The organism is Streptomyces sp. 8N114, assembly GCF_052245835.1.
Classification (GTDB): domain Bacteria; phylum Actinomycetota; class Actinomycetes; order Streptomycetales; family Streptomycetaceae; genus Streptomyces.
Genome location: NZ_JBQQBT010000017.1, coordinates 1 through 57,671, shown reverse-complemented (window position 1 = coordinate 57,671; position 57,671 = coordinate 1). Strand labels below are relative to the sequence as shown.

Below are 57,671 nucleotides of genomic sequence, written 5' to 3'. Positions count from 1 at the left end.
GGGCATCACAGCAGACGCTCCGAAGCTGTCGCTCGCTCCGCCCTGCCGGGTGGACCTCGAGGTGGACGAGGGCGACGTGCTGGACTTCGGCGGCGGAGCCACCGTGCTGTCCGTTCCGGGGCATACGGAGGGCAGCATCGCGCTGTTGCTGCCCGATCAGCGCACGCTGTTCACCGGCGACACGGTCGCCCAGGTGGAGGACAGTCCAGCGCCGGGCGTCTTCAACCAGGACAGGGGGCGCACCGTGGCCGCGTTCCGGCGGCTGTGCGCGCTGAGCGCGAGGGAGAAGGTGGAGACCGTCTGCTTCGGGCACGGTGCACCGCTGACCACCGGTGGCGGTGAAACACTCGCGCGGACCGCTGCAACATACAGCTAGTCTGGTCGCCGCACGGCACCCGGAGCGAGGTGTTCCGTGTGTCCACCGCGCAGCAGGTCCGGGAGGCCCCTATGAACCAGCCCTCATCCCGCCAGGTCGCCTCGATCGAGGGGGTTGTCGTCCGGCGCGTGACCTCGGACCAGCTCATCCTCGACGGGATCGACTGGTCGGTGCGGGCCGGTGAGCACTGGGCACTGCTGGGGGCCAACGGCGCCGGAAAGACCACCCTGCTGAAGCTGCTCGGCGCCGTCATGCATCCCACCGCCGGCAGCGTGGAGGTGCTGGGCAACAGGCTCGGCAGGGTGGACGTGCGCGAGCTGCGCGCACACATCGGCCATGTGTCCACCGCGCAGCGCGTGCCCCAGGACGCGACTGCGCACACCGTGGTGTTGACGGGCGCCACCGGCACCGTGCAGCCGCTGTGGCGCAAGTACGACGACGAGACCCGCCGGCTGGCGAGCGACCTGCTGTCGGAGCTGGAGTGCAAAGAGCTGGCCGACCGGCCCTTCGGGGTCTGCTCGGGGGGCCAGCGGGCCCGTATCCTCATCGCCCGGGCCCTGATGCCCGCACCGTCACTGCTGCTGCTGGACGAGCCCTTCAACGCGCTCGACCTGCCCTCCCGCGAGGACCTGATCGACGCGCTACGCCGACTGGCAGCGGACCGCCCGTCCCTGGCGACCGTGACTGTCACCCACCACTTGGAGGAGCTGCCTCCCACCACCAGCCACGCGCTGCTGCTACGCGAGGGCAGGATCGCCGCGTGCGGTCCCGTCTCCGAGGTGCTGACCGGGGAGCTGATGACCCGGTGCTTCGGCCGCCCCATCGAGGTCACCCGCCAGGACGGCCGCTGGCTGGCCCGCTCCGGCCGGAGGGCGTGACCCCGGGTTCTTCTCCCGGCCTGCCCTAGGGCTTTCGAGGTAGACCGGGTCGGTCCCGCGCCCGTTACCGGGAGCCGTGGCCGGTCGTAGCGTCCCCGGTATGGACCCAGCAACGAGGAACGCAGGCCGCGGCGACACCACCGGGACGCTGGACGAGGCACTGGAGCGCCTGCACACCAGCGGCCCGGAGCGCGAGGGCTGGCTCAGCAACCACGCGCCCATGGCCGTCGAGGCGCTGGTTCGGCACGGGCAGGCCCCTGCCGTACACCGCTGGATCGACGCCTACCGGGACAAGCTCGAGGACATGCCAGGGCAGGACTCGCCTGTGTCCGAGTCGAACTGGCGCGAGGCTCTGGGCGATCCGCGGCGCCTCGCGGACTGGATCCGCTACTTCGCCCACCAGGTCGAGGAGCACCCCTGGCAGGAGGTGCTCGCCCTCTGGTGGCCGCGGCTGCTGCCGGGCATCTCCGCAGGCGCCACCCACCCGGTGATCCGTACGGGGCACGCCGTGCGGGCCCTGCTCGCGGACGGCGGCGGGACCGCGCCGCGCCGTGCGGAGCTGGCACACGCGCTCGGGTACTGGGCGGCCCGGCACAGCGCGCTGCCCCGGATCGAACACCTGCCCGCGGAGGCGTCCGCGGAAGCGGGCTACGACGCCGTGCCGCTGATCGCCGACCAGAGCGGCGGAATCCGCGAGCGGCTCGCCCGCATCACGGCACTGCCCCAGAGGCCGCACCCTGCGGGACGTACCGGCCAGGACAGTGCTGACGGGCCCGGCAGCACGGATCCCGACAGCGCCCGCGCCGACCTCGAGGAGATCGTGCGCGCGGCCACCCACCGGTACGCCACCCACGCACACGGCGCGCCGGTCATGCTGGTGCACGCGGCGACCGCGCCCAACGCCGTGCTGCGTATCCTGCCTGCTCTTCCGCGCACCCTGTGGGCCGCCGGCGTGGATGCCGCCTGGGCCGCGAGCTCGGCTGTCATGGCCGTGTACGCGCCCGCGCAGGGCGCGCCCGTCCCCTCCGCCCTCTCGGTCGCACCGGAGGAAGCCTTCGCCCGTGCGGCTGTCCACGGGAACGAGCACGCCATCAAGTTCGCGGACACCGCACTGGATGTGGCAGCCCTCGCCGACGACGAGGACCCGCTCGCCGTGACGGCGGTGCTGCGCGCGACGGAGCTGATCGAGCCGGGGACCTGAACGGGACCCCGGAGGGCGGCGCGGCAGCCGTCACACGGGCGCGGCAGCCGTCACGCGCGGGCCTTGGCCCAGAGGGCGGCCGCGGGGCTCAGAGAGCGGCCTGGAAGGCGTCGTAGGAGCGCTGGTCGAACAGGACGAGACGCAGCTCGGCGAAGCCCTCGCCCTCCTCCCGCAGCGTACGTACCGCGATGCGCGCGGCGTCGTCGAGCGGCCAGCGGTAGACGCCTGTCGAGATGGCGGGGAACGCGACAGTGCGGGCACCGAGTTCGCGTGCCACTCGGAGCGACTCGCGGTGGCAGGAGGCCAGCAACTCCGAGCGGTCCTCCTCCTGGCTCCACACCGGGCCAACCGTATGGATGACCCAGCGCGCCGGCAGCCGTCCCGCTGTGGTGGCGACGGCCTTTCCGGTGGGGAGGCCGCTCCCGTAGTGCGAGGCGCGCAGCTTGCGGCATTCGGCGAGGATGTCCGGGCCGCCCTTGCGGTGGATGGCGCCGTCCACCCCGCCCCCGCCCAGCAGCGAGGAGTTGGCGGCGTTGACCACGGCGTCGACGTCCTGTTCGGTGATGTCGCCCTGCACCAGGGTGATGTTCGTCGGCATGACCCCATCCTGGCGCGGCACACGTCGCCACGCACACCGGTTACCTGCTGCGCTCTCCCTCCGGGCTCCCGGTCGGCTGCCGCTGCGCGCCCTCTGGTCGGCAGCCTCGCGTTCGTATTAGCTGGCACTACCGCCTGCTGCACTCCCGGACGCCGGAAGGACGGTCCCTCATGACCGCTGCACCCTCGCGCCGTTCACTGCTGGCCGGTGGCACGGCAGCCGCCGTCGCCGCTCCGCTGCTCGCCCAGTCCGCCGCGGCGGCGCCGTCGGGACAGGCCGTCGGCGGACGCGGCGCACGACCGGTGACACCGGGCGCCGATGTCGCGGCGGCCGAGGGCTGGCGCATCCTGCGGGACCGGAAGGTGGGTGTCGTCAGCAACCCGACCGGCGTACTGCGGGACGCCGGGCATGTGGTCGACTCGATGGCGGCCCACGACGGACTGAACATCGTGGGTGTCTTCGGCCCGGAGCACGGCTTCCGGGGCAGTGCACAGGCGGGCGAGTCGGAGCCCGAGTTCAAGGACCCGCGTACCGGACTGACCGTCTACGACGCGTACGGCGCCGACGGCGCGAAGATGGCGGCCCTCTTCCGCAAGGCCGGCGTGGACACCGTCGTCTTCGACATCCAGGACGTCGGAGTGCGCTTCTACACGTACATCTGGACGATGTACCACGCCATGGTGGCCGCCCGGGAGACCGGAGCGTCCTTCGTCGTGCTGGACCGGCCGAACCCGATCGGCCGCCGAGCGGACGGGCCCCTGCTGAGGCCCGGGTTCGCCTCCGGGGTCGGGCTCAAGCCGATCATCCAGCAGCACGGCATGACCGTCGGCGAGCTGGCCCGCTACTTCAACGGCGAACTGCTGCCCCACGAGGGGGACGGCGGACAGGCGGAGCTGGAGGTCGTCCGGATGCACGGCTGGTCGCCCCGCACGACGGCGCAGCAGACGGGGCTGCTGTGGGTGCCGCCGTCCCCGAACGTTCCGACGCCCGATACTGCGACCGCCTACGCGGGCACCGGATACTTCGAGGGGACGAACCTGTCCGAGGGACGCGGCACCACGCTGCCGTTCCAGTTCATCGGCGCGCCTTTCCTGGACTACCACTACAGCGACCGGCTCAACGCCCTGCGGCTGCCGGGGGTGCGCTTCCGTGAGGGCTACTTCGTGCCCACCTTCAGCAAGCACCAGGGAAAGACCTGCGCGGGCGTACAGCTGCTGGTGACCGATCCCGTCCGCTACCAGGCCGTACCGACAGCGGTTGCCATGCTGCTGGAGGCGAAGAAGTACGACGGCTTCGCCTGGCGCAAGGATTCCGACCCCGAGCGGCCGTTCTGGATCGACAAGTTGTCGGGCTCCTCCCGGCTGCGGGAAATGCTCGACGCGGGCCGCAGCCTGGAAGAGATCACCGGTGCGTGGCGCTCCGAGGTACGTGACTTCGAGCGGACACGGCAGCGGTACCTGCTCTACCGGTGAAGCGCCGGCCGGCGCCCGGCCAGGGGCACCTCTGTGGTCACCCGCTCACCGCCACATCCACGGTCTCGCTGTCGCGCCGCACCAGGGCGGCGTACTTGCCGGCCGCGGCGAGGAGTTCGGTGTGCGTGCCGCGTTCGGCAATCCGGCCACCGTCCAGGACGACGATCTGGTCGGCGTCCCGGATGGTGGAGAGCCGGTGCGCGATGGTAAGCGTGGTGCGGCCCTGCGACAGTGCGTCGATGGCCTCCTGGACGGCGCGTTCGGTACGGGTGTCGAGCGCGCTGGTGGCCTCGTCCAGGATCAGCACCGGCGGGTCGCGCAGGATGGTGCGTGCAAGGGCCAAGCGCTGCTTCTCGCCGCCGGAGAAGCGGTAGCCCCGCTCGCCGACGACAGTGTCGTAGCCGTCGGGCAGTGCGGCGATCTGGTCGTGGATCTGCGCCGCCCGCGCCGCCTCGCGCAATTGCTCGTCCGTGGCGTCCGGCCTGGCGAAGCGCAGGTTGTCGGCGACGGTGGCGTGGAAGAGGTAGGTCTCCTGGGAGACGACGCCGACGGCTGCCGAGAGCGTCGCGAAGTCGAGGTCCCGTACGTCGACGCCGTCGAGGGTGACGCGGCCTCCCGTCACGTCGTAGAGGCGGGGCACCAGGTAGCTGAGAGTGCTCTTGCCGGAGCCGGTGGCCCCCACCACGGCGAGGCTGCTGCCTGCCGGGATGGTCAGATCGATCCCGCGCAGGGTGTACCCGGTGTCGTGCGCGGGGCTGCCGGGCGGGTGGGCGTCATAGGTGAAGCCGACGTTCTCGAAACGGACTTCGCCGCGCACCCGCGGGAGTGCGACCGGACGGGACGGCTCGGTGATGGAGACGGGCAGGTCGAGGTATTCGAAGATGCGCTGGAAGAGGGCCAGGGAGGTCTGCATCTCCACGCCGGTGGTGAGCAGCGAGACGGTGGGCCGCAGCAGCCCCTGCTGGAGGGTGACGAAGGCGACGAGGGTGCCGATGGAGAAGGCGGGGCCGCCGAACTGGGTGAGCATGCCAGCCGTCCAGTAGAGCAGGGCCGGTATGGCGGCCATGACGATGCCGATGGTGGACATCCGCCAGCGTCCGGCCATGTTGGAGCGGATCTCCAGGTCGACCAGTCTCTCGGACTCGTCGGTGAAGTTCTTGGTGAGCGAGTCGGCGCGGCCCATGGTGCGGCCGAGCAGGATGCCGCTGACCGACAGGGACTCGGTGACGATGGCGGACATCGCGGCCATCTGCTTCTGCCGCTGTGTGGTGATGTGCTTGCGCTCCCGTCCCACCCGGCGGCTCACCCACACGAAGAAGGGCAGCAGCACCAGGGAGGCGAGTGTCAGCCGCCAGTCCAGCGCGAGCATGGCGACGATCGTGGCCACCACGCTGGTGAGGTTGGAGACGAGCGAGGTGGCCGTGGAGGTGACGGTCGCCTGCATGCCACCGATGTCGTTGGCGATACGGGACTGGACCTCACCCGTCCGGGTCCGGGTGAAGAAGGCGAGCGGCATCCTCTGGAGCTTGGCGTAGACCCCGGTGCGCAGGTCGTGCATGACGCGCTGGCCGACCGTGGTGCTGATGAGCGTCTGGAGTACGCCGAAGACGCTGGTCACGACGGCGGTGACGATCATGCCGAGGGCGAGCAGCGACAGCAGACCGGTGCGCTGCTGCGGGATGGCGACGTCCAGGATCTCGCGCAGCAGGAACGGCGAGGCCACGGAGACCAGGGAGGAGGCCGCCACCAGGAGGCCGACCAGTGTCAGACGGCCGCGGTAGGGCCGGAAGAGGCGCAGGATGCGGCGCACCTGTGCGGGCTGCTCGGGGGCTGTCTGTATGTCCTTCGGTGACGGCGTCCAGCCGGGTGCTTCACGGTGCAAGGGGCTCCTCGGAGTGCGTCTGGAGGTCTGCGGCGCATGCCTGCGGCGGGCTTATGGGAGCATAGTTCATCGTTACCTATACTCACAATGAATTGCCCCCTGGTAGCCTGCCCGCATGGTCCACCACCCCTCCGACGAACCCGCCTCCGACCTGGCTGACCAGCTCCTGCGCCTGACGAAGCGGATCAACCACGCACACCGGCAGAACTTCGCCCCGCTCGGCGTCACGCCCGCGCAGGGCCGAATGCTGCGTACGGTCGCGCACAGCCCGCAGCCGCCCCGGATGGCGGACCTCGCGGCACGGCTGGGCGTGGTGCCCCGGCAGGTCACCAGCCTGGTCGACGCCCTGGAGGAGCGCGGCCTGGTGCGCCGCGCCCCCGACACGGCGAACCGCCGGGTGATCCGCATCGAACTGACGGAGGGCGGCTCCCGGGCCCTCACCGAGTTGCGGCGGGCGCGCAGGAGCGCCGCGGAGGAGCTGCTCGCCCCCCTCACATCCGGGCAGCGCGACGAGCTGAGCCGGCTGCTGGGGCTGCTCGATGAGGTGGAGGAACACTGCTGACGAGGGCGAGCCTTACGGGCGCGACGGCGACGCCGGTGAGCGTTCCCCGGCGGGGACGACCCTCGCGGCCGGTGTCGGTGGGGCGAACTAGCATGTGGCACACATAAAACCCGCACCCCCGCTCCACCCCCCGCGCGCCCTGGAGATGCCATGCCCCTGCTCGAACCCAAGGCCGGCGCACTGCGCCCGCGGACCGGCGCGGGCCACTCCCCCGCCGCCGACCGGGTCCCCGAGGCGCAGGCACAGGGGACGCCACGGCCGCTGCGCGGCGACCTGGAACGGCTGCTGGGCGCCGACAAGGTGCTCTCGAAAGTCTCCGACCTGGTGCGCTACGCCTCCGACGCGAGTCCGTACCGCTTCGTCCCGCAGGTCGTCGTGCTCGCCGAGGACGTGACCGATGTCGCCGCGGTCCTCGCGTACGCACGGGAGAACGGCCGGGACGTCGTTTTCCGCGCCGCGGGGACGTCGCTGAACGGGCAGGCGCAGGGCGAGGACATCCTGGTCGATGTACGGCGCCACTGGGCGGGCGTGGAGGTGCTGGCGGAGGGCAGGCAGGCCCGGATCCGGCCGGGGACCACGGTCTTCCGCGCCAATGCCGCGCTGGCGGCGCACGGACGGCTGCTCGGCCCCGATCCGGCCAGCGCCATCGCCTGCACGGTGGGCGGGGTGGTCGCCAACAACGCCTCCGGGATGACGGCCGGCACCACGCGCAACTCCTACCGCACGGTCGCCTCCCTCACCTGTGTGCTGCCCAGCGGCACCGTCGTGGACACGGCCGATCCGCACGCTGACGAGAAGCTGGCCCGCGCCGAGCCCGCGCTGTGCGAGGGACTGCTGGCGCTGAAGGCCCGGATCGAGGCCGACGCGGAACTGGTCTCCCGTATCCGCGCCAAGTACGAACTGAAGAACACCAACGGATACCGGCTCGACGCCTTCCTGGAGGGCAGCACCGCGGTGGAGATCCTGCGCGGGCTGATGGTCGGCTCCCAGGGCACTTTGGGCTTCCTCGCCGAGTTCGTCTTCGACACCCTCCCGCTGCACCGGCGCACCTCCACCGGGCTGTTCTTCTTCCCCTCCCTGTCGGCGGCGGCCGCTGCAGTGCCGCGCTTCAACGAGGCAGGGGCGATGTCCGTCGAGCTCATGGACGGCAACACGCTGCGCGCCTCCGTCAGCGTCTCCGGCGTGCCGCAGGACTGGAGCCAGCTGCCGAAGGAGACCACGGCGCTGCTGGTGGAGTTCCGTTCCCCCGACGACGCCGTACGCGAGGAGCGGGAACAGGCGGCACGCGAGGTACTGGCCGGACTCGAACTGGTCGCGCCGGTGGCCTCGGTCACCAACGAGCTGACCCGCGACCCGGCCACGATCGCCTCGTACTGGAAGGCCCGCAAGGCGTTCGTCACCGCGGTCGGCGGCTCTCGTCCCTCAGGCACCACGCTGATCACCGAGGACTTCGCCGTACCACCCTCCCGGCTGGCCGAGGCGTGTGAGGCACTGCTGGAGCTTCAGGAGCGGCACGGTTTCGACGCGGCTGTCGCGGGCCACGCGGCGCACGGCAATCTGCACTTCCTGCTGGCGTTCGACGCCGCCGACCCGGACGACGTGGAGCGTTACGCGGCCTTCATGGACGAGTTCTGCCGGATGACGGTGGAGCGCTTCGACGGCTCGCTCAAGGCCGAGCATGCCACCGGCCGCAACATCGCCCCCTTCCTGGAGCTGGAGTGGGGCAGCGAGGCCACCGAGCTGATGTGGAGCATCAAACGTCTGCTGGACCCGACCGGCGTACTGGCGCCCGGCGTACTGCTGGACCGTGACCCGCGGGCGCATCTACGCGGTCTGAAGTCGATCCCGGGTGTGGAGGCACTCGCCGACCCGTGCATCGAGTGCGGCTTCTGCGAACCCACCTGCCCCAGCGAGGATTTGACGACCACGCCCCGCCAGCGGATCGTGCTGCGCCGCGAGCTGATGCGCCAGCCCTCCGGCTCCCTGGTGGGCGAGAACCTGCTGGCCAGCTACGGATACGACGCCGTCGACACCTGCGCGGGCGACTCGACGTGCAAGCTGGACTGCCCCGTCGGAATCGACACGGGCGCGCTGATGAAGACGTTCCGGCACGCCCGGCACTCACCCCGCGAGGAGCGCAACGCGGCCCGCACCGCACGGCACTTCGCGCGCGTGGAGCGCTCGGCACGGCTGGCGGTGGCCGCCGCTGACCAGCTCCGCAGGCGCCTGCGCGGCCGTGAGGGGGATCTGGGAGACCGGCTGCTCGGCGCGGTCACCGGCGCTGCCCGCAAGGCTGTCAGCCCCGACCTGGTGCCCGAGTGGCTGCCCGAGATTCCCGCCCCCGCCGCCAAGCGGCTCCCGGCGACGAGCAGACAGCTCGCCGCCGCGGTCTACTACCCGGCCTGCGTGAACCGCATCTTCGGCGACCCCGACGGCTATGCGGGGCTGTCGCTGCCGGAAGCCATGGTCACCGTCTCGGCCCGGGCCGGCCGCCCGGTGTGGATACCCGAGGACGTCACCGGGACCTGCTGCGCGACGATCTGGCACTCCAAGGGCTACGAGGCGGGCAACACGCTGATGGCCAACCGCATGGTGGAGGCCGCCTGGCGGTGGACGGACGGCGGCGAACTCCCCCTCGTCGTCGACGCCTCCTCCTGCACCCTGGGCATCGCGGAAGAGGTCGTGCCCTATCTGACACCGGCCAACCACAAACTCCACGAAGGGCTGACGGTCCTCGACTCGCTCGTATGGGCCGCGCGGGAGCTGCTGCCCCACCTCACGGTCGAGCGGCGCGTCGCCTCCGCCGTGCTCCACCCCACCTGCTCCATGCGGCATCTGGGCGACGAGGCGGAGCTGCGCGCGGTGGCCGAGGCGTGCGCGGAGGAGGTGGTGGTACCGCTGGACGCCGGATGCTGCGCCTTCGCGGGCGACCGCGGACTGCTGCACGAGGAACTGACCGCCTCCGCGACGGCCCGCGAGGCGGCCGAGGTGACAGCGCGCTCCTACGACACGTATCTGTCGGCCAACCGCACGTGTGAAATCGGCCTGGACCGCGCGACGGGCAACCGTGGATACCACTCCGCCCTACAGGAGCTGGAGTTGGCCACGCGACCACGGTGACCGACGGTGACATGTGGGCGGGCCCGCCGCCGAGCGGACCGGGCGGAGGAGGGGACAGGGCGGGCCGCCGATGAGCGGCCCGCCCTGTGTGTCACTCGGTCGCGTTCACATGGAGGGCGACCGCTCCGTGTGCCGGGACCGTCACCTGGGTGCTGCCGTCGGCATCGACCGTGAACTTCTGTGCACAGCCGCCCTGCGCGGCGGCGACGTTGCAGTACGTACCGGCGGGCAAGGAGGTCTGGAAGGTCCTGCTCAGCTCGCCGTCTCCGTTGTTGAGGGCGACGAAACCCTTGTCGCCGCGGCCGAAGGCGAGAGCCTGTCCCTCGGACCACCAGTCCGTCAGCTCGGCCGTGCCGACCGCGTTGCGGAAGCCGACCATGCCGGTGATCTCGGGCTTGGCGTGGGTGCCGGTCCACCCCTCCTCCCCGGTCGGCGGCCCGGCGTCGTGATCGCTGAACGTGTAGCCGGAGAAGACGTTCGGTGAGCCGTAGGGATGAGCCAGCTGGAAGATGTTGGCCAGTGTGTAGGCGGCGTCGTCCTTGTAGGTGAGAGTGGAGCCGTTGCGTTCGGTGTCCCAGTTGTCGACGAACGTACGGGCCGCCCCGCTCTCCAGCATGCCGTCGCCGACGGTCCGCAGCGAACCGAGATCGCCGCCTTGGAAGGCGCTCTTGAGCCGACGGCCGTAGCGGAACTCGTCCACGTCACCGACCTCTGTGTACTCCTCGGGCTGCACGGCCTCGCCGTCACCGTGGATGACCTCGCTGACCCAGAAGCCGGGGTCCTGGGTCATCTTCGCCTTGATCGCCGCCACATCGGCGGCTGCCATGTGCTTGGCGGCGTCGACGCGGAAGCCCGCCACTCCGAGGGAGCGCAGGTCGTCGAGGTATCCGGCGATGGCCGTGCGTACCTTCTCGCTCCCGGTGTCCAGGTCGGCAAGGCCGACGAGTTCGCAGTTCTGTACGTCGTCGTGGTTGGTGTAATCCTTGATGTCCTTGCGGCAGGCGTGGAAGTCGGCGTCCTCGTAGGTGCCGGGGTAGCCGTACTTGGTGTACTGGGTGCCACCGGTACCGGTGCCCGAACCGGAGGTCATGTGGTTGATGACGGCATCGGCGATGACCTTGACGCCTGCCGCCTCGCAGGTGTCGACCATGTTCGCGAAGTCGTCGCGGTCGCCGAGCCGGCCGGCGATCTTGTAACTGACCGGCTGGTACGACGTCCACCACTGATCGCCCTGGATGTGCTCGGTCGCGGGTGAGACCTCCACATAGCCGTAACCGGCCGGTCCGAGGGTGTTCGTGCACTCCTTCGCGACGGACGTGAACGGGCGCTCGAACAGCGTCGCGGTGACGGTCTTTTCACCGGGCGGCGCGGCTCGCCCTGCCGCGGGCTTCTCCGACGCGGCGGAGTTGTGCGCGGAGGGCGTGGGGGCGGAACGGGCCGCCTGGGCGTGCCAGGGCGTTGCCGTCATCAGGCCGCTTGCCGCCAGCACTCCCGCCGTACTGACGCTGAGCAGTCGCTTTCTCATCGTGCGGCTCCTTCGGTGTGCGGGCATGGGAGATGCCCGAAAAGGCAGCCAGGCGCCTGGGCCACCGTGGGGGGTGGTGAACGCGCCGTCGGGCTGGGCGCGTTCACAGGTGGTACGGCCGGGAGCCTGCTACTGCCCGGCAGTTGCGTCAAGAGATTACGCAAAGATTTCCAATGGGTTGCAGCAAGTTTTTGCAGCATGGAAGTCCATCGATGAACGCGGAAGTCCATCGATGAGCAACGAGAGTCCAAGCACGGGCTCTTGCGCACCACTGGTCTCAACCAGCAGGGTCCTGAGCCGAGTTCACGCATCCGGCAATCAGAGAGCCAGAGAGCTGAGCTGGAAGCCAGAGAGCTGAAGAGCTGGAGAGCTGGAGAGGCGCGGGAGACCCGATGAGTGACGACCAAGGATTCAGTCGCCGTTCCGTCCTGCGGACCGCCGGAGTCGCGGGTGCCGGGCTGGGCATCGGCGCACTGGGCACCTCGGCGGAGGCGGCATCGTCCGGGACCGCCTCCGCCGCCCACGAGAGCGGGAGCGCCGCCGCACCGCCCCGTCGGGGCGAGACGATGATCGGCGTACCGTTCGAGGAACGCGGCACCGTCCGGGTCGGCATCATCGGCCTGGGACAGCGTGGCGGCAGCATGATCGACCTGTTCCTGGCACTGGAGGGCGTGCGCGTGGTCGCGCTGTGCGACCCCGTACGGGAGAAGACCGAACGCGCCGCGAAAAAGGTCACCGAAGCGGGTCAGCCCGCTCCCGCCCTGTACACCAAGGGCGACCACGACTTCGAGAAACTGTGCAGCCGGGGCGACCTCGACTTCGTGTACGTGGCCACCCCGTGGGACTGGCACTTCGAGATGGCCAAAGCCGCGATGAAGGGTGGCAAACACGTCGGCGTCGAGTGTCCCGCCGCGCTGGAACTGGGACAGCTGTGGGAACTGGTCGATCTCTCGGAGCAGACCCGCAAGCACTGCATGCAGCTGGAGAACTGCGTGTACGGGCAGAACGAGATGCGCGTGCTGCGGATGGCTCACGAGGGCCTCTTCGGTGACCTGCTGCACAGTGCCGGCGCTTATCTCCACGACCTGCGCGGGCTGATGTTCGACCCCGACTACTACGAGGGACCCTGGCGCCGCAGATGGCATACGCGGCTGAAGGGCGATCTCTACCCGAACCATGGGTTCGGCCCCGCCGCGAACTACATGGACGTCAACCGCGGCGACCGCGCGGTCCGCATCGCGACCTTCGGATCACCCTCGCTCGGGCTGGCCGCCTACCGCAAGGAGCACATGCCGCCGGGCCACGAGAGCTGGAAGGAGACGTACATCGAAAGCGATATGTCGATCAGCCTCGTCCAGACAGCCAAGGGCAGGGTCATCCGGCTGGAACACGACGTCTCCAACCCCCACCCCTACTCCCGTATCAACATCCTCGGCGGCACCAAAGGTGTCTTCGAGGACTACCCGCCCCGGATCTATCTGGAGCCGGACATGACCGGTGACGAGTGGGGCGACTTCGGAAAGTACAAGGACCACGACCACTGGCTGTGGAAAGAACACGCCAATCCACCCGGCGGACACGGCGGCATGGACTACATCATGCTGTTCCGTCTGATGCAGTGCATGCGCCTCGGCCTGGTACCCGATTTCGACGTGTACGACGCCGCAACGTGGACCTCCCCCGTACCGCTCAGCCACGCCTCGATCAAGGCCAAGGGCGCCCCACAGGAAATACCCGACTTCACCCGCGGGCTGTGGCGGAAGAAGCGGCCGGGTGTCGACTCGGAGAAGCCCGAGGGGTGATGGCCACGGCGCCGGTGCCGTCAGCGGCTCCGGCGCCTGGCTCAGTGCTTCAGCGCTCCGGCACGTCAGAACCTCAGCGCTTCAGCACTTCAGCACTTCAGCGCTTCGGTTCTTGAGTGGTGCTTCAGCTCTTGAGCGCTTCAGCTCTTGAGCGATGCCTTGTCCCCCATCACCACTACGGGGTGCTTGTCCGGATCCAGCGTGCGCAAGAGGGTCTGCATACCGGACTTGGACAGGCTCACACACCCCGATGTGCCGCTGCCATGATCCATGTGCAGCCAGATGCTGCCCCCCTTGGCCGAACCCTGCGGCCGGGTCGGATCGAGGGGGGAAGTCCCCTTGACGCGGTTGTAGTCGATGGCGATGACGTGGTCGAAGTCGTGCCGGGTCTTCTTCGGCCAGTAGGAGGGAGGGGTGAACGCCGAGGTCTGCGTGTACGGCAACTTGGCGTCCCGCGCCGACAGCACACCACCCGCATCGGAGAGGGTGAAGACGCCGACCGGGCTGCGCTTGTCGCCCTGGCGGTGGTTGTGCGTCCAGCCCTTCTTGCCGTTGTGCGCCGTCCAGCTGTGCTCCTCGCGCCATTTCTTGCCGGACCGGCTGTAGAGCCGCACCGTCGCATCGGCCGAGTCCTTGCCCTTGCCTTCGACGGCCACCACCTGGGTGGCGTTCTCGGGGATCTTCGACTGGAGGCGGTCACCCACGCGGGGAATTCGGGTGGGGTCCTTGGCCAGTTCGGCCTGCGGGGTGTGCTCGGACGACTTCTCCTTGTTGGTGCCGGCGGAGTCCTGATCTCCCCCGCTGTCCCCGCCGCAGCCGGACAGCAGCAGCGCGAGCACCGTTCCGCCCGCTGCCGCCACCAGTGCCGCCCTGCCTTTGGCCCGCGTCCTGGCTCTTGCCGCCGACACATCCCGGGGACGGTCTGCCCCAGCCCCGTTCCAAGCGGTCCCGGTGCCTGTACTTCCTGCCCCACGCATGCCCATGCCCTCCATCCTCGCATTGGCCGGAAGTGTGCTGACGACCGGGAAAACCCGTTGCCATTCGGCAGGTGACCGGGTGGGATCGGCCCACACTCGCCGGACTGCGCCGCCTTCCCGCATGCCCATCTCCCGGATGCCGCCCCTCCTCATTTCCGTACCTGCAGCAGTTTCCGTACCCGTAGCAGTGCCCGTACCTGTAGCAGTCCCCGTGCCCGTGCCCGTGCGGTTTCGAGACCCTCTGGAACGTCATGCAGATTCGCGACCTCCCCTTCAGCGACCCCGGCGATCCCGATGTCCGGTCAGGATTCCGACTGCTTTTGTGGCTGGGGCGCAAGCAGTTGGGCGGCCAGTTCAAGGCGCTCGCCTGGGGTGTGCTGCAACTCGCCTCGATCGCCTCGTTCCCCGTCGTCGCCGGGCTGGCCGTGACGGCTGTGGTGCACCGCTCGGGCAGCGATCTGGCACTGGCCGGGGCGGCAATGGCGGTGGTCACGCTCGGCGTGACGGTCGGTGACACGATGCTGCACAGGGTCGCCGTCAGCAACTGGATCACCGCTGCTGCACGCGTCCAGCAGCTGCTGGCCCGCCGCACGGCAGCGCTGGGCGCCACCCTCACCCGCCGGGTCGCCGCTGGGGAAGTCGTCGCTGTCTCCACAGGAGACATCGAGCGCATCGGATGGTGCGTCGAGGCAGTGTCGCGCTTCAGCGCCGCACTGCTGACGACCCTGGGCGTCTGCGTGGCACTGGTGGTCTACGAGCCGCAACTGGGCCTGCTGGTCTGCGCGGGCATGCTCACTCTGGCGCTGACCGTGCTGCCGCTCCTGCCGAGAGCGACCCGGCGCGCCGACGCCCAACGCGAGCGGACGGGGCGGGCGACGGAGCTGGCCGCCGACACGGTCGCCGGCCTGCGGGTCCTGCGCGGCATCGGCGGCGAGGACCTCTTTCTCACCCGTTACCGGCGGGCGTCCCAGCAGGTGCGGCACGCCGCCGTACGTACGGCCCGCATGTGGTCGTTCATCGAGGCCCTTCAGGTTGCGCTGCCAGGACTGCTGCTGGTCGCCGTCGTCTGGTACGGCACCCGGCTGGCGCTGGACGGGCGCATCGCGGTCGGTGAACTGGTCATGGTCTACGGCGCGGTCAGCTTTCTGCTCCTTCCGCTCCAGCTCTTCGGCGAGTTCGCCATGTCGTACTCCTTCTCCCGACCGTCCGCCGCCCGCGCGGCACGAGTGCTGGGACTGCGGCGGCCCGACGAGAACTGCGGCAGGGCGATGCCCGGTTCATCGGAGAAACCGGGCACATCCAGCGAGGGCGGTCACGGGGAGGTTCCGTCCCCTGGTGCGGGAGGGCGTGACGGGCTGTACGACCCCATCACCGGACTGCACGCCCCCGCTGGGTTGCTGACCGCCGTGGTCTGCGGTGACCCGGACGCCGCGGGGCGGCTCGCGGAACGGCTGGGCGGGCACCCCGCTTCTGCGGCCGACGCCCCGGGCGAGGCCGCGAACGCGAACGCGACGGGCGAGAGCGGAGACCACCCGGGCGAGAAGAGCGGCATCACCGGCGAGAGCGAGGACACCCCAGGCCAAAGCAGGGACGCCCCGAGCGGAAGCGACGACGCCCCGAGCGGCAGCAGGGACACCCTGAGCGAGGCGGGAGGCGAGGAGCGGCAGACTCCCGCCTCCGTGCTGCTGGACGGGGTGCCACTCGACGGTATGCCGCTGGACCAGGCTCGTGCCGCCGTTCTCGTGCAGGACAAGGACCCGGTGCTGCTCTCCGGCACGCTCGCCGAACTGTTGGACGTGCCCTCCTCCGGCAAGGTGGCCACCGCCCGGGCGCTGGCGGCGGCCCAGTGCGGCGATGTCCTCGGGGCGCTGGTGCAGGGCAGTCCGGACGCGGAGGGCGATCCGATGCGGGCCCGGATCACCGAGCGGGGGCGGTCGCTCTCTGGCGGACAGCGGCAGCGTCTCGCTCTGGCACGGTCACTGATCACCGACCCCCGGGTGCTGATCCTGGACGAGCCCACCTCGGCCGTCGACTCGCATACGGAGGCCCGCATCGCTCGTGAACTGGCCAAGCTCAGGTACGGCCGGACGACGGTGGTCTTCGCCTCCAGTCCGCTGCTGCTCGACCGCGCCGACCGCGTCGTCTTCGTCCACGGAGCCAAGGCCGCGGCCACCGGCACCCACCGGGAACTTCTCCACTCCGACGCGGCATACCGGGCCGTCGTCACCCGCGAGCCGCAGGGCGCCGCTCCGGTGCGGGCGAACCCGCGGGCCAAGAGCGCACAGACCGAGGGAGTCGAGTCCGCGTGAGCCACAAAGCCAGCCCGGCGGCGGGTGAAGGCCGCCACCGGAATCCCCGAGCGTGGCGCGCCGAGCGTTTCGGCGTGCCCGAACCCGACTACGACCCGTCGGCGCCCGAGGACGTGACGATCCTCCCGGTCGGCTCCCCCGCGACCGTCCGGTCCTACGTACGCGAGCTGTTGCGGCGGCACAGGAGCACGTTCGCGCTGCTCGTAGCCGTGAACAGTGTGGCCGTCATCGCCTCGATGGTGGGACCGTGGCTGCTGGGCGGACTTGTCGACGATCTGGCCGCCGGGGAACGTGAGCTGCAACTCGGACATATCACCGCGCTGTTCGCCCTCGCGCTGCTGGTGCAGACGGTCTTCACTCAGCAGGTGCGGCTGCGTGGTGCGGTGCTGGGCGAGGAGATGCTGGCTGACCTGCGCGAGGACTTCCTTGTCCGCTCGGTGGGGCTGCCGCCCAGTGTGCTGGAACGGGCCGGGACGGGTGACCTGCTCTCCCGGATCACCACCGACATCGACCGGCTGGCCGACGCCATGCGGAAGGCCGTCCCCCAGCTGGCAATCGGCCTGGCGTGGGCGGCCTTGCTGGTTGGGGCACTGTGCGTCACCGCACCGCCGTTGGCGCTGGCCGTAGTGATCACGCTGCCCGTGATGCTGGCCGGCTGCCGGTGGTACTTCCGCCGGGCACCGCACGCCTACCGGGCAGAGGCTGCGGGCTACGCGGCGGTGGCGGCGACACTCGCCGAGACGGTGGATGCGGGCAGGACCGTGGAGGCACACCGCCTGGGCGCCCGCCGGGTGGCGCTTTCCGAACGACGCATCGCCGAGTGGACGGCCTGGGAACGCAGGACTCTCTGGCTGCGCACCGTGCTCTTCCCCGCCATCAACCTCAGCAACATGCTGATCATGGGCGGCGTCCTGCTGCTGGGCGGCATTTTCGTCCTCCGGGGGTGGATCAGTGTCGGTCAGCTGACGACCGGCGCGCTGCTCGCCCAGATGCTCGTCGAGCCCGTGGGCCTGATCCTGCGCTGGTACGACGAGCTCCAGACCGCCCAGGTCTCGCTCGCCCGGCTGGTGGGAGTGCGGGAGATCGAACCGGAGGGAGGCAGAGGTACCGCCCCCGGGGGCAAGGACGTACGCGCCAGTGACGTGCGCTTCGGTTACCACGCCGATGTCGATGTACTGCACGGCGTCACGCTGGAGGTCGCCCCGGGCAGCCGGGTCGCGCTGGTCGGCCCCTCGGGGGCGGGGAAGTCGACGCTGGGACGGCTCCTCGCCGGGATCTACGGACCGCGGCGGGGCCAGGTCACCCTGGGCGGTGCCGAGTTGAGCGAGCTGCCGGCCGAGGAAGTACGCCGCCATGTGGCGCTGGTCAACCAGGAGCACCATGTCTTCGTCGGTACCCTGCGGGACAACCTTCTGCTGGCCCGGCAGGACGCCGACGACGCGGAGCTGTGGGCAGCGCTGGGTGCGGTGGACGCCGACAGCTGGGCGAAGGCGCTCGCGGACGGACTGGACAGCGAGGTCGGCTCCGGCGGGCTTACCGTTACTCCGGCACAGGCTCAGCAGATCGCGCTGGCCCGGCTGGTGCTGGCCGACCCGCACACCCTCGTCCTCGACGAGGCGACGTCGCTGCTGGACCCACGGGCGGCCCGGCACCTGGAGCGTTCCCTCGCCCAGGTCCTGGAGGGGCGAACTGTGGTTGCAATCGCGCACCGCCTGCACACGGCGCACGACGCGGATGTCATCGCGGTGGTGGAGGACGGCCACATCAGCGAACTGGGTAGCCACGAAGCACTGGTGGCGGCGCACGGCCCGTACGCCGCGCTGTGGCGCTCCTGGCATGGCTGAGCCCAGGAGCCGAGTGGGGGAGGGTGTCAGCTGCCGACGAACCCGAGAGCGACGAGACTGCCGGCCCCGCCCAGCACCATGAACGCGGGCATCAGTATGGCGTTCTCGACCCAGGCGCCGGCGCGGAAGCGCATGAACTGGGGGGTGCCCAGCGGATACCACCGCTTGCCCGCTATCGGGATCGGCCACAGGAACGGACAGCCGGAGATGGTCAGGGCATCGCCGATGTTGTGCACCATCGCGCCCAGCACGATCGGCAGTCCCATCCACAGGTACTCCTGGCCGTCCCCGGTGAACAGCCAGTCCGCGCCGTTGCCCGGCTCCTCCAGCACTCCGGCCAGGATCCAGGCGCAGGCGGCTCCCAGTAGCCACACCAGCACATCGCTGGAGACGCGGGCCATCCGCCACAGCAGGCCCTCCACGGCGAGCACCACATGGATGAAGAGGATGACCAGCACGGCCCAGCGACCCCAGATGGCGGCGGCCGCAGCGAATCCCGCACCTATGAAGAGCGCCCAGGGCCAGGTGTGGGTGAGCGTTCGATGTCCTCCCGAGCGATGCCGCTCCCCGCGCGAGCGAGTGCCGTTGTAGACGACGGTTGACAGCTTGTCGACCACTCCGCACAAGGCGTGGGAGAGAGGGCCGAAGGCCCGGGAGATGGTGGCGGACTTCTGATCGAGGTCGGGCGCCAGCGCGGCCCCGGCACACAGCAGCGCGCCGACGACGACCACAGGCCAGGGCATCGGATGGTCCAGCACAGCCGCTGCGGCCCCTACGCCGAGCCAGGCAGCAGCCCCCGACAGCGAGTGCGCCGGTCCCATCATGCGTATCCCCGCCCTGTCCTTCGTGTCCCGTAACTCGCGGCCCCGCCGCCGGGCCCGCGCCCCGCGCCCCCGCGCTGCTTCCGCCCGGGTCTGATGCCGGTTCGGCAACACAGCGTAGCGCCCGGTGATCAAGGGGAGGCCACCGGTTCCCTGATCGGCTGGGGCAGCAGGCAGTATGGGGGGCGTGACAGCCACCCTTATCGATCAGATGCCGAGCGACGCCGATCCCGATGCCCTCTTCGAGTCCTTCTCCGGGTGGGCGGAAGAGCGGGGCATCTCGCTCTATCCCGCCCAGGAAGAGGCTCTGATCGAGGTGGTCTCCGGGGCGAACGTGATCCTGTCGACCCCGACGGGCTCCGGCAAGAGTCTGGTCGCGGCAGGGGCGCACTTCGCCGCACTCGCCCAGGACAAGGTCACCTTCTACACCGCCCCGATCAAGGCTCTGGTCTCCGAGAAGTTCTTCGACCTGTGCAAGCTCTTCGGCACCGAGAACGTCGGCATGCTCACAGGTGACGCCTCGGTCAACGCGGACGCCCCCGTCATCTGCTGCACCGCCGAGGTGCTCGCCTCGATCGCGCTGCGTGACGGGGCGAACGCCGACATCGGCCAGGTGGTGATGGACGAGTTCCACTTCTACGCCGAACCGGACCGGGGCTGGGCGTGGCAGATCCCGCTGCTGGAGCTGCCGCAGGCGCAGTTCATCCTGATGTCCGCGACGTTGGGTGATGTCTCGCGCTTCGAAGAGGATCTGACCCGCCGCACCGGCCGTCCCACTGCCGTTGTGCGCTCCGCGACCCGCCCCGTGCCGCTGTCGTACGAATACCGCACGACGACTCTGACCGAGACGCTGACCGAGCTGCTGGAAACGCATCAGGCGCCGGTCTACATCGTGCACTTCACGCAGGCGCAAGCCGTGGAGCGGGCGCAGGCGCTGATGAGCATCAATATGTCGACCCGCGCCGAGAAGGACGAGATCGCCAAGGTCATCGGCAATTTCCGCTTCACCACAAAGTTCGGCCGCAATCTCTCCCGCTACGTACGGCATGGCATCGGGGTGCACCATGCGGGGATGCTGCCCAAGTACCGGCGACTGGTCGAGCGGCTGGCCCAAGCAGGTCTGCTGAAGGTCATCTGCGGCACGGACACCCTCGGTGTCGGCGTCAACGTGCCCATCCGGACCGTCCTGTTCACCGCGCTCACCAAGTACGACGGCAGCCGGGTCCGCACGCTGCGGGCCCGCGAGTTCCACCAGATCGCGGGCCGGGCCGGGCGGGCCGGCTTCGACACCTCGGGCTTTGTCGTCGCGCAGGCGCCCGAGCACGTGATCGAGAACGAGAAGGCGCTGGCCAAGGCCGGTGACGACCCGAAGAAGCGCCGCAAGGTGGTGCGCAAGAAGGCCCCCGAGGGCTTCGTCAGTTGGGGTCAGCAAACCTTCGAGAAGCTGATCGCCTCCGAGCCGGAGCCGCTGACCTCGCGCTTCCGGGTGACCCACGCCATGCTGCTCTCCGTGATCGCCCGTCCCGGTGACGCGTTCGCACAGATGCGGCGGCTGCTGGAGGACAGCCACGAGGATCGCCGCTCCCAGCTGCGGCACATCCGGCGGGCCATCGCCATCTACCGTTCGCTGCTGGACGGCGGCATCGTCGAGCGGCTGGACGAGCCCGACTCCGAGGGGCGCACCATCCGGCTGACCGTCGACCTCCAGCAGGACTTCGCCCTCAATCAGCCGCTCTCCACCTTCGCGCTCGCCGCGTTCGAGCTGCTGGATCCCGAGTCGCCCTCCTACGCACTGGACATGGTGTCGGTGGTCGAGTCGACGCTGGACGACCCGCGCCAGATCCTCGCCGCGCAGACGAACAAGGCCAAGGGCGAGGCCGTCGCCCAGATGAAGGCGGACGGGATCGAGTACGAGGAGCGGATGGAGCGGCTGATGGACATCAGCTACCCGCAGCCCCTCGAAGAGCTGCTCTTCCACGCCTACGGTCTCTACCGCAAGTCCCACCCCTGGGTCGGGGATCATCCCCTCTCCCCCAAGTCGGTCATCCGCGACATGTACGAACGGGCGATGACCTTCAGCGAGTTCGTCTCCTTCTACGAGCTCGCCCGCACGGAAGGCATCGTGCTCCGCTACTTGGCGAGCGCCTACAAGGCTCTGGAGCACACCGTTCCCGACGACCTCAAGTCGGAGGACTTCCAGGACATCGTCGAGTGGCTCGGTGAGATGGTCCGCCAGGTCGACTCCAGCCTGCTGGACGAGTGGGAGCAGCTTGCCAACCCGGAGGACGAGACGGCGGAGGAAGCCCAGGAACGCGCCGACCAGGTCAAACCGGTCACGGCCAACCCGCGGGCCTTCCGCGTCCTGGTGCGCAACGCGATGTTCCGCAGGGTGGAGCTGGCCGCCTGGGACAAGTTGGCCGAGCTGGGCGAACTGGACGGGGAGGCCGGCTGGGACGAGGACGCGTGGGCGGAGGCCATGGACGCCTACTGGGACGAGTACGACGACCTGGAGACGGGTCCGGACGCGCGCGGTCCCCGGCTGCTGCGGATCGAGGAGGTCCCGGAGGACCGGCTGTGGCGCGTCCGACAGACTTTCGCCGACCCGCGTGGTGATCATGACTGGGGTATCTCGGCCGAGGTCGATCTCGTCGCCTCGGACGAGGAGGGCCGTGCGGTGGTCAAGGTGACCGGCGTGGGTCCGATGTGAGCGCGGCACCGAGCGTGATGGCCGCCCTGGACGTGAGAGAGGAACGCACGAGATGACCGGGCCCAGCCCTGCCGAACGCCTTGTCGACCTGCTGAACCTCGAAGAAATCGACCTCAACATCTTCCGGGGCCGGAGCCCCCATGAGTCGCTCCAGCGGGTCTTCGGCGGGCAGGTTGCCGGACAGGCGCTGGTGGCGGCCGGGCGGACCGTGGACGAGCAGCGTCCCGTGCACTCGCTGCATGCGTACTTCCTGCGTCCCGGCATTCCCGGTGTGCCGATCGTGTACCAGGTGGAGCGGGTCCGGGACGGGCGGTCCTTCACCACGCGTCGCGTGGTCGCCGTCCAGCAGGGCCGCACGATCTTCAATCTGACCGCCTCCTTTCATGTACAAGAGCCCGGTTTCGAGCACCAGATGCCGATGCCCCGGGTGCCGGAGCCGGAGAGCCTGCCGCAGCTCGCGGACGAGATCCGCGAACGCCTGGGCTCGCTGCCTGTGCCACTGGAGCGCATGGCCCGGCGTCAGGCATTCGACCTGCGCTACGTGGAACGGCTGCGGTGGAGCCCCTCCGAGCTGCAGGGGGTCGAGCCGCGCAGTGCGGTGTGGATGCGTGCGATCGGATCGCTCGGCGACGACCCGCTCGTACACACCTGCGCGCTCACCTACGCCAGCGACATGACACTGCTCGATGCGGTGCGCCTCCCCATCGAGCCGCTGTGGGGGCCGCGGAACTTCGATACCGCCTCGCTGGACCACGCCATGTGGTTCCACCGGCCGTTCCGCGCCGACGAGTGGTTCCTCTACCAGCAGGAGTCACCCATCGCCACGGGTGCGCGCGGTCTCGCCCGGGGCCAGATCTTCGACCGCGAGGGCAGATTGATCGTCTCGGTGATGCAGGAGGGGCTGTTCCGCCCGCACAGCCCGGAGCGGAACGCGTCCCCGGCTCAGCAGCCCCAGGGACAGACCCCCTCGCCCTGAGCGCCTCGCCCGACACTTCACGTCCCTCTCAGGTCTCCGGCACGCGGCGGGACGGAGCCCAGGTCGACATCGGCACACAGAGTGGACCGGTCATGGGGCGGGACGGGCAGCGGGCTTCGGCCTGCGGCGTCGCAGGAGCGACCAGCGCTTTCGGGGTACCGGAGTCGTGGGCGGCCCCGCGACCGGCCGAGCGGTGCCGGGATCAGGCCGCCCGGTCGTCTCCGGGACCGGCTGGATCGTGAGCCGCTCCCCCGGGTGGGGCACCGCCCCGGACCCGGCCAGGATACGGCGAGCAGACGTAGTCGGGACCGCCTCCGCGGCCCTGGCTGCCTCCAGGTCGGCGTCCAGAAGGAACCGGTACCAGCGGATCTCCTCCTCCCCCTCGGCCAGGCACAGTTCCTTCAGGATGTCCCGGGTGGCCTCGGATACGCTGCGAACCTCCAGGAAGCGCGGCCGCAGCCTCCTGAGGCGGGCCCGTTCCCCCGGGTCGGGCACCGCTTTGGTGAGGGTTGTGTCATCAAGAACGCTTGCTCGTACCGCGGCCTGCTCCCAGAAGCCGACAGCATGCCGTGTCAACTGCCGCACTCGCCTCCACCGCCAGCGACGGGCGCGATGGTCGGTGCCGGCCTCCAGCCTGGCCCGCATGCCCGTGGGCAGCCGCCCGGTGAGCAGCCTCGGATTGTTCTCCGCGAATTCCCGCAGCTCTTCCGCACGATAGAGCCAGACCACCGTGCGGTAGCGGTTCACATAGAAGCCGGCCGGTACGAAGCAGCCCGCCCTGGCGAGGCGCGCAAAACGGGAAGGGCTGATATCCAGCAGCTCGGAGGACTCGCCGGCCCCCATGACGCGCAGCCGCTCCCGCAGTCCGCCGGGGAAGTCCGGCGCCCTCTTGACCCGCTCCAGCTCCTGGCGTGGCACCCTCCGGGGTCCTCCCGGCGGCCCCGGCACGGTGCGCACCTCCTCGGTCTGCACCGCCAGTTCGAACTCCCTGGGCCGGAGCCCCAGCTCCTTCGCGGCCGTCCGAAGCGCTACATCGGCCGTGTTCCGGAACAGCGCCGGCGCGCGGCGGTCCACGGGCTTGTCTCCCATGTCGTCATCCCCCGTCGGTATTCGACTACCTTGCGTGAGAACGACGATAGCCCGGAGTCGCGATTCTCGCCGAGCCTGTGGATAACTCTGCGAAACCGCAGGTCAGTTACTGTTTCGTGCGGCCAGCCCAAGGTGCTCACCGACGCGGTTGACCAACAGCGTCATCTCGTAGGCGACTTGGCCGATGTCCGCTTCGGCCTCCGCGAGGACACACAGGCAACTGCCGTCCCCCGCGGCCATCACGAAGAGCACCCCCTCATCGAACTCGATCATGGTCTGCCGCACCCGGCCGGCCTTGAAGTGCTGGCCTGAGCCCTTGGCCAGACTGTGCAGCCCGGACGAGACCGCGGCCAGATGCTCCGCGTCCTCGCGCTCGAGGTCATGGCTGCTCCCCGTCACCAGCCCGTCATTGGACAGGACCAGGGCGTGCCGGACAGACGAGATCCGCTTTGTGAGGTCGTCCAGCAACCAGTCGAGTCCCGTGTTCAGTGCCACCACGCGCCCCCTTATCCTCGGCATCTGCCGTGCCACCCTTACCCACGAGAGCACGGTCAGCAACCACGAGGTCCAGTTCTGTTGCGCACAGTTACTCCCCTGTCGCACCTGTCACAGTCGCATCGCCGAGCGAGGCACGGTCTTCCGCATCAAGGCTGCGCACCAAGGCTGCCGCAGGCGCGAACATAGGGAGCATGACATACGACTTGGCAGACGACCGGGGCGCGGTCCAGGCATTCTTCGGCGAACGGGCCGCCCGCTGGGACGCACGCTTCCCCGACGACGGGCCGGCCTACTCGGCGGCCGTGAACGAAATCGGTCTACGGCCCGGCGCTGCGGTGCTCGACGCCGGGTGCGGCACCGGACGGGCCCTGCCCGCGTTGCGTACCGCCGTGGGGCCGGACGGAACGGTGCTGGGCGCTGATATCACCCCGGCAATGCTGGACGAGGTCGTCCGGGCGGGCCGGGACGAGGCAGCGGCGCTGTTGCTCGCGGACGTCTCCCAACTGCCTTTGCAGGACGGCTGTCTGGACGCGGTCTTCGGAGCCGGGTTGATCTCCCACCTCCCGGGCCCGGAGAGCGGACTGCGCGAACTGGCCCGGGTCGTTCGCCCTCGCGGCCGGCTCGCGCTCTTCCATCCGGTGGGCCGCGCCGCGCTGGCAGCCCGGCAGGGCCGGCAGATCACCCCCGACGACATCCGGGCCGAACCGCGGCTGCGCGCGCTGCTGGCCGCGACCGGCTGGCGGCTGGTGTCGTATGTGGACCAGGACGACCGGTATCTGGCACTGGCGGAGCGGGAACCGGAGTGAGGCGCCCGGCGGCCGGCGGCCGGAACGCTGAGGCGGCGGCCCGACACAGGGCGGCGGCTCTCAGGGGCGCCCCTGCTCCTCCTTCGGAACCTGCCGCACCGGACAGGCCGAAACCCCCGCATCGCCCCCAGCCGGGAAGGTGCCCAGGTCCGCGATGCTGTAGCCGTTCGGATAGCCGGGGTAGCCCTTGATCTCCGGGTTCTGCCGCGCATAGTGCGGGCTGCGGCGGGGCGGCAGCAGCCGAACGCCCCGCGCGCGAAGCCGCAGCGCGCCCCGCGTCAGCCGACGGGCGAGAGGGCTGGGATCGGCGTAATGGAAGGCCCGCAGCAATGAATCGTCCAACAGTGCCAGGCTCGCACCGCGCACCAGCGGGGCCAGCGGACGCGGGTACCAGGAGGCCATCAGGCCGAGCGTGGCGTCGGAGACCTTCCGCGCCCCCTCGTCCCAGCCGAAGTAGCTTTCCTCGTAGGAATCGAGGCACTCCTCGAACTCCTCGTAGCTGCGGGGGATTTCTTTGATGCCCATATGGCGCCCGAGTGTGCGGTAGTAGTGGCTGACCGCCCGCAGTTCGTGGTGGGTGAGACGCCGCCAGCCGAAGGTATCCAGCCAGCGCTTGGGCATGACGACAAAGGTGCACAGGACATAGCGCATGTCGTCGTTGGTGATGTCGTAGGCACGGTGCATCTGGTTGATCCGGCGGATGGCGGTGCGCCCCTGCACACTCTCGAAGCCGTGCTCCAGGACGGCGTCCAGAAGGAGCGAGGTGTCGTCGTAGCGCTTCTGTGTGCGGTCGGTCAGCTCGGCGGTGCGGGCCAGCAGTCTGCCGATGCTGGGGACGGCGTAGGTGCGGTACAGAGCGAGTTCGAGAGCCCGGGTGAAGTCCCAGGGGAACTCATAGACGGCGATCAAGCGGTAGATCTCGTGCGAGTCCTGTTCCGGGTCGAGCTGGAGGATGTGCTTGAGCCGGTCGTACCGCCGCACGTTGTACCCCTCTCTTCGGATCCTGGCGTCTGTCACGGAGACATTTCAGCCGTCCGTCTCGGACACATTCCGTCTGTTGCGGACGCGCTCCGGGGGCTATGGTCACCGAGATCCGCCAGGAAGGGGAGGCCACCGGTGGCTGCGGAAGAGGAAGATTCGCTCTATGTACTGACTGCTGTGCTGCTGACGCCCGCGCAGTTCCCAAGTGTGCTGGGGGACGACTACCCCGCGGCCTGCGCCGCGCTGGAGCTGGAGCCCTACGCCGAGGGGTACGGGCTCGTGCTGGGACAGGACGGAGCGGGTGCGCGCTGGACCGTGGTGACCGAGGACGTGACGCAGGTGGCCTGTGCCATCGCCTCCTGGGACTGCGGCATGGAGGCCGACCTGTCTCCGGACGAGCGGGACGTCGTCACGGTGCTGCCGGGCTGGCCACTGGCACTCGCTGTCTCCGCACCGGGCCTGCCCGAGCCGCACGACCCCGTGCTGGAGGGAGACCTGGAAGGGAGCGGCCCGGTTCTCTCGCCCCCGGACACCTCTGGTTGGGGCCCGGCACAGCGACGGCTCGGCGCGGACGAGATAGCGCTCCAGTGGGCGCAGTGGCGGGCGCAGGCCGAGGATGACGTGGAGTTCGTGGAGTCGGGTGAAGAGCCCGACGACCAGGTGCGGCGGGTCCTGGAGGAGGTACGGGGCTATCTGGAGACGCCCCCGCCGCCCGGGCGGATACGGTCTGCGTTCGCCTCGGGTGACGCTCGTACTCTCCGGGCCGACGGCCCCGGCTGGAGTGTGGTGGCGCGTACCGACGACATCGCGTTCGTCCTGCTGGACGAGGCTCCCGGCGAGGTGCGCCCAGTGGGCCGCGGCCGTGAACTGCCCCAGTTGCTCACGGCTCTCGACGGCATCGCACTGCGCCCGGCGGCCTGACGGCACATGCCGAAAACCCCTGGCGCCGGCGAACCGGGGCACTAACCCGGCCGGGCTGTCCGCGCTAGCGGTTGAGTTCCTTACGGCTGACCCTGCGCAGCCTCCGGCGCTGCGAAGGGTCCAGCACCAGATACGCGATCGTCGGCACGCCAACGATCACCAGCAGCGCGATCCAGAACGACGTCAGCCACCACAGCAGCAGCCCTACCGCCACCCCACCGACAGCGATCTTTGCTCGGTTGGTCATCTCGGTACCTCCTCCGCACCGGCGGGGCACCGCTGCTGCCCAGTCCGGTGGCTCCGCCTCTCACTCCATTGAACGCCATTCGGACGCGGCAGGTTCCCTTCGCGCCACCGGAGGCGGATTTATGGCCTGGGCGAGGGGCGTCGCACCTCGGCCCGGCGTGATGTACCCTCGACCGCTCCGCCCCGCTAGTCAAATTTGAGGAATGCATCAGCACTGTGGCAGAGACCCTGGCAAGCACTTCCTGGATGTCCCAGCTCACCCACTGCGTGACCCTCTTCCTTCCCGCAGACCCGCCACGCCGCTCCCGGATCGCCTTCCGGCATCCAGAGGGAACCGTCCCGCACACCGACAGCCCCTTCCCCGCCGAAACCTTCGAGCTGGCCGTCGTCGTCCCGGCTGAGGACGGTGTGGAGACACGCACCGTGCCCACGGTCACGCTTCCGGTAACCGAAGCCCTTCCGTTGCTCACACGGGCGTACGCCACACGTGAGGAGAGCGGCACGGAACCGACTGCAGCCTTCTGGGGTGCCGCCACGCTGTTCGCCCTGCGGCTGGCCGCGCAGGGGCGATTGCTGCCGGGGTTGAGCCCGGCCGGCTACGACGCATGGCGGATGGGTCCGCTCACCGGCGACGACGGCGCCATGGTGGCCGAACTGGCCGCCGCGATGCCCCCGGACGCCCACGCCGTGCCCCTGCCCGGAACCAGCCCGATCCGGATGCCCGAGCCCGGCCCTCTGCTGAGAGCCTTCCTGGATGCCGTGGCCGACAGCCTCCCCCGTACGCCAGCTGCACCGCTGGCGGCGGGAGCGCCCGCCTTCACCGGGGACGAACCGCTCGCCGTACCGGAACTGCGGGAGTGGGCCGCCGACATCGCGGCAGGCATCGATGCGGGAATCCGGCTGTCACTGCGGATCGAGATCGACGGTCTGCCGACCTCCCATGACGACAGCGAGCACGGGCCGAGCGAACAGAACGCAGAGCCAGGCCCCAGGTTCCGAGGCGTCCTCCAGCTGCACGCGCCGGCCGACAGCACACTGATCGCCGATGCGGCGGAGGTGTGGGCGGGCACCTCACCGCTTGCCGAGCGGTTCGGTCCGCGGGCGCGTACCGACGCGCTGCTCGCGCTTCGCCGGGCGGCGGCGGCCTGGGGGGCGCTCACTCCGCTGCTCACGGCGGCGGTGCCGGACGCCGTCGAGCTGGCCGACGAGGAGATCGCCGAGCTGCTGGGGGCTTCCGTCCCGCGCGCCCTGGCGGCAGCCGGTGTCCAGGTGCACTGGCCGCGCGAGTTCGCTCGTTCGCTCACTTCTCGCGCGGTGATCGGCCCAGGTGACGACGAGGGCGGGCCCGACGGGAGCAGGCAGGACCGGAACGGTCCGGGGCTGCCGTCTCTGCTCTCTCCGGACGCACTGCTGCGCTTCGACTGGCGCTTTGCCGTGGGCGACCAGGAGGTTACCCGCGCCGAGCTCGACCAGCTGGCCGAATCCGGACGTCCACTGGTGCGGCTGCGCGACCAGTGGGTGCTCGTCGATCCGCAGGAGATACGTGCCGCACGGCAGCGCGAGGACCACAAGGTCGGCACTCTCGAGGCACTGAACGTTGTGCTCACCGGCGCCGCCGAGCAGGATGGCGAACGCGTCGAGGTCGAGGCCACCGGGTGGCTGGAAGCGCTCCGGGAACGGCTGTCCGACCCCGAGCGCCGTGAGGAGCCTCCGCTGCCTCCGCCCGCCGAGCTGAGGGCAACGCTGCGCGACTACCAGCTGCGCGGTCTGGACTGGCTGCACCGGATGACCTCGCTGGGTCTCGGGGGCTGCCTCGCCGACGACATGGGCCTGGGCAAGACGATCACCCTGATCGCTCTCCATCTGCGCCGACAGCACACGGAGGCCACCGCCGGGCCGACACTGGTGGTGTGTCCCGCCTCCCTGATGGGCAACTGGCAGCGGGAGATCGAGCGGTTCGCCCCTGGGACACCCGTTCGCCGCTTCCACGGCCCGGGCCGCTCGCTGGAAGGACTGCACGAGGGCGAGTTCGTGCTGACGACCTACGGCACGATGCGACTGGACGCCGACCGACTGGCCCCCGGCGACGGCGAAGCGTGGGGCATGGTCGTCGCGGACGAGGCCCAGCACGTCAAGAACCCGTTCGCCGCCACCGCCAAGGCACTGCGCACGCTCCCCGCGCGGGCGCGGGTGGCTCTGACGGGGACCCCGGTCGAGAACAACCTCTCGGAGCTGTGGGCGGTCCTCGACTGGACCACTCCCGGGCTCCTGGGCCGGCTGGGCACGTTCCGCAGGCGCTACGCCGACGCTGCGGAGGGCGGCGATCCGGTGGCAGCCGAGCGGCTGGCCCGGCTCGTACGGCCGTTCCTGCTGCGGCGGCACAAGACGGACCCCGGCATCGCACCCGAGCTGCCACCGAAGACGGAGACCGACCGGGCGGTCGCCCTGACCACCGAACAGGCGGGGCTGTACGAGGCCGTCGTACGGGAGAGCCTGGAAGCGCTGCGCGGGACCGCCGGGTTCGAGCGGCGTGGTCTGGTGGTCAAGCTGCTCACTTCGCTCAAGCAGATCTGCAACCACCCTGCGCAGTACCTCAAGGAGAGCGACGGCCGGTTGACGGGGCGTTCCGGAAAGCTTGAGCTGCTGGACGAACTGCTCGACACTCTCCTCGCGGAGCAGGCGAGCGTTCTCGTCTTCACGCAGTACGTACAGATGGCGCATCTGCTGGAACGTCATCTGGCTGCCCGTGGTGTGCCGACCCAATGCCTGCACGGCGGTACACCAGTGGCGCGGCGTGAGGAGATGGTGCGCCGCTTCCAGGAGGGTGCCGCGCCGGTGTTTCTGCTCTCCCTCAAGGCGGCCGGAACCGGGCTCAACCTCACCCGGGCGAGCCATGTCATCCACTACGACCGCTGGTGGAACCCCGCGGTCGAGGCCCAGGCGACCGACCGCGCCTACCGCATCGGCCAGACGCAGCCCGTCCAGGTCCACCGGCTCATCACGGAGGGAACGATCGAGGACCGTATCGCCGACATGCTGCGGCGCAAACAGGCGCTCGCGGATGCCGTACTCGGCTCCGGGGAGACCGCCCTGACGGAGCTGACGGATGCCGAGCTGGCCGAACTCGTCGAGCTGCGGAAGGTGGAGCGTTGAACGACTACGGCGTGACGTACGAGGAGGACGCCGGGATGGACGGGAGCGGCACGACGGAGGGAAGCGGTACGGCGGACGGTGCCGGTGATCGCGAGCGGGTCTTCGCACCGCTGCCCCCCGCCCACGGCCGGGGCTTCGCCCGTACCTGGTGGGGGCAGACGTGGCTGAAGGCGCTGGAGGACACCGCACTGGACGGCAAACAGCTCCGGCTGGGCCGCAGTTTCGCCCGGCAGGGAGCCGTGGGTGCCGTCTCCGTGCGCCCTGGCCGTATCACCGCTGTGGTGCTCGGATCGGACCGGACGCCGTGCCGGGCCGATGTGCTGCTGCGCGAGCTGGACGAAGACGAGTGGGACCGACTGCTGGAAGTGATCGTCGAGCAGTCCGGCCATATCGCCGCCCTGCTGGACCGCGATATGCCGCCCCGGCTGGTGGAGGACGCGGCGGACGTCGGGTTGGAACTGCTGCCGGGCATCGGTGATCTGGACCCCGAGTGTGCCTGTGGAGCCTGGGACCACTGTTCGCACACCGCCGCGCTCAGCTACCAGACGGCGCGACTGCTGGACGAGGATCCGTTCGCACTGCTGCTGATGCGCGGCCGGGGAGAAAGTGAACTGCTGACTGCACTGCAGGAGCGCAGTGCGGCAAGAGCCGCCGGCAGGACCCCGGACTTCGGGCCGGCGGCAGCAGACCGGGAGGAAGAGCCTGAGGGGGTGGACGCGGCGGAGGCGTTCGCTCTGGGGATGCTACTGCCCCCGCTGCCCGAACCGCCCTCCCCTGTACGTGAGACGGGGCAGATCGTGGCTCTGGAGGGCGGCGCTTCCGGCGCGCCGGGGCTGGACGTCGACGCGCTCTCCTTCCTCGCCTCGAACGCCGCCGCAACGGCTCGCCGTATGCTCACCGCGGCCGTCTCCCCGGGGCACGGCGCCCGGCGGCTGCCGAGGCCGCTGACGGCCTGGGAGGACGCCGTACGGCTCGCGGCCGCTCGTCCCCGGCGGGCGGTGACCGCCCGGCTCGCGGAGGGGTGCGGGCGTACGGAGAAGGAGCTGGAGGTCGCCGTACGCGCCTGGGAGTTCGGCGGCGTGGAGGCGCTGACCGTCCTGGAGGAGGACTGGTCACCTTCGCCTGAGGCACTCCGGCTGGCAGCCGAACAGCTCGATCTCGCGTGGGGCGAGGAAGAGGCCCGTCCGGCCCTGCGTGCCTCGGGCACGCGTTGGACCGCGGTGGGAACGGATGCCCAGCTGCGGTACGGGCCGGACGGCCGGTGGTGGCCCTACCGCAGGCAGCGGCGCTCGTGGTGGCCGGTGGGCGGCCCGGAACGGGACCCGGCGGCCGCTCTGGCGGTTGCGCTGGCCGACGACGAGGAACAGGGCGCCGGGGCGGCCTGAGCGCACCTGTGCCGCCGCCCTTGCGAGCAGGGCGGCGGCACAGGCGGGGGGGTGTTCCGTCAGGCGAGGCCGTCCAAGACCGGGAGGTAGCCGCCGGACTGTCCAGCGGCGGTGGGGTGGTAGGACTCGTCCACCGGGAGGGTGACGCTGTGCAGCCACTCGTCGCCCGAGCAGATCTCATGTCCCGAGAAGGTGGGGCGTACGTCGCCGAAGCTGAAGCCGTGGTCCGCGGCGCGCTTGGCGGTGACATCGTTCAGATCGTCGGAGGCCGCGTTGATGGCCTCGCGGGACTTCTCGCTGATTCCCACGGCGCAGTCGCCGCCGAGCTTGTAGATGTGGGGGTAGCCCAGCACGACGACCTTTGCGGAGGGCGCCTTCTCGGTGATGGCGTTGTAGACGCCGTCGAGCTTGCCGGGCAGCGTGTTGTTGATGTAGTCGCGGGCTTCCTGGATGCGCGTCAGGCAGGCGCTTTCGCCCTGGGTCACGCAGGTGGTCATGGCGTCGGCGAACCCGGCGTCGTTCCCGCCGACGCTGATGCTCACCAGGCCCGTGGAGGAGTTGAGCGGGCCGAGTTGGCCTGCGAGCACATCGTCGGTACGCGCGCCGGAGCAGGCTGTGAAGTCGAACGATGAGGGGGAGTTGGCGGCGCTCCAGAGCTTCGGGTATGCGTTGGCGCTCCGCTTGCAGTCGCCTCCCTCGTAGTCGCCGGCGCCGACTCCGGAGGAGTAGGAGTCGCCGAGGGCTACATAGCCGGTGGCGGCGGTCTCTTCGGCGGACGCGGTTGCTGCGCCGGTGAGGGAGGAGAGTCCGAGGAAGACGACGACGGCGGTGGCCGTGGACGCCCATCTGCGCTGCTTCATGGGGCCTCTCAGGGATAGGCACGGAAGGAACAGCTGTCACATCGATCGCGGCGGATTTACCCCGCCTACGATGCGTCCATGCCAATCTCGGAGGTCCAACTACGCGCGGAGACTGCCGTGTTGCGGGTGCCGAGAGAGGGCGCGAGTGGGTCTGTCACGCCAGTGGCTTGGAGAGCTTCTTCCCCTTGCCCGCCGTCAGGCTGCAGATGACGTAGCTGAATCCCGTGCCGGCGTTCTTCGACTTCGGATACGAGATGAGCGTTCCCCCCACCGTGCCAGCCGGCTGCTTGGCCGCTTTGTTCCGCAGCGTGGTGCGGCACATCGAGTCCGCCTCGCGCCGGACGGCGTCATCGGTGCCGTAGCTGCCCGTGAGCTTCTTCCGGCTGACGACCTCCGCGTCGTGCGACGTGTCACAGTCGCGGGTCACCACGGACCCCTCGCGTTCCTTGGAACGGTTGTAGCAGTCCCCCTCGTGCAGCAGGAAGGCAGGCAACGGCACGTCACTGGAGTCGGTGTCAGGGCTCGCGGAGGGCAGTTCGTCGTCCTCGCCCGGCGTCGGGAAATCGGTCGCCTCGCTGTCCTCCGATGGTGTTTCGGACGGTTCCTCGGTCGGCTCGCCGGGCTCGTCGGAGGGTGAGGGCGACACTGTCGACGGTGGCTTCCCGTCGGCGGAGTCACCGGTGCCCGAGTCGCCTCCGGTCAAGTAGAGGACGGATGCGGTGATGAGTGCGAGGGCGACGACTGCCGCCGCGACAACGGCGGCCACGGTCTTGCCTCTGTTGCGGCCGGGTGGCGGAGGCGGCCAACTGCCGCCCGGCACCGGCGAGCCAAAACCACCGGAGCCGGGAGGCCCGAACCCACCGGGCGGCCCCACGGGAGGTGGCGGGGTACCGGCGGGCGGCTGGTTCGGCGGCGGTGGCATCGTCATGGCCATCACTCTGTCATGTTGCGCTCACCCTACGCATTTAGGTTGCCAAGTAGGCATACGAAAGCGCCTGTTGGTGGGAGAGAAACAACAAGAACCAACAGAAACCGAGGAGATGAATGAGCACTCCCCTGTCGGCCGGTCAGCCCCGATCCTCCGCTCCGCCGCCCGTGCCGTACTACGAGGACGTCTCCCCGGGAACCGGCTGTCTGCCCCCGCGCGCGTGGACGCCGGGCTCGGACGCGCGCTGCCTCGCACTGTCCGGCACCGTATGGAAGTTCCGCCTCTCCCCTACCGCGGACCGGCACAACGATGCGTTCGCCGACCCGCACTACGACGACACCCAGTGGACGGAACTGCCCGTTCCCTCCCACTGGGTACTGCATGGACACGGCGCGCCCGCCTACACGAACGTCCGCTATCCCTTTCCCGTCGATCCGCCCCACGTTCCGGACGAGAACCCGACAGGTGACCACCGGCATGTCTTCGATCTGCCGGACGAGTGGCCGCTGCCTACAGGCGATACAGACACCGCACTGCACGGCTCCCCGGTGGAGGACCCCGGTGAGACACTGCTGCGCTTCGAAGGAGTGGAGTCGTGCGCACGGGTCTGGCTGAACGGTCAGGAGCTCGGAACGTTCCAGGGCTCCCGGCTGCCGCACGAGTTCGCCGTCGGAGCACTGCTGCGACCGCGCGGCAATGTGCTCGCCGTCCGGGTGCACCAGTGTTCCGCCGGAAGCTATCTGGAGGACCAGGACATGTGGTGGCTGCCGGGCATCTTCCGGGAGGTCACCCTGCTGCACCGCCCGGCCGGTGCGGTGCGCGACCACACTGTGCACGCCGAATTCGACCACACCACCGGCCGCGGCACGCTGCGCGTCGAAAGCGACCCACCGGGGCGGATCACCGTACCGGAGCTGGGATGGGAGCTGGGCACCGGCGAGACGGCGACCGGGCAGGTCGAACCGTGGACTGCGGAGTCACCTCGGCTCTACGACGCCGAACTTGCGGTCGGTGATGAGCGGATCGCCCTACGCGTCGGATTCCGCACCGTGGTGGTCGAGAACGGACTGTTCAAGGTCAACGGCTGCAGGGTGCTGCTTCGCGGTGTCAACCGGCACGAGTTCCATCCAGAGACCGGACGCACCGTGGACCACGAGACCATGCGGCGCGACCTGGTGATGATGAAACAGCACAACATCAACGCCGTACGCACCAGCCACTATCCGCCGCACCCCGCGTTCCTCGACCTGTGTGACGAACTGGGCCTGTGGGTGGTGGACGAATGCGACCTTGAGACGCACGGTTTCATCGGACTCAAGGACGCACGGAATCCCGTGAACGACGAACGATGGACCCCTGCCCTGCTCGACCGAGCGGCCCGCATGGTGGAGCGGGACAAGAACCATCCCTCTGTCATCATCTGGTCGCTGGGCAACGAGTGCGGAAGCGGTGCCGGACTTTCCGCGATGGCCCGCTGGATCCGCCAACGGGACCCTTCCCGGCCCCTCCACTACGAGGGCGACCACACCTGCCCGGACAGCGACTTCTACTCACGTATGTATCTGCCGCACGCCGGGGTCGAACTGGTGGGGCGGCGAGAGGAACCCGCCCTGGATGATCCCGCACAGGACGCACGCCGCCGAGCACTGCCGTTCATCCTGTGCGAGTACGCGCACGCCATGGGCAACGGCCCGGGCGGACTGAGCGAGTACCAGCGGCTCTTCGAGACGTATGAGCGCTGTCACGGCGGTTTCGTATGGGAGTGGATCGACCACGGTCTCACGCGACGCACCGAGGACGGCCGGAGCTGGTTCGCTTACGGGGGTGACTTCGGCGAGGAGGTGCATGACGGCAACTTCGTGTGCGACGGACTGGTCTTCCCCGACCGCACCCCCTCACCTGGTCTTGTCGAGTTCAAGAAGGTGATCGAGCCGGTCCGGATCGGTCCGGGTGCGGCGCCCGGCAGTGTGCTGGTCACCAATGGGCACGACTTCCTCGATCTGTCCCACCTCGCTCTCGAGTGGTCGTACGAGATCGAGGGCGAGCAGGTGAGCGGCGGCATGCTGCCGCTGCCCGAGGGGCCCGTGCCACCAGGAAGTTCCGTGGAACTGCCGCTGCCCTCCACGCCGGAGACGGTGCGGGCCGGAGAGGCATGGTGGACCGTACGCGCGGTCCTCGCCCACCCGACCCCCTGGGCCGACCGCGGCCACCCGGTCGCCTGGGGACAGCTGCGCGCCGCCGAGCCGGAGTACCCGCCGGCCACCACCTTGCCCTCGGTCCCCGCCGCACCACGCCGCTACGAGGCACCAGACGGCCCGGAGAAGCGCTACGGCGGTGGTGGGCAGGTCCGGCTGGGGCCTGCGGTCTTCGCGGCGGACAGCGGTGCCCTGCTGCGGCTGGGCGGCATCCCTCTCCAGGGACCGAGGCTGGACGTGTGGCGGGCGACCACCGACAACGACGACGGCGCTCCCTTCCAGCCGGACGTACGGAACGGCCCGCTGTGGCGCCGTCACGGACTGCACCGGATGCGGCACAGGACGGACAGCGTGGAGCTGACGCAGGATGCGCTCGTCGTCCGTACCCGGGTGGCCGCTGCCGCTTCCGCGCTGGGCCTGCGCACCGTCTACCGGTGGACGGGGACCGTCGACCGGCTGCGGCTGACGGTGACGGTCGAGCCGGAGGGCAACTGGGACTTCCCACTGCCCAGGCTGGGAGTGCGGCTTGGGCTGCCGGAAAGCTACGCCCATGTGACGTGGTTCGGTGGCGGTCCGGGCGAGGGCTACCCGGACACCACAGCAGCGGCGCGTACCGGGCTGTGGCGCAGCACTGTGGACGCGCTCCAGACGCCCTATGTGCGCCCTCAGGAGAACGGTGCACGCCCGGACGTCCGCTGGGCCGAGGTGACCGGAGGCCCTGAGGGTCCGGGGCTGCGGGTCGAGGCCGACGGAATGTGCTGGTTCACGGCGCGCCGGTGGACGACCGAGCAGCTGGACGCCGCGGAGCACACCACCGACCTCGTCGCCGGGGAGACGGTGTGGGTCAACCTCGACCACGGGATGCACGGCATCGGCTCACAGTCGTGCGGACCGGGCGTGCTGCCGCAGCACCAGCTCGCCGCGGAGCCGGTCGAGTTCGGGTTCACCTTCCTGGAGGCCGCCTCCGCAAGGTGACCGCGGGACGATTGGTGCGGCAGGCGGGCCGGTGGCTGCCACCGGCCCGCTTCTCACTTCACTCCCACGCCGCCATATCCCATGTGGCACTTGAGGCTGTCGCCCGTGGGCACGGGTCCGTCCGGCCGCCACAGCGGCAGCTGGACCAGGCCGGGCTCGAGGAGTTCGAAGCCTTTGAAGAAGCCGGAGATCTCGTCCCCTGTGCGCCACTGGGCGCTGGAGGTGGACTCCTCGTTGTAGACCTTCTCGACCTTGCCGAAGCCCTCGTTGTCGTTGAAGTCCCGTGTCGCGTGGCTGAGGACCAAATGGCTGCCGGCAGGCAGCCGTTCGGTCAGCGTGCGCACGATGCCCACCGCGTCCTCGGCGTCGGTGATGAAGTGCAGCACCGCGAGCAGCATCAGCGCGACCGGCTCGTCGAAGTCGATGAGCTCCTTGGTGACCGGGTGGTCGAGGATCCCCTCAGGATCGCGGATGTCGGCGAGGACGAAACCGGCGTTGCCGGAGTTGGTCAGCTTCGCTCCGGCGTAGGCCGCCACGATCGGGTCGTTGTCCACATAGGCGACCCGCACCTCCGGGTCCACCTGCCGGGCCACCTCATGGGTGTTCGGCGAGGTGGGGATGCCGGTGCCGATGTCGATGATCTGGCGGATCCCGTTGTCGACGACTGTCCGCACGGCGCGGTGCATGAAGTCGCGGTTGCTTCGGGCCGTGATGCCTACGTCCGGCAGGGCGGCGAGGACTCTGTCCGCCGCGTCCCTGTCGGCCTCGTAGTTGTCCTTCCCCCCGAGGTAGTGGTCGTACATCCGGGCCGGGTGCGGCCTGGTGGTGTCTATCTGCTCCGGGCTGAAACCAGCCTCCGACACGTGCTCTCTCCATCTCGTCGGTCTGTCCGGACCGGGCCTGCCTGGTCCGGTGCTGTGTTCAGGCGACCAAGAAGTCGGCTTCCCCCGCCTTGGCCGCCTGGATGAAAACCGAGATGTCACTCCGGCTGCAGATGAGCGCCGGGCCGTCGGGATCGGTGGACTGGCGCAGTGCGACGCGGCCGTCGGCGAGCTTGAGCGCCTCGACGCAGCTGCCGCCGTTGCCTCCGCTCCAGGGCTTGCGCCAGCCCTCGCTGCCCAGGTGTGCAGCGGGCATCCCGTTGTAGATACGACCCATGGTTCAGATCTCCTTGCGCAGTGCACTCAGGACCGCCCGAGTCCGCACCAGCGGCACGGCCTGGGCGCTCATCCGGTCCAGTGCCTCGAGGAACACGCTGACGTCGTCGCGCTGGTCGAAGTAGACCGCACCTACAAGGCTCTCGGCGCAGACCATGTCCGGCAGTTCGTCGAGAGGGAACCGGAAAAGGTGGAAGGGGCCGTACATGGCCGGATGCGGACCTGAGCTGAACGGCATGATCTGCAGCGCCACGTTCGGCCGCTCGGTGACCTGGATGAGGTGGTCGATCTGCTCGCGCATCACCTCGGGAGAGCCCAGTGGGCGCCGCAGGACCGTCTCGTCGATGACGGCCCACAGCAGCGGAGGGTTCGTCTCCCGCGTGAGCACCGTCTGACGTTCCATACGCAGCGCCACGCCTCGCTTGATTTCCGCCTCGGGCGCGTGCGGCATACCCGCGCGCAGCACCGCCCTCGCGTAGCTCTCGGTCTGGAGCAGGCCCGGCACATAGTGCGGCTCGTAGGCGCGGATGACCTCGGACTCGCTCTCCAGGCTCACGAAGACGCTGAACCACTCGGGCAGCACATCGCGGTACCGGTGCCACCAGCCGGGCTGATTCGCCTCCCGGGCGAGCGAGACGAAACCGTCGATCTCGTCCGGATCGGTCACCCCGTAGGTGCGCAGCAGTTTCTCGACATAGGGGACCTTGAGCCCGACCTCGGCCTTCTCCATCCGGCGGATGGTGGCGTGAGTGACGTCGAGAGCCCTGGCCGCCTGCTCGAAGGTCACTCCCGCGCTCTCACGCAGGTGCTGAAGCCTCTTGCCCAGCACCACACGCAGCACGGTGGGCGCCGCACCGCCCGTCCGTGAGTCCGCCACGGCCGCTCCCCTCCAACTGACTTCGGTACGAAGAAGTTTGGCATGTGCCAGCTCTCATGCACACCCTGTCAAACGCATTTCTGCAATTTACAGATTGATCCTTGCCATACGCGAGTGACGAACCGCATAGTGGACCTGTGGCTGCCCCCCATGACGCCCTGCCTTTAGAACACCGGCCTGATGGCGCGCCGACGACCCGTCCGCTGCGCGACGCCTTCCATCTGCCGGCCCGCGACACCTCTGTGGCTCTGGCACGCGCGCGCGTACTGGAGAGACTGCGCGAGTGGTACGTCGACGACGAGTCCAACGCCGACGCCCAGCTACTGATGTCGGAGCTGTTCACCAACGCTGTGCGCCACACGGACAGCGAGAAGGTCAGCTGTGAGCTGTGGGTCATCGGCGTGCGGCTACGGCTGGAGGTGGCGGACGAGGGTGGCGGCAACTCGGTCATGCGCATCGAGGACGCGGACCGGGGCCGGTCCGGCGACGACGAGCGCGAGAACGGAAGGGGCCTGCTGCTGGTCAGCGTCCTCGCCGACGACTGGGGCATACGCAAGGCCCGCACGGGCGGTTCCGAGGGGGTGACGGGGCACGCTGTGTGGGCCGAGCTGGAATGCCACAGAACGCACGGCTGACCCCGGCTCACTGCTGGCATAGACACACAACTGACATCAAACGCACAGCTGACATCGCCCCGCGCCGATGGCAGGATGCACGGCATTTACCGGCCATGATCGGGCTCCATTGCCGACCTGTCCCCCTCGTGGAGGCGCTGTGTCCGCACGATCCGCGCGTATCCGACAGCACCGGATATCCCTGACGGCTGTACTGACGGCCGCGCTATTGACAGCCGTCACCGCCTGCTCCAGCACAAAGACCTCCAGCAAGGGCGGTGACGAGGTACAGTTGGTGAACGCTGGCAAGCTCACCACCTGCACCCACCTTCCATACGAACCCTTCCAGTTCAAAAAGGGCCAGGAGATCGTCGGGTTCGACGTCGACCTGGTCGATCTGGTCGCCAAGGACCTCAAGGTCGAGCAGAAGATCGTGGACACCCCGTTCGAGGGCATCCAGACCGGCGAGGACCTGAACGCGAGCAAGTGCGATCTGGCCGCGGCCGGCATGACCATCACCCCCGTCCGCGAGAAGAACCTCGATTTCTCCGCCTCCTACTTCGAGGCGACCCAGGCGCTGCTCACCAAGAAGGGCAAGAAGTACGACTCCCTCGAAGACCTCAAGGGCAAGAAGCTGGGCGTCCAGCAGTCCACCACGGGCGAGGAGTACGCCAAGAAGCACGCCAAGGGCGTCACCACCCGGCAGTACGAGGACCTCGGCCTGCTGCTGACCGCCGTCAAGACCGGCCAGGTCGACGCGGGCATCAATGACAACGGTGTGCTCTACGACTACGCCAGGAAGAACCCGGACACCAAGGTCACTACGGAGTTCGACACCGGCGAGCAGTACGGGATCGGCGTACGCACCGGGAACGACGCTCTGCGCAAGCAGATCAACAAGACCCTCAAGAAGGCCAAGGCCGACAAGCGCTACGACAAGATCTACAAGAAGTGGTTCGGCACGGAGCCCAAGAAGTGAGCCGCCGCAACCGCACTCGCGCCATACGCACCGCCCAGTACGGGGTCCTGCTGATCGTCGTTCTGGTCTTCGTGTTCGCCGCCGACTGGGGCGAGCTGCGCCGTGCGTTCTTCGACGTCGAGGTGGCCAAGGAGCAGTTCCCGGATGTCGTGACGACAGCCTTGGTCAACACGGTTGTCTATACGGTGCTCGGTTTCGCTTTCGGACTGGCGCTCGGCCTGCTGCTGGCGCTGATGCGACTGTCGCAGGTGTTGCCGTACCGCTGGCTGGCCGTCGCCTACATCGAGTTCTTCCGGGGCGTGCCGGCCCTGCTGGTGTTCATCGCCCTCGGTTTCGGCGTACCGCTGGCCTTCCAGGTGTCCATCAACCAGTACGTGACGGTGATGCTGGCCCTGGGTCTGGTGGGGGCTGCCTATATGGCGGAGACGATCCGTGCGGGCATCCAGGCCGTCCCCAAAGGACAGACGGAGGCGGCACGTTCCCTTGGTATGTCACCGGCCAAGGCGATGGCCTCCATCGTCATCCCGCAGGCGTTCCGCATCGTGCTGCCGCCGCTGGCCAACGAGCTCATCCTGCTCACCAAGGACTCCTCGCTGGTCTATCTGCTCGGGCTGTCGATGGACCAGTACGAGCTGGCCAAGTTCGGCAGGGACGCGCTCAACCAGCACCGCAGCCTCACTCCGATCCTGATCGCGGGGCTGTTCTACCTGGCCATCACGCTGCCACTGGGCCATCTGGTGCGCCGCCTGGAGGCCCGTACGGCGAAGGCGAGGTGACGGGAGTGAGCGAGACGGCCGGCACGAACGAGACAGCCGGAACGGACAGAACGAACAGAACAGCCGGAACGAAGGAAACGAACGGAACGACCGGGGACGGCACGGCGGCCATCGAGGTCGTGGGGCTGCGCAAGTCCTTCGGCGAGCTGGAGGTGCTCCGCGGTATCGACATCACCGTGCGGCGCGGAGAGGTGGTCTGTGTCATCGGTCCGTCCGGTTCGGGCAAATCGACGCTGCTGCGCTGTGTGAACCTGCTGGAGGAACCGACATCCGGCACGGTGCGTGTCGCCGGCACCGAGATCACCGACCCGGAAGTGGACATCGACCGGGTCCGGCGCCGTATCGGCATGGTCTTCCAGGCGTTCAACCTCTTCCCCCATCTGACGGCGCTGGGCAATCTGACCATCGCGCAGCGGCGCGTGCTGGGGCGCGGCAAGGGGGAGGCGGAGGAGGTGGCCCGGCGCAATCTGCGCCGCGTGGGGCTGACCGAGAAGGAGGCCAGCTACCCTGCCCAGCTCTCGGGCGGCCAGCAGCAGCGGGTGGCGATCGCCCGCGCACTGTCCATGGGCCCCGATCTGATGCTGTTCGACGAGCCCACCTCGGCGCTGGACCCGGAGCTCGTCGGCGATGTGCTGGCGGTGATGCGCGGACTGGCCGATGAGGGGATGACGATGCTGGTCGTCACCCACGAGATGAGCTTCGCCCGGGAGGTCGCGGACCGGGTGATCTTCATGGATGACGGGCTCGTCGTCGAGGAGGGCCCTCCGGACCAGGTCGTGGGCGATCCGCAGCACGCGCGCACCCGCGCCTTCCTTTCCCGGGTACTCGATCCGGCAGCCGCGGAGGTGCTGGAGGGCGAGCCGCCACCGCTTCGACCCGGCCGGGACCACGAGGAGGTGCACAAGCAGCAGCCTCGGTAGCCGCCGCGGGGAACGGCTCCGTCCGCCATGCTGGAGGGAGCAGGCTGTCAGACCCGTGCTCTACATTCACTCTCACCGACGACGAGTGTTTCGCCGGTGCCGTTGGGTGACCGGAGCAGACGAAAGGCAAGGACGATGGCAGACAGCCCCCGCACGGCGGACGCTCCCGTGGACCAGCCTCTCGGCAGCGCCGAGGAGCTCCTCGAGCAGGCGAAGCCTTACCGCAACGAATTGCTGGCGCACTGCTACCGGATGCTGGGCTCGGTGCACGACGCCGAGGATCTGGTGCAGGACACGTATCTGCGCGCGTGGCGGGCCGGCGACCGCTTCGAGGGCAGATCCTCGCTGCGTACCTGGCTCTACCGGATCGCCACGAACGCATGTCTGACCGCGATCGAGCAGCGTGGCCGCCGCCCGATGCCCTCCGGTCTCGGCGCGCCCAGCGACGACCCTGAGCGCCCGGTGACCGAGGCCCCGGAGGTCCCCTGGCTGGAGCCGATCCCGGACGCGATGTTCTCGGGGTCCTCCGGCCCTACGGACCCGGCCTCCGTGGTGGTGAACCGCTCGTCGATGCGGCTGGCGCTGGTGGCCGCCCTGCAGCATCTCCCGACGCGGCAGCGTGTCGTCCTGCTGCTGCGGGACGTGCTCAAGTGGCGGGCGGCTGAGGTCGCCGAGCTGCTCGGCACCACGACGGCGAGCGTGAACAGTGCCCTGCAACGGGCCCGTGCGCAGCTCGAGCAGGCGGCGCCGGTGGAGGAGGAGCTGACCGAGCCGACCGATCCGGCGGCGCGGGAGCTGCTGGACCGGTACGCGGCGGCGTTCGAGCGCTCCGATGTGACGGCCATCGTGGACCTGTTCAAGGAGGACGCCGTCTGGGAGATGCCTCCTTTCCCGCAGTGGTTCCGCGGCCGGGAGAACATCGTGCGGCTCATCGGGGCCCAGTGCCCCATCGGCCGCGACGAGGGTCTCATGCTGCCGACCTGGGCCAACGGCCAGCCCGCCTTCGGTCTCTACAGCCGACGGGAGGACGGCGTCTACCGGCCGTTCCATCTGCAGGTGCTGACGCTGCTGGACGGACAGGTCGCCCACGTGGGTGCGTTCTTCGGGGACGACCTGTTCGCGACGTTCGGTCTGCCGGCCCAGGTGAGCGCGGAGGAGGCCGCCGCTCGGCGCTGAGCCACCGCCCGGCGCCGGGCGGGCCGGCTCAGACGCCCAGCAGGTGGTCCATGGCCAGCTGGTCGAGATGCTCGAAGGCCATCCCCCGCTCGGCCGCCGACTCGACGTCGAAGTCCTCGTAGGCCGTACGGTCGGCCAGCAGGGCGCTGGGCGTCTCGTCCCGGTCGAGCGTCGGCCGGGTGAGCTCGTCCAGCCGGGAGGCCCGCAGCGCCTCCTGGACGGCCGGGTCGGCACGGAAGGCGGCGGCGCGCTCGCGCAGGATGAGGTAGTTGCGCATGCAGCCTGCCGCCGAGGCCCACACTCCTGCGGTGTCCTCGGTGCGCGGCGGCTTGAAGTCGAAGTGGCGCGGCCCTTCGTAGCCGCCGCTCTCCAGCAGGTCGACCAGCCAGAACGCGGCCCGCAGATCCCCCGCGCCGAACCGCAGGTCCTGGTCGTACTTGATGCCGGACTGGCCGTTGAGGTCCAGGTGGAAGAGCTTGCCCGCCCACATGGCCTGGGCGATGGCGTGCGGGTAGTTGAGCCCGGCCATCTGCTCATGCCCGACCTCCGGGTTGACGCCGAAGAGCTCGGAGCGCTCCAGGTGTTCGATGAAGGCGAGTGCGTGGCCGACGGTCGGCAGCAGGATGTCGCCGCGCGGCTCGTTGGGCTTCGGCTCCAGGGCGAAGCGCAGGCCGTAGCCCTGTTCGGTGACGTACTCGGCCAGCAGGTCGAACGCTTCCTTCATCCGGTCGAGTGCCGCCCGGATGTCCTTGGCGGCGCCGGATTCGGCGCCTTCCCTGCCGCCCCAGGCGACGTAGGTGTGTGCGCCCAGTTCGGCGGCCAGGTCGATGTTGCGCATCGTCTTGCGCAGGGCGTAGCGCCGCACGTCGCGGTCGTTGGCCGTGAACGCGCCGTCCTTGAAGACGGGATGGGTGAACAGGTTCGTCGTCGCCATGGGCACCGTCATGCCTGTCGCGTCGAGCGCCTGGCGGAACCGTTTGACGTGACCGTCCCGTTCGGCCTCGGGAACGCCGAACGGGATCAGGTCGTCGTCGTGGAACGTCACCCCGTAGGCGCCCAGTTCGGCGAGGCGGTGCACCGACTCGACCGGGTCGAGCGGCGCCCTGGTGGCATCGCCGAACGGGTCCCGGCCCTGCCAGCCCACCGTCCACAGGCCGAAGCTGAACTTGTCCGCGGGTACGGGCTCGTAGCTCATCCTGCCGTTCCTCTCCCGTGCGCCTCCCGCGCACCGTCGCCCTCGTGCGAACACGCGGGCATCGCGACGCGAGGCTATTCGTCATGGCTGTTTACAAATTAGTATGCGCACAGCATCGGCAGCCAGGGAAGGGAGCGGCAGGCCATGACCGAACCGGAAGGCCCGTTCGTCATCGGGGTCGACAGCTCGACCCAGTCCACCAAGGCCCTCGTGGTGGACGCCGCGACCGGCCAGGTGGTCGCCCGGGGCCAGGCCCCGCACACCGTCTCCCCGGGCGACCGGCGCGAGACGGACCCCGAGGAGTGGTGGCAGGCGCTCCGCGCCGCGGTGGGACAGTGCGGACGCGCCGCGAGCGAGGCCGCGGCCGTCTCCGTCGCGGGCCAGCAACACGGCCTGGTGACGCTGGACGCCGCGGGCCGCCCGGTGCGCCCGGCGCTGCTGTGGAACGACGTACGGTCGGCCCCCCAGCGCGACCGCCTGGTGGCCGGTCTCGGCGGCCCCAAGGCGTGGGCCGAGCGCGTCGGCAGCGTGCCTGCGCCGGCCTTCACCGTCACCAAGTGGGCCTGGCTGAGGGGGAACGAACCGGAGGCCGCACGTTCGGCCGCAGCCGTGCGGCTGCCGCACGACTTCCTGACCGAGCGGCTGACCGGACAGCCGAGCACCGACCGCGGTGACGCCTCGGGCACCGGATGGTGGGCCTCGGCGACCGAGTCCTACGACGAAGAGATCCTGCGGCTCGCCGAACTGGACCCCGCGCTCCTGCCACCCGTACGGGGCACCGGGGAGGCAGCGGGCACGGTCCGGCAAACGGAGGACGGGTTCCTCACCGCGGGCACTCTGGTAGCGACCGGCACCGGGGACAACATGGCCGCAGCGCTCGGTCTGGGACTGCTGCCGGGGCAGCCGGTACTCAGCCTCGGCACCTCGGGCACCGTGTACGCCGTCTCCGGCCGCCGGCCCGCCGACCCCACAGGGACCGTCGCGGGCTTCGCGGACGCCCGCACCGGCTGGCTGCCACTGGCCTGCACCCTCAACTGCACGCTGGCCGTGGACCGGATGGCCGCACTGCTCTCCCGGGACCGCGAGGACGTCGAGGCAGGCGGGCGGGTCACGGCCCTGCCCTTCCTCGACGGCGAGCGCACCCCCGACCTCCCGTACGCCACCGGGCTGCTGAGCGGACTCCAGCACGCCACTACGGGCGGCCAGGTGCTCCAGGCCGCCTACGACGGCGCCGTCTTCGCGCTGCTGCGCGCACTCGACCTCGTCCTGGCCGAGAGCGATGAGAGCAGTACGGCACAGGACGCGCCACTGTTGCTGATCGGCGGGGGCGCCAAGGGCACGGCCTGGCGTGAGACGGTGCGGCGACTGTCGGGGCGGGCCGTACAGGTGCCGGGCGCCCAGGAGTTGGTGGCGCTGGGAGCCGCCGCGCAGGCCGCGGGGCTGCTGCTGGGCGAGGACCCGGCCGCGGTCGCCCGCCGCTGGGGCACCACCGAGGGTGCCTCGTACGAACCGGTCGAACGGGACGATGCCACGCTGACCCGGCTCACCGAGACGCTCGACAACGCGGGGGCACTGCTCGGGAGACGGCCGTGAACGGGTAGCCGGTGCCGGCAGCGCACCGGTCGGCCATCACTATGCAGCAGTCGCCCCGACCACGGGCAGCGGCGCCCAGGCAACGGCGAGCGCTCTGTTCGCCTGAGAAGGAGCCTCCCCATGGCAGCTCAAGCCCTCAGCTCCCAACGGGAGATACGCAGGCGCAATCTGTCGCGCGTGCTGTACGCGGTGGCCGAGCAGGGGCCCTCCTCCCGTGCGGCCGTGGCGGCGCGGCTGGGGCTGACCCGTACGGCCGTCTCGACGCTCGTCGACGAACTGCTGGGCAGCGGTCTGCTGACCGAGCAGGGGCCGACGCCGCCCGACGGCGGTCCCGGTCGCCCCGGCACCGCGCTCGCCCTCACCGACCGTGGGCCGTGCGGGCTGGGCGCTGAAATCGGGGTCGACCATCTCGCCGTCTGTGCGGTCGATGTACGCGGTCAGGTGCGTGCCCGCGGGGAGATCGGGTCCGCGGGCAGGAACAGCGAGCCGGGCGTGGTGCTCGCCCGGCTGCGGCGGCTGGTGGACGAGGTGGCCGCACAGGCGTGCGAGCTGGGGCTGAGCCCGGCCGCTGTCGCGGTTGCCGTGCCCGGGCTGGTCGCCCGGGGGACGTCGACAGTTGTCCATGCGCCGAACCTGGGCTGGCACGACACGGACATCGCTCCAGCACTCACGAAGATGGGAACAAACACGCGATCAGGGTCTGAAACGGCGCTGCCAACGGAGGCAGCGGGTAAGCCGTTGCCGCTCATCGTCGACAACGAGGCCAACCTCGGAGCGCTCGCCGAACTGTGGCTGGACAGCGGCAGAGTCCCCCGCGACTTCGTGCACGTCTCCGCGGAGGTCGGCATCGGTGCCGCGGTTGTGCTCGACGGCGAACTGCTGCGCGGAAATCGGGGGTTCGCGGGGGAGATCGGCCATGTGCCCGTCCGACCGGACGGGCCGCGCTGCGCCTGCGGGGGCCAGGGCTGCCTGGAGCAGTACGCGGGCGAGCCGGCACTGCTGCACGCTGCGGGTATCGCCGCCGACGGCCCCAGGGACGCCGCCCTGGCCGCGCTCCGGGACCGCGCTGCATCCGGGAACGAGCGGGCGCTGCGAGCGCTCGAAGAGGCCGGGACGGCGCTGGGACTGGCCCTGGCAGGGGCGGTCAACCTGCTGGACCCCAGCGCCCTGGTGCTGGGTGGCGTCCTGGCCCGGTTCGCACCGTGGCTGCGGCCGTCGCTGGAGAGGGAACTGATGGGGCGTACGGCGGCACCTGGCGCCCTGCCTGAGTTGCTCGTCTCGGGGCTGGGTACGGACGGGCCGCTGCTGGGTGCCGCCCATGCCGCCGTGCGCGGGGTACTGGACGACCCGCTGTCGTACCGGGCCGGAATCGGGGGATAACTGTCTGGACAGTCGGAACACTGTCCCTGGAGCGGCCACAGGTCGGTCCAATGGCACACTTCGACGACTCTTGGCAGTCCCCCAGGCGGCTGCCATCATCAACGCGCGTCAACTCGCGCTGTACGTGCCCCCATTCCCCTCCACCTCTTCCCCCCACTGGGAGACACGATGGACTCAGCACGCCAGTACCACGCATCCGGACAGTCACGCCCGAACCTCCCCGCACGCCGCGCGCTGCTGCGCGGCGGTGCGGGCTTCACCCTCGCCGCAGGACTGGCCGGCGCCTCACTCCTCTCGGGCGGAGCCGCGGTGGCCCGCTCCAGAGGCCCGCTCGCCGTCGACTACCCCAAGGCTGAGTGGGTCCCCGCATCCAGCTCCAACTACACGACCGCGAACCGGCCGGCCGAGTACCCTGTCGAGCTCGTGATCATCCACGTCACCCAGGAGTACTACGACGACACGCTGGCCATCTTCCAGAATCCGGACAAGGCAGTTTCCTCGCACTACGTAGTGCGTTCAGCGGACGGCCATGTCGCCCAGATGGTGCGGGAGAAGAACGTGGCCTGGCACGCGGGCAACTGGGACTACAACACCCGCAGCGTCGGCATCGAGCACGAGGGCTGGATCGACGAACCGGACAAGTGGTTCACAGAGGCGATGTACGAGGCGTCCGCCGCACTGACGGCGGACATCTGCCGTCGGAACGCCATCCCGCTGGACCGTGAGCACATCATCGGCCACAACGAGGTACCCGGCACCGACCACACCGACCCCGGCGCGCACTGGGACTGGGCGCACTACATGGAGCTCATCAAAGCCCAGTAGAGGGTCCGATCACGCCGCAGAAGACGATCGCGGCACAGCCCCAGCAGGTGGCCGCTCGCGGGCCCGGAAGACCGGCCGACCGGGTCCGCGTGGTCCACCAAGGCAACCGACCCTGAAACTCCATCGCCCGAGCATCCTGGCGCCCGAAGATCCCCCTCCCGATGGTCAGCGGCGCCCCGCAGACCAGCGACCCGACGGTCCGTGACGCCGAAGCTCGGAGCGGTAGCAGGCGCCCCCCGAACGGGAACCGCGCGGCGATTCAACAGCCGCTTTCCATACGGCCGTTCGGGTGTGGGTCGACCGGACACGCAAGCACTTCAACCCATCGTGTGACTTCCGACCGGAAGCCTTCTGCCCGTCACAGGCTCCCTTCCATCCTCAGGACGTGGGACGACGGAACAGCGGGCGGGACAACAAGTGGAACAACACCCGGAGCAGACGGCAGACGCTGACAGCGGTGGCACTCACGTGCGCGGTGCTCGGCACAGCGGCCGGGACGGCTGTCGTGACCGCCTCCGCGGATGCCGCGCAGCCGACGGACCGGAGCCCATCAGCCGTGCTCGCAGCAGCAACCCTGCCTGCCGCTGACGCGCAGCCGGGCGCAGACACAGCCCACACCAACGCGGCTCAGGCAACGAAGGCGTCATCGGCAACCGCCCCCGTGGCCCCGGCGCCCGCGACACCGCACCGCAATCCCGCCCCTGTTGCGTACCCGCTGACTGTTGCTCAGCGCCCCGGTTCCGACGCCGACGCCCGCCTCTCCGTGAGCGCGGGCGGCACTCATCTGAATGCGTCAGCCGGACAGGCCGACGGCTGTCCTGGGGCTTCTCTGACCGTGCAAACCGGGGACGGCGTCGATCTGCACCTCACGGCGGGGCACCGTCCGTGTCCCCCGCGCCCGCCCCGCCCCACACCCTCACCGACGCCGCCACGGCCCCCGAGGCCGAGCTCTCCCGCGCCCACTCCGCCCTCGCCTTCCCCCTCCGGCACACCGCCGAAGGCTCCGGCCTCGAAGCCGCTCACGACTTCTGCACCCGCGGAACCGAAGCCCGCCCGGCACCCGGTCGGCGGCGCTCAGCGGCCGGAGCGCCCTTCGCCCAAGCTCTCCCGCTCCTCTGCGGAACCCTCGCCCTCTCGCAGCGCGTTGGCAGTTCCGCGACAGCCGGCTCCCGACCGCCAACGGCCCGACGGCAGCCTGTCCATGGTCACCCGCACGCTCCTGATCGTCGCTCCGGCCGTGCTCGCGGCCGCCGCGCTACGCCCCCGTACCAACAGTTCCAGGGCAGCGGCGGCCGGTGGCACCTCCGGTGCGAACAGCGGCTGAAGTCACCCTCCTCCGGTCCTGCCCCGGCTCCGTGCGGTCATCCCCCAATGCCACTGCTGCACCCTCTTCAACTCACGGCTTCTGCCCCGTCATTTCGCGCTCTGTGGAGGACCTGTTGTCCGAATGGCTCATGCTGATCCTCAGCCTGTCCGCCGCCTGTCTGGTGGTCGTCGCCGTCGTCGTCCTCAAACGCCGGCGCGCCGACACGGAGGATCCTTCCGAGACCCCGGACGTGATCGAGTACATGACGATGATGATCGGCGTGGTCTATGCCATTGTTCTGGGCCTGGCGATCGCCGGTGTCTGGGAGGCACGCAATGCCGCGGAGGAGGCCGTGTCGCAGGAGGCGCAGGCACTGCACGAGGTGAGCGAGCGGGTGGCCGTATACCCGGCCGACGAACGCGACCGGGTGCGGAAGGACATCAACGCCTATGTGCGGTACGCGGTCACCACCGAGTGGTCGCACATGGTCGAGCACGGCGAGCTCACCGACCGGGGCGCCCATATGCTCGACCGGCTGCGCAAGGATGTGGCCTCCTACAAGCCGACCACCAACCAGCAGTCACAGTCGTACCAGGCCGTGGTCGACCAGGTCGCCGAGGCCGACTCGGCTCGTACCGAACGCGGATCGAGCGCCGGGCCGACGATGCCGGGCGTGGTGTGGATCGGGCTGTACGCGGGTGCCGTGGTCGCCGTGGGCATGCTCTTCGCGCTCCAGATCCAGCGCTCGGGCAGGGAGCTGGCACTGGCCGGCATCTTCAGCGCCCTGATCGCGTTCCTGCTTTTCCTCGTCTGGCACTTCGACGCACCGTTCGCCCGCGGTCTCGACGAGCCGACGGAGACGTTCGCGACGCTGTTCCCGCAGGCGGCCGACTCCTCCGGGTAAGCGGCTACCCGGGATGTCCGGCTCCTCGAACAAGCGGGCGACCAGGCGGGTGAGATGCTGGCGGTTCCCAGAGGCGAGAGATCACAAAGGAGTCCGGGTGTCCCTGCTCTTTCCCGCGCTGCACACGACGTCCTCCCACACGGCGCTGCGCTTCGGCGACCGAGCCCTCAGCTACCGACAGCTGGTTGCCGTGGCGAGCGATCTTGCTGCCCGGCTCCAGACGTCGGCGCCCGTCGCGGTCTGGGCGACGCCCAGCCTGGAGACGGCGGTGGGCGTGGTCGCCGGGCTGCTGGCGGGGGTCCCCGTGGTCCCGGTGAACCCGAAGAGCGGCGCGAGAGAGCTGACGCACATCGTCACCGACAGCGCGCCCGGCACAGTGCTGGCCGAGCCCGGAGCGGAGCTCCCCGAGCCGCTCGGGTCACTGCTGCGCACGGACATCGAGATTTCGGCCGGGACGGCCGAGGAACAGACCTGGGTCCTGCCCACCGAGCCGAACCCGGAGACCGCGGCGCTGGTCGTCTATACCTCCGGGACGACCGGCCCGCCCAAGGGCGTGGTCCTCTCGCGGCGCGCCATTGCCAGCAGTCTGGACGCGCTGGAAGAAGCGTGGCAGTGGACGGCGGACGACGTACTGGTGCACGGCCTGCCGCTGTTCCACGTGCATGGGCTGATCCTTGGTGTCCTCGGCCCGCTGCGCCGCGGGGGAACCCTTCGCCATCTGGGCCGCTTCAGCACCGAGGGAGTGGCCAGGGAGCTGGCCGGCGGCGGAACGATGCTGTTCGGCGTGCCGACGATGTATCACCGTCTCGCCGACGCTTGTTCGAGCGACCCGGACCTGGTGTCGGCGCTGGCCGGGGCGCGACTGCTGGTGTCCGGTTCGGCCGCCCTGCCGCTGCACGACCACGACCGGCTGACGGCGGCGACCGGTCAGCGGGTGATCGAGCGCTACGGGATGACCGAGACGCTGATGAACACCAGCGTGCGGCCTGGCGGAACGTCCCGTCCGGGCACTGTCGGTGTACCGCTGCGCGACGTGGACGTCCGGCTGGTGGACGAGGCGGGCAAACGCCTGCCCGCGGAGGACACCGAGACGGTGGGCGAGCTACAGGTACGCGGGCCGAACCTGTTCACCGAATACCTCAACCGCCCTGACGCGACAGCCGAAGCCTTCGACGGCGGCTGGTTCCGCACGGGTGACATGGCGACCCAGGACCCGGACGGATCCGTACGCCTCGTCGGCCGCAAGGCCACCGATCTGATCAAGAGCGGCGGCTACAAGATCGGCGCGGGCGAGATCGAAAACGTGCTCCTCAGCCACCCGGCCGTCGCCGAGGCGGCCGTCACGGGCGAGCCCGACGACGACCTCGGCGAGCGCGTCGTCGCCTGGATCGTCCCCGTCTCGCCGCAGCAACCGCCGCTCGCCGGCGAGCTGTCCGATCTGGTCGCCGACCAGCTCGCACCGCACAAGCGCCCCCGCGAGGTGCGTTTCCTGCAGGCCCTGCCTCGCAACGACATGGGCAAGGTGCTGAAGCGGGAGCTCCCCGGTCAGCAAGGATGACGCCGACCGGCCGAACCCGGACTGGCCAGGTCAGCTCACGGTCGAGGGCTCGGGCATGCCCACCAGTCCGGCGGCTTCGGCCAGACGGCGGTAGGAGCGGAGCCGGTCGTCGGGGTCATACGTGTTGAGCGTCAACAGGACCTCGTCGGCGCCCGTACGCTCCACCAGCCCGGCCAGCGCGTCGGTCACCTCTGCCGCGGTCCCGCGCAGCTGCGACGCACGAGCCTCGTCGAACGCGGCACGCTCCTTCGCGCCCATCGCGCGGCCCTGCACCTCTTCGGGCGCAACGAGCGGGGTGAAAGTACCGCGAGTGCGGGAGAGCGCCGTGGCCCACGCCTCCGGAAGCTGCAGCAGTTCCGCTTCCTCACGGGTGTCGGCAGCAGCGGCGTTCACGGCGACGACCACGTACGGCGCGGCATGTGCGGTGCCGTACGAGGCAGTGTCGTGCGATGCAGTGCCGTACGAAGCGGTGCCGTGCATCGCAGGGCCGTGCGATGTGGTGCCGGGCATTGCAATCCCTTGCGATGTGATGCCGTGCGACGCAGGGCCGTCCGTGCGTGGCCGGAAGGCTGCCCGGTACATCTCCACCGCCTCCAGGGTCCGGCGCTCGTCGCGGGAGGCTCCGATCACCAAGGGCAACCCGTGCTCGGCCGCCACTGCCGCGCCCGAGCCCACTGCCAGCACGAACGCCGGTACACGCAGCCCCTCGGCGGGCCGGGCGTGCACGGGGCCCGTGCCGTCGAAGTAGCCGAGCAGCTCGGAGAGCTGTGCGCTGAAGCCGTCTGCGGCGTCCTTGCCGACCCGCAGTGCCTTGCGGATGCCGTCGGTGAAGCCGACAGAGCGACCTAGCCCCATGTCGATACGGCCGGGAAACAGCGACTCCAGCACCCCGAACTGTTCGGCGACCACCAGCGGCTGATGGTTGGGGAGCATCACTCCTCCCGTACCGACACGGATCCGGGACGTGGCGGAGGCCACCGCTGCGGCGAGCACGGTCGGCGCGGAGCCGGCGATCCCGGGGACGGCATGGTGCTCGGAGACCCAGAAGCGCAGGAACCCCAACTCCTCCGCCTGCTGTGCGAATCGCACCGTCTCGCGGAGCGCCTGACCAGGGTGCTCGCCCTCCCGGGTGAGGGAGCGGTCGAGTATGGAGAGGGGTACCGGAAACCGACGCGATGAAGTCACATCTGTTGCAACGCCTGCGAGCGCCATGGATTCCCCAGGGGCTGCTTCCCGCTGTTCAAAGAGGGGCTGCCGTTGCTGCCGCTGCTCCTGGCTGCGGCTACTCCTCGTCGGCTCCGGCCTCTTCCAGCAGGCCGGCGTCATGGACCAGGAGGGCGATCTGGACGCGGTTGTTGAGGTCCAGTTTGGTCAGGATGCGGGAGACGTGTGTCTTGACCGTCGGCACGCTCATATAGAGCGACGCCGCGATCTCTGCGTTCGCCAGCCCGCGGCCTACGCCCAGCGCGACCTCGCTTTCCCGTTCGCCGAGTGCCGCGAGTGCCTTCCTGGCGCGTGCCCTGCGGCTGTCGTGACCGGCGGGGGTTATGTGCTGGATGAGCTGGCGGGTGACAGCCGGCGACAGCACCGGCTCCCCGGAGGCCACCTTGCGGATGGCGGCCAGGATGTCGGCGGGAGGGGTGTCCTTGAGCAGGAACCCGGCGGCTCCGGCGCGCAGGGCCCGCAGTACATGCGCGTCCGCGTGGAAGGTGGTGAGGACGACAATCTCGGGCGCCTCTTCGCGCGCCCGCAGCGTCTCGGTGGCGGCGAGCCCGTCCACGGTCGGCATCCGGATGTCCATCAGAACGACGTGCGGACGGTGCTCCGTGACCTGCGGAAGCACCTGGCTGCCGTCCGCGGCCTCGCCCACGATCTCGATGTCCGGGATGCCTTCCAACATCAGCCGGAGCCCGGCCCGCACGAGGGCGTCGTCGTCGACAAGGAGCACGCGGATGGTCATGCACATACGGTAGCCAGCCGCCCGCACACGCCTCACCCTGCCCTCGTTCCGCCTTCGCTTCCCCGGGAAGGTGGGGTAACGGGCAAGGAGCGCTCAGGCGTTGGCGCTCGCATCGTCACCGACAGGGGTGTCCCAGTCGATGCGGTATGCCAGCAGCCAGTCGCTGCCGGAAGCGTCGTCCTGCCGAGAGTCGTCCTGCCGAGGACGGGCGGGGGTTCCGGCGGGACGTGGGAGGACCTGGTCGTTCAGCTGGGCGCTGCGTTCGACAACGGCCTCCACCCGGTCCCGGCGCAGCGCCTCGAAGCGGGCGAACGCCTCCCCGGCGCTGGGGAGGTCACGCAGGCACTTGGCAAGCACGACGCTGTCCTCGATCGCCATGGAGGCGCCCTGCGCGGCGTTGGGCGCCGCTGCGTGCGCCGCGTCGCCGAGCAGCACCATGGAACCGCGGTGCCAAACAGGGATACGGGCAACGTCGTAGGCGTTCGTGGCGACGATTCCACCGCTCGCCCGGACGATGTCGGCGGCCGGTGAGGCGTCCTCGGAGAGCACGGAGACCACGTGATCCCGCCACCGAGCCGTCCCCTCCGGTGTCCCGGTTGCCAGTTCCTCCCGGCTGAGCTGCTGACCAGGGGTGTTGGCGAACCACCAGACCTCACCGTCGGGCGCCATGGTGCAGCCGAGGAGGGCCCGCCTGCCGCGGATCATCCGGTAGGTGCCGGGTGCCGGTGCGGCTTCGGGAGGAACGCTGGGGGCGTAACCGCACACCGTGATCTGGCCGGTATGGCGAGGCGCGGGCGCGTCGGGATCGATGAGGGTACGGGTCACGGAGTGCAGGCCGTCGGCTCCGACGAGCACATCGCCTTCGGCGTGGGTGCCGTCGGCGAAACGGGCGGTCACCCGGCCGTCGGGCGCGGTGTCGGCAGCCACAAGACGCTTGCCGTGCTCGATGGTGACGCCCCGGCGCGCCGCCTGGTCGTGCAGCGCACGATAGAGGGTCGCGCGCCGAAGCGTACGCGGACCGAGGAAGCTGCGGCCGTCACTGTTACGGCCGTTGCCAGTACCGCTGCTTCCACCACCGCTGTTTCCGCCACCGGCAACCGGCCGTACGCCCAGGCTGTCGCCGGTGTGCGCGAGCATTTCGACACGCTCGGCCGGAAAGGACACGTCCAGTACGGCTTGGTGGGCGTCAACGGTACGCAGCGCCTCAAGACCGTTGTGAAAGAGCACGAGGAAGGCACCCGCATCATCGGCACCGGCCGGGTACGCCTCATAGACGGTCGAACTGATCCCGGCCTTCTGCAGCGAGATCGCCGTCATGGTTCCGGCGATGCCGCCGCCGATGATGAGCGCGTGCCTCATGGTGCCTCCTGGTTAGTACGCGATCCGTTCATCAGTGCTGCCCTCCCGTACGGACCACCTGCAGGGGCCGCTGGTTGCCTACGAAAGCTCCCGGATGTGCGACCGGAGCCGCCCCGGGCCCGGCGGCGGGTCGAGACGGTTGAGCCGCGGGGAGACGCGGGGGGCCGCAGGAGACGGGTGGCGCAGGGGTGGGGTCGCACGGCGAGCCACGCCTTCCCATCGGGCAACTGAGGGCGCTGCGGTCACCCGTTCAGGGCGGCCGCGAGATAGGCGGCAGTGACGCTCGTAAGAGAGCCTGCCACCTCCTCCGGCGTTCCGGCAGCGACGATCCGGCCGCCCCGGTCCCCGCCTCCGGGACCGAGGTCGATGACCCAGTCGGCGCCGGAGACCACCGCCAGATCGTGTTCGACGGCGATGACGGTGTGTCCGGCCAGGACCAGTCCGTGCAACTGCCGCAGCAGTACATCCGTATCGGCTGGGTGCAGCCCGGTGGTGGGCTCGTCCAGAAGGTAAAGGGTGTGTCCACGGCGGCTGCGCTGGAGTTCGCTGGCGAGCTTGATCCGCTGCGCCTCTCCCCCGGAGAGCTCCGTCGCGGGCTGCCCCAGCCGCAGATACCCGAGGCCCACTCGCTGCAGGGCGTCCAGTCCACGCCGGGCCGCCGGGACGTCCGAAAGGAAGGAGGCGGCACCGTCGACCGTCATGCCCAGGACATCGGCAATGGTCGCGCCCCGGTAGGTGATCTCCAGGGTCTCGGAGTTGTAGCGCGCCCCATGGCAGTCCGTACAGGGCGCATACGTACCAGGCAAAAAGAGGAGCTCGACAGCGATGTACCCCTCGCCCTGGCACGTCGGACAGCGGCCCTCGGCGACGTTGAAGGAGAACCGTCCCGCGCCGTAACCCCGCACTTTGGCCTCGTCGGTGGCCGCGAAGACCTTCCGTACGGCGTCGAAGAGGCCCGTGTAGGTCGCCAGGTTGGAGCGCGGAGTGCGCCCGATGGGTTTCTGGTCGACCCGCACCAGCCGGTCCACCGGCTCCAGCCCCTCGGCCGCCGCGACGCCGACGCCGCGGTCCTGCGCGACCGCCTCCTCCGGCTCCTCGTCCTCCGCCCCTTGGCCTGCACCGCTCCCAGCTGCCGCGGCGGCTCCCCCGGTACCGGTGTGGTCGGCGACGAGATCGGCGAGGACCTGGCTGACCAGCGTGGACTTACCCGAGCCGGACACGCCCGTGACAGCCGTGAAGAGGCCCAGCGGAAAGTCCACATCCAGCCCCCGCAGGTTGTGCTGCGTCACCCCGGACAGCGACAACCACCGCTCAGGCCGCCGCCGCACAACCCGCCCCTGCCCCTCCGCTCCGCGTCCTGAGGTGGCGACGGTGGACGGTTCGGGGCTGACGGGGGCTCCCGCGGGCGTCCCGGACGCGGCGGGTGTGCCGGGGGTGCCCGGCGTGCCAGGTCTGCCGGGCACCGCGGGCTCTGGAAAAGCGGTGGGTGCTGTGCGTGCGTCGGTTTCCGCCGGGAAGAGGTAAGCGCGTGTGGCCGAACGCGCCGTGCCCGCCAGCCCGGGGACGGGACCGCTGTAGAGCACCTCGCCCCCGTGCTCGCCCGCCCTGGGGCCGACGTCCACGATCCAGTCCGCCCGCCTGACCACCGCCATCTCGTGCTCGACGATGAACAGCGAATTTCCCGCTTCCTTGAGCCTGTCCAGAACCGTCAGCAGTGCCTCGGTGTCCGCGGGGTGCAGCCCGGCTGACGGCTCGTCCAGCACGTACACGACCCCGAACAGGCCCGACCGCAACTGGGTGGCCAGCCGCAGCCGCTGCAACTCCCCCGCCGAGAGCGTAGGAGTGGGCCTGTCGGTGCTCAGATAGCCAAGGCCCAGCTCGACGAGTACGTCGATGCGGGAGACGAGGTCGTGGCAGAGGGCTGCGGCGACGCTCTGCTGGATCCCTTCGTCGGGCTGCTGCTGTGCTGCCTCGGGGGCCCCACCCCCCTCCCCCTCCCCACCCC

45 protein-coding genes and 1 pseudogene (1 of these 46 running past the window's edge) are annotated in these 57,671 nt (G+C 69.9%); 27 read left to right on the top strand and 19 right to left on the bottom strand.

Annotated features, from left to right (window positions below):
- The 3 genes from ACTWQF_RS27275 to ACTWQF_RS27265 all read left to right on the top strand — a co-directional run.
- A protein-coding gene (locus tag ACTWQF_RS27275) for an MBL fold metallo-hydrolase (protein WP_443282343.1) crosses the window boundary here: on the top strand, positions 1 to 376 show its 3' portion. The gene continues 368 nt to the left of window position 1, outside the view; only the last 376 of its 744 coding nucleotides appear in the window; the start codon falls outside the window, past its left edge; its stop codon occupies positions 374 to 376.
- 71 nt (positions 377 to 447) lie between these two features.
- Complete coding sequence (locus ACTWQF_RS27270) at positions 448 to 1,254, top strand: ABC transporter ATP-binding protein (protein ID WP_443282342.1); 807 nt, start codon at positions 448 to 450, stop codon at positions 1,252 to 1,254.
- A 100-nt stretch (positions 1,255 to 1,354) separates the two neighbouring features.
- Entirely contained in the window at positions 1,355 to 2,455 is a 1,101-nt protein-coding gene (locus tag ACTWQF_RS27265) for a questin oxidase family protein (RefSeq protein ID WP_443282341.1), read from the top strand.
- A gap of 88 nt (positions 2,456 to 2,543) precedes the next feature.
- Here ACTWQF_RS27265 and ACTWQF_RS27260 read toward each other — a convergent pair whose 3' ends face one another.
- Positions 2,544 to 3,053 (bottom strand): O-acetyl-ADP-ribose deacetylase, encoded by a 510-nt coding sequence (locus ACTWQF_RS27260; protein WP_443282340.1) that lies wholly within the window; start codon positions 3,051 to 3,053, stop codon positions 2,544 to 2,546.
- A gap of 170 nt (positions 3,054 to 3,223) precedes the next feature.
- Between ACTWQF_RS27260 and ACTWQF_RS27255 the strand changes: the two genes are divergently transcribed.
- A complete protein-coding gene (locus tag ACTWQF_RS27255; RefSeq protein ID WP_443282339.1) occupies positions 3,224 to 4,525 on the top strand; it encodes an exo-beta-N-acetylmuramidase NamZ family protein in 1,302 nt (433 codons plus the stop codon).
- Between the two features lie 37 nt (positions 4,526 to 4,562).
- Here the strand turns inward: ACTWQF_RS27255 and ACTWQF_RS27250 are convergent, their stop codons facing one another.
- Positions 4,563 to 6,407 (bottom strand): ABC transporter ATP-binding protein, encoded by a 1,845-nt coding sequence (locus ACTWQF_RS27250; RefSeq protein ID WP_443282338.1) that lies wholly within the window; start codon positions 6,405 to 6,407, stop codon positions 4,563 to 4,565.
- Between the two features lie 115 nt (positions 6,408 to 6,522).
- Between ACTWQF_RS27250 and ACTWQF_RS27245 the strand changes: the two genes are divergently transcribed.
- Positions 6,523 to 6,969: a MarR family winged helix-turn-helix transcriptional regulator gene (locus ACTWQF_RS27245; RefSeq protein ID WP_443282337.1), complete on the top strand. Its 447-nt coding sequence runs from the start codon at positions 6,523 to 6,525 to the stop codon at positions 6,967 to 6,969.
- A gap of 150 nt (positions 6,970 to 7,119) precedes the next feature.
- On the top strand, positions 7,120 to 10,089 hold the full coding sequence (locus tag ACTWQF_RS27240; RefSeq protein WP_443282336.1) for an FAD-binding and (Fe-S)-binding domain-containing protein: 2,970 nt from the start codon (positions 7,120 to 7,122) through the stop codon (positions 10,087 to 10,089).
- 91 nt (positions 10,090 to 10,180) lie between these two features.
- Here the strand turns inward: ACTWQF_RS27240 and ACTWQF_RS27235 are convergent, their stop codons facing one another.
- Entirely contained in the window at positions 10,181 to 11,614 is a 1,434-nt protein-coding gene (locus ACTWQF_RS27235; protein WP_443282335.1) for an alpha-amylase, read from the bottom strand.
- 392 nt (positions 11,615 to 12,006) lie between these two features.
- On the opposite strand from ACTWQF_RS27235, the gene ACTWQF_RS27230 reads away from it, so the two are divergent.
- The gene (locus ACTWQF_RS27230; protein WP_443282334.1) at positions 12,007 to 13,416 is read left to right on the top strand and encodes a Gfo/Idh/MocA family protein; all 1,410 of its coding nucleotides are present in this window, start codon (positions 12,007 to 12,009) and stop codon (positions 13,414 to 13,416) included.
- A 140-nt stretch (positions 13,417 to 13,556) separates the two neighbouring features.
- On the opposite strand, the gene ACTWQF_RS27225 is transcribed toward ACTWQF_RS27230, so the two are convergent.
- Complete coding sequence (locus tag ACTWQF_RS27225) at positions 13,557 to 14,399, bottom strand: L,D-transpeptidase family protein (RefSeq protein ID WP_443282333.1); 843 nt, start codon at positions 14,397 to 14,399, stop codon at positions 13,557 to 13,559.
- A 245-nt stretch (positions 14,400 to 14,644) separates the two neighbouring features.
- Here ACTWQF_RS27225 and ACTWQF_RS27220 point away from each other — a divergent pair, with 245 nt between their 5' ends.
- Together ACTWQF_RS27220 and ACTWQF_RS27215 are read left to right on the top strand one after the other, a co-directional pair.
- A complete protein-coding gene (locus ACTWQF_RS27220; protein WP_443282332.1) occupies positions 14,645 to 16,702 on the top strand; it encodes an ABC transporter transmembrane domain-containing protein in 2,058 nt (685 codons plus the stop codon).
- 74 nt (positions 16,703 to 16,776) lie between these two features.
- Positions 16,777 to 18,546: an ABC transporter ATP-binding protein gene (locus ACTWQF_RS27215; protein WP_443282331.1), complete on the top strand. Its 1,770-nt coding sequence runs from the start codon at positions 16,777 to 16,779 to the stop codon at positions 18,544 to 18,546.
- A 26-nt stretch (positions 18,547 to 18,572) separates the two neighbouring features.
- Here ACTWQF_RS27215 and ACTWQF_RS27210 read toward each other — a convergent pair whose 3' ends face one another.
- Positions 18,573 to 19,370, bottom strand: a complete 798-nt coding sequence (locus tag ACTWQF_RS27210) for a metal-dependent hydrolase (protein WP_443282330.1) — start codon at positions 19,368 to 19,370, stop codon at positions 18,573 to 18,575.
- 175 nt (positions 19,371 to 19,545) lie between these two features.
- Between ACTWQF_RS27210 and ACTWQF_RS27205 the strand changes: the two genes are divergently transcribed.
- Entirely contained in the window at positions 19,546 to 22,074 is a 2,529-nt protein-coding gene (locus ACTWQF_RS27205) for a DEAD/DEAH box helicase (protein WP_443282329.1), read from the top strand.
- Between the two features lie 52 nt (positions 22,075 to 22,126).
- Entirely contained in the window at positions 22,127 to 23,050 is a 924-nt protein-coding gene (gene tesB, locus ACTWQF_RS27200; protein ID WP_443282328.1) for an acyl-CoA thioesterase II, read from the top strand.
- A 90-nt stretch (positions 23,051 to 23,140) separates the two neighbouring features.
- Here tesB and ACTWQF_RS27195 read toward each other — a convergent pair whose 3' ends face one another.
- On the bottom strand, positions 23,141 to 24,139 hold the full coding sequence (locus ACTWQF_RS27195; protein ID WP_443282327.1) for a DUF6397 family protein: 999 nt from the start codon (positions 24,137 to 24,139) through the stop codon (positions 23,141 to 23,143).
- A 102-nt stretch (positions 24,140 to 24,241) separates the two neighbouring features.
- A complete protein-coding gene (locus ACTWQF_RS27190) occupies positions 24,242 to 24,634 on the bottom strand; it encodes a roadblock/LC7 domain-containing protein (RefSeq protein ID WP_443245661.1) in 393 nt (130 codons plus the stop codon).
- A gap of 194 nt (positions 24,635 to 24,828) precedes the next feature.
- Here ACTWQF_RS27190 and ACTWQF_RS27185 point away from each other — a divergent pair, with 194 nt between their 5' ends.
- Positions 24,829 to 25,443, top strand: a complete 615-nt coding sequence (locus ACTWQF_RS27185; RefSeq protein WP_443282326.1) for a class I SAM-dependent methyltransferase — start codon at positions 24,829 to 24,831, stop codon at positions 25,441 to 25,443.
- 60 nt (positions 25,444 to 25,503) lie between these two features.
- Here the strand turns inward: ACTWQF_RS27185 and ACTWQF_RS27180 are convergent, their stop codons facing one another.
- Positions 25,504 to 26,424 carry an oxygenase MpaB family protein gene (locus tag ACTWQF_RS27180; protein WP_443282417.1) on the bottom strand — a complete coding sequence of 307 codons (921 nt, stop codon included), beginning with the start codon at positions 26,422 to 26,424 and terminating at the stop codon, positions 25,504 to 25,506.
- A gap of 135 nt (positions 26,425 to 26,559) precedes the next feature.
- On the opposite strand from ACTWQF_RS27180, the gene ACTWQF_RS27175 reads away from it, so the two are divergent.
- Complete coding sequence (locus tag ACTWQF_RS27175) at positions 26,560 to 27,345, top strand: hypothetical protein (RefSeq protein WP_443282325.1); 786 nt, start codon at positions 26,560 to 26,562, stop codon at positions 27,343 to 27,345.
- A gap of 64 nt (positions 27,346 to 27,409) precedes the next feature.
- Here the strand turns inward: ACTWQF_RS27175 and ACTWQF_RS27170 are convergent, their stop codons facing one another.
- A complete protein-coding gene (locus tag ACTWQF_RS27170) occupies positions 27,410 to 27,592 on the bottom strand; it encodes a hypothetical protein (RefSeq protein ID WP_443245657.1) in 183 nt (60 codons plus the stop codon).
- Between the two features lie 245 nt (positions 27,593 to 27,837).
- On the opposite strand from ACTWQF_RS27170, the gene ACTWQF_RS27165 reads away from it, so the two are divergent.
- Positions 27,838 to 30,744, top strand: coding sequence for a DEAD/DEAH box helicase (locus ACTWQF_RS27165; RefSeq protein WP_443282324.1), 2,907 nt, complete (start codon positions 27,838 to 27,840; stop codon positions 30,742 to 30,744).
- A gap of 35 nt (positions 30,745 to 30,779) precedes the next feature.
- Positions 30,780 to 32,129 (top strand): SWIM zinc finger family protein, encoded by a 1,350-nt coding sequence (locus ACTWQF_RS27160; RefSeq protein WP_443282416.1) that lies wholly within the window; start codon positions 30,780 to 30,782, stop codon positions 32,127 to 32,129.
- Positions 32,130 to 32,188: 59 nt separating this feature from the next.
- Here ACTWQF_RS27160 and ACTWQF_RS27155 read toward each other — a convergent pair whose 3' ends face one another.
- Both ACTWQF_RS27155 and ACTWQF_RS27150 read right to left on the bottom strand, forming a co-directional pair.
- A complete protein-coding gene (locus tag ACTWQF_RS27155; protein ID WP_443282323.1) occupies positions 32,189 to 32,989 on the bottom strand; it encodes an SGNH/GDSL hydrolase family protein in 801 nt (266 codons plus the stop codon).
- Positions 32,990 to 33,143: 154 nt separating this feature from the next.
- Positions 33,144 to 33,755 carry a hypothetical protein gene (locus ACTWQF_RS27150; RefSeq protein ID WP_443282322.1) on the bottom strand — a complete coding sequence of 204 codons (612 nt, stop codon included), beginning with the start codon at positions 33,753 to 33,755 and terminating at the stop codon, positions 33,144 to 33,146.
- A 278-nt stretch (positions 33,756 to 34,033) separates the two neighbouring features.
- Here ACTWQF_RS27150 and ACTWQF_RS27145 point away from each other — a divergent pair, with 278 nt between their 5' ends.
- Complete coding sequence (locus ACTWQF_RS27145) at positions 34,034 to 37,087, top strand: glycoside hydrolase family 2 TIM barrel-domain containing protein (protein WP_443282321.1); 3,054 nt, start codon at positions 34,034 to 34,036, stop codon at positions 37,085 to 37,087.
- 53 nt (positions 37,088 to 37,140) lie between these two features.
- On the opposite strand, the gene ACTWQF_RS27140 is transcribed toward ACTWQF_RS27145, so the two are convergent.
- Genes ACTWQF_RS27140 through ACTWQF_RS27130 form a run of 3 tightly spaced genes read right to left on the bottom strand, consistent with a single transcriptional unit; the run spans position 37,141 to position 39,121 of the window.
- Positions 37,141 to 37,950, bottom strand: coding sequence for an SAM-dependent methyltransferase (locus ACTWQF_RS27140; RefSeq protein ID WP_443282320.1), 810 nt, complete (start codon positions 37,948 to 37,950; stop codon positions 37,141 to 37,143).
- A 58-nt stretch (positions 37,951 to 38,008) separates the two neighbouring features.
- Positions 38,009 to 38,245, bottom strand: coding sequence for a DUF397 domain-containing protein (locus tag ACTWQF_RS27135; protein ID WP_443245651.1), 237 nt, complete (start codon positions 38,243 to 38,245; stop codon positions 38,009 to 38,011).
- A gap of 3 nt (positions 38,246 to 38,248) precedes the next feature.
- Positions 38,249 to 39,121: a helix-turn-helix domain-containing protein gene (locus tag ACTWQF_RS27130; protein ID WP_443282319.1), complete on the bottom strand. Its 873-nt coding sequence runs from the start codon at positions 39,119 to 39,121 to the stop codon at positions 38,249 to 38,251.
- 137 nt (positions 39,122 to 39,258) lie between these two features.
- Here ACTWQF_RS27130 and ACTWQF_RS27125 point away from each other — a divergent pair, with 137 nt between their 5' ends.
- The 5 genes from ACTWQF_RS27125 to ACTWQF_RS27105 all read left to right on the top strand — a co-directional run bounded on the left by ACTWQF_RS27125 (position 39,259) and on the right by ACTWQF_RS27105 (position 43,586).
- Positions 39,259 to 39,756 carry an ATP-binding protein gene (locus ACTWQF_RS27125; protein WP_443245649.1) on the top strand — a complete coding sequence of 166 codons (498 nt, stop codon included), beginning with the start codon at positions 39,259 to 39,261 and terminating at the stop codon, positions 39,754 to 39,756.
- A gap of 139 nt (positions 39,757 to 39,895) precedes the next feature.
- Positions 39,896 to 40,714 carry a basic amino acid ABC transporter substrate-binding protein gene (locus ACTWQF_RS27120; RefSeq protein WP_443282318.1) on the top strand — a complete coding sequence of 273 codons (819 nt, stop codon included), beginning with the start codon at positions 39,896 to 39,898 and terminating at the stop codon, positions 40,712 to 40,714.
- A complete protein-coding gene (locus ACTWQF_RS27115; protein WP_443282317.1) occupies positions 40,711 to 41,490 on the top strand; it encodes an amino acid ABC transporter permease in 780 nt (259 codons plus the stop codon). Before ACTWQF_RS27120 ends, ACTWQF_RS27115 begins: the two co-directional genes overlap by 4 nt.
- 110 nt (positions 41,491 to 41,600) lie before the next feature.
- Positions 41,601 to 42,410 (top strand): amino acid ABC transporter ATP-binding protein, encoded by an 810-nt coding sequence (locus ACTWQF_RS27110; RefSeq protein WP_443282415.1) that lies wholly within the window; start codon positions 41,601 to 41,603, stop codon positions 42,408 to 42,410.
- Positions 42,411 to 42,545: 135 nt separating this feature from the next.
- Entirely contained in the window at positions 42,546 to 43,586 is a 1,041-nt protein-coding gene (locus ACTWQF_RS27105; protein WP_443282316.1) for a sigma-70 family RNA polymerase sigma factor, read from the top strand.
- Positions 43,587 to 43,614: 28 nt separating this feature from the next.
- On the opposite strand, the gene xylA is transcribed toward ACTWQF_RS27105, so the two are convergent.
- Positions 43,615 to 44,781, bottom strand: coding sequence for a xylose isomerase (gene xylA, locus ACTWQF_RS27100; protein WP_443282315.1), 1,167 nt, complete (start codon positions 44,779 to 44,781; stop codon positions 43,615 to 43,617).
- A 144-nt stretch (positions 44,782 to 44,925) separates the two neighbouring features.
- Here xylA and xylB point away from each other — a divergent pair, with 144 nt between their 5' ends.
- The 6 genes from xylB to ACTWQF_RS27070 all read left to right on the top strand — a co-directional run bounded on the left by xylB (position 44,926) and on the right by ACTWQF_RS27070 (position 52,347).
- Complete coding sequence (xylB, locus tag ACTWQF_RS27095; RefSeq protein ID WP_443282314.1) at positions 44,926 to 46,374, top strand: xylulokinase; 1,449 nt, start codon at positions 44,926 to 44,928, stop codon at positions 46,372 to 46,374.
- 120 nt (positions 46,375 to 46,494) lie between these two features.
- On the top strand, positions 46,495 to 47,754 hold the full coding sequence (locus ACTWQF_RS27090) for an ROK family protein (protein WP_443282313.1): 1,260 nt from the start codon (positions 46,495 to 46,497) through the stop codon (positions 47,752 to 47,754).
- Between the two features lie 168 nt (positions 47,755 to 47,922).
- Positions 47,923 to 48,579, top strand: a complete 657-nt coding sequence (locus tag ACTWQF_RS27085) for an N-acetylmuramoyl-L-alanine amidase (protein ID WP_443282312.1) — start codon at positions 47,923 to 47,925, stop codon at positions 48,577 to 48,579.
- A gap of 1,201 nt (positions 48,580 to 49,780) precedes the next feature.
- Entirely contained in the window at positions 49,781 to 49,903 is a 123-nt protein-coding gene (locus tag ACTWQF_RS27080; protein WP_443282311.1) for a hypothetical protein, read from the top strand.
- A 115-nt stretch (positions 49,904 to 50,018) separates the two neighbouring features.
- On the top strand, positions 50,019 to 50,789 hold the full coding sequence (locus ACTWQF_RS27075; protein WP_443282310.1) for a bestrophin-like domain: 771 nt from the start codon (positions 50,019 to 50,021) through the stop codon (positions 50,787 to 50,789).
- A 97-nt stretch (positions 50,790 to 50,886) separates the two neighbouring features.
- Entirely contained in the window at positions 50,887 to 52,347 is a 1,461-nt protein-coding gene (locus ACTWQF_RS27070; protein WP_443282309.1) for an acyl-CoA synthetase, read from the top strand.
- Positions 52,348 to 52,377: 30 nt separating this feature from the next.
- On the opposite strand, the gene ACTWQF_RS27065 is transcribed toward ACTWQF_RS27070, so the two are convergent.
- The 4 genes and pseudogenes from ACTWQF_RS27065 to ACTWQF_RS27050 form a co-directional block, all read right to left on the bottom strand.
- Entirely contained in the window at positions 52,378 to 53,559 is a 1,182-nt protein-coding gene (locus ACTWQF_RS27065; protein ID WP_443282308.1) for an MsnO8 family LLM class oxidoreductase, read from the bottom strand.
- A gap of 70 nt (positions 53,560 to 53,629) precedes the next feature.
- A complete protein-coding gene (locus ACTWQF_RS27060) occupies positions 53,630 to 54,307 on the bottom strand; it encodes a response regulator transcription factor (RefSeq protein ID WP_443282307.1) in 678 nt (225 codons plus the stop codon).
- Between the two features lie 93 nt (positions 54,308 to 54,400).
- Positions 54,401 to 55,666 carry an FAD-dependent oxidoreductase gene (locus tag ACTWQF_RS27055; protein ID WP_443282306.1) on the bottom strand — a complete coding sequence of 422 codons (1,266 nt, stop codon included), beginning with the start codon at positions 55,664 to 55,666 and terminating at the stop codon, positions 54,401 to 54,403.
- 242 nt (positions 55,667 to 55,908) lie between these two features.
- A pseudogene (locus tag ACTWQF_RS27050) lies at positions 55,909 to 57,671 on the bottom strand (ABC transporter); the annotation flags it as partial.

Excerpts from the sequence above, each read along its gene's own strand:
- ACTWQF_RS27245 (WP_443282337.1), top strand. The coding sequence starts at position 6,523 with ATGGTCCACCACCCCTCCGACGAACCCGCCTCCGACCTGGCTGACCAG.
- xylB (WP_443282314.1), top strand. The coding sequence starts at position 44,926 with ATGACCGAACCGGAAGGCCCGTTCGTCATCGGGGTCGACAGCTCGACC.
- ACTWQF_RS27135 (WP_443245651.1), bottom strand. The coding sequence starts at position 38,245 with ATGGGTCGTATCTACAACGGGATGCCCGCTGCACACCTGGGCAGCGAG.
- ACTWQF_RS27090 (WP_443282313.1), top strand. The coding sequence starts at position 46,495 with ATGGCAGCTCAAGCCCTCAGCTCCCAACGGGAGATACGCAGGCGCAAT.
- xylA (WP_443282315.1), bottom strand. The coding sequence starts at position 44,781 with ATGAGCTACGAGCCCGTACCCGCGGACAAGTTCAGCTTCGGCCTGTGG.
- ACTWQF_RS27065 (WP_443282308.1), bottom strand. The coding sequence starts at position 53,559 with ATGGCGCTCGCAGGCGTTGCAACAGATGTGACTTCATCGCGTCGGTTT.
- ACTWQF_RS27085 (WP_443282312.1), top strand. The coding sequence starts at position 47,923 with ATGGACTCAGCACGCCAGTACCACGCATCCGGACAGTCACGCCCGAAC.
- ACTWQF_RS27195 (WP_443282327.1), bottom strand. The coding sequence starts at position 24,139 with ATGGGAGACAAGCCCGTGGACCGCCGCGCGCCGGCGCTGTTCCGGAAC.
- ACTWQF_RS27155 (WP_443282323.1), bottom strand. The coding sequence starts at position 32,989 with ATGAAGCAGCGCAGATGGGCGTCCACGGCCACCGCCGTCGTCGTCTTC.
- ACTWQF_RS27260 (WP_443282340.1), bottom strand. The coding sequence starts at position 3,053 with ATGCCGACGAACATCACCCTGGTGCAGGGCGACATCACCGAACAGGAC.
- ACTWQF_RS27105 (WP_443282316.1), top strand. The coding sequence starts at position 42,546 with ATGGCAGACAGCCCCCGCACGGCGGACGCTCCCGTGGACCAGCCTCTC.
- ACTWQF_RS27145 (WP_443282321.1), top strand. The coding sequence starts at position 34,034 with ATGAGCACTCCCCTGTCGGCCGGTCAGCCCCGATCCTCCGCTCCGCCG.
- ACTWQF_RS27255 (WP_443282339.1), top strand. The coding sequence starts at position 3,224 with ATGACCGCTGCACCCTCGCGCCGTTCACTGCTGGCCGGTGGCACGGCA.
- ACTWQF_RS27220 (WP_443282332.1), top strand. The coding sequence starts at position 14,645 with ATGCAGATTCGCGACCTCCCCTTCAGCGACCCCGGCGATCCCGATGTC.
- tesB (WP_443282328.1), top strand. The coding sequence starts at position 22,127 with ATGACCGGGCCCAGCCCTGCCGAACGCCTTGTCGACCTGCTGAACCTC.
- ACTWQF_RS27060 (WP_443282307.1), bottom strand. The coding sequence starts at position 54,307 with ATGACCATCCGCGTGCTCCTTGTCGACGACGACGCCCTCGTGCGGGCC.
- ACTWQF_RS27270 (WP_443282342.1), top strand. The coding sequence starts at position 448 with ATGAACCAGCCCTCATCCCGCCAGGTCGCCTCGATCGAGGGGGTTGTC.
- ACTWQF_RS27165 (WP_443282324.1), top strand. The coding sequence starts at position 27,838 with ATGTCCCAGCTCACCCACTGCGTGACCCTCTTCCTTCCCGCAGACCCG.
- ACTWQF_RS27160 (WP_443282416.1), top strand. The coding sequence starts at position 30,780 with ATGGACGGGAGCGGCACGACGGAGGGAAGCGGTACGGCGGACGGTGCC.
- ACTWQF_RS27265 (WP_443282341.1), top strand. The coding sequence starts at position 1,355 with ATGGACCCAGCAACGAGGAACGCAGGCCGCGGCGACACCACCGGGACG.
- ACTWQF_RS27210 (WP_443282330.1), bottom strand. The coding sequence starts at position 19,370 with ATGATGGGACCGGCGCACTCGCTGTCGGGGGCTGCTGCCTGGCTCGGC.
- ACTWQF_RS27185 (WP_443282326.1), top strand. The coding sequence starts at position 24,829 with ATGACATACGACTTGGCAGACGACCGGGGCGCGGTCCAGGCATTCTTC.
- ACTWQF_RS27235 (WP_443282335.1), bottom strand. The coding sequence starts at position 11,614 with ATGAGAAAGCGACTGCTCAGCGTCAGTACGGCGGGAGTGCTGGCGGCA.
- ACTWQF_RS27230 (WP_443282334.1), top strand. The coding sequence starts at position 12,007 with ATGAGTGACGACCAAGGATTCAGTCGCCGTTCCGTCCTGCGGACCGCC.
- ACTWQF_RS27240 (WP_443282336.1), top strand. The coding sequence starts at position 7,120 with ATGCCCCTGCTCGAACCCAAGGCCGGCGCACTGCGCCCGCGGACCGGC.
- ACTWQF_RS27225 (WP_443282333.1), bottom strand. The coding sequence starts at position 14,399 with ATGGGCATGCGTGGGGCAGGAAGTACAGGCACCGGGACCGCTTGGAAC.
- ACTWQF_RS27205 (WP_443282329.1), top strand. The coding sequence starts at position 19,546 with ATGGGGGGCGTGACAGCCACCCTTATCGATCAGATGCCGAGCGACGCC.
- ACTWQF_RS27170 (WP_443245657.1), bottom strand. The coding sequence starts at position 27,592 with ATGACCAACCGAGCAAAGATCGCTGTCGGTGGGGTGGCGGTAGGGCTG.
- ACTWQF_RS27080 (WP_443282311.1), top strand. The coding sequence starts at position 49,781 with ATGGTCACCCGCACGCTCCTGATCGTCGCTCCGGCCGTGCTCGCGGCC.
- ACTWQF_RS27055 (WP_443282306.1), bottom strand. The coding sequence starts at position 55,666 with ATGAGGCACGCGCTCATCATCGGCGGCGGCATCGCCGGAACCATGACG.